This is a genomic window from Hominilimicola fabiformis, assembly GCF_020687385.1.
Taxonomy (GTDB): Bacteria; Bacillota; Clostridia; order UBA1381; family UBA1381; genus Hominilimicola; species Hominilimicola fabiformis.
The window spans coordinates 171530-229200 of sequence record NZ_JAJEQM010000001.1; the positions used below are offsets into that span (position 1 = coordinate 171530).

The following is a 57671-nucleotide window of genomic DNA, read 5'->3' on the forward strand; positions in this document are numbered from 1 at the left end:
TCCTCGCAAGTCGGAACTTTCTTATATTCTTGCCGATTGTATCGAGCTTCATCACATCACCTCCCTTAGTGTGTTTCCATAACTAATAGTATAGGTTAAGTCGATTTCAAATCACACGCACCCAAAGGAAGTCAAACCAACTATTAGTGATGATTCCCAACTATTTTTATGTTATACTATAAAAGTAGTAATTCACGATTGTTAATGGCGAAAGACAAATCACAACCCAAGAGCCAAATTAAACAATCTCCATAGAATAAACTTAGGGGTAAAAGGAATGGACGAACAAAAGATAATATTCAGTAATCGGTTTGAAAAAGAGAAATTTGAGGATTACAAAACAGATTTGGGAACTGACAGCTCAGTCACTCCCGACTTTACGGAAGCTGATGATTTTTTAAAATTTATACAGAAGAACCGCAGAAGTGTTCCAAGTAAAGAGCGAATTGCTGACAAGGATAAATTTATCAAAACCGTTTACGAACTATCCAATAGCTTTGAAATTGACGCTGACCTGATAAAATTTGCCGAGGGATATATCGCCAACATCTATGTAGATTATGCCTGCTACACTGGATATATCAAGAAGCTGTTAGCAATTCTTTTTATCCTTGCCGATGATATTTCCTTTTTAGACGGCAGTAAAGAAAATGCCGATATGCTTTTCAGCTTCACTTATCACACACACCATATTTTCCTGAATAACAGAGAAACAACTGATTTCTCATAATGTACCCGATGGCTACTCAACTGAGCAGCCATCTTTTCAATTTTCCAGACACCGTCTGGAATTTTTAATATGCCGGAATACCGTATCCATAGATATTGCTGCTTCCGACTGCGTACTGTCTTTGCTTGCAGGCGTCGCCTGAGTTGCCCTCTACGGTATAAACTGTGCCATTCTCGCATTTCTCTACGATACCAACGTGGTCTGTTGTACCGTCGCCCTCCCAATCGAAGAAGATAATATCTCCTGTCTTTGGTTCATAAGTGCGGTCTTGCCATTTTCCATTTGACTTAAACCAGTTTGCACCATCCACGCAACCTGCAAATTTCGGAACAAGTCCACTTTCAATATACCCGCATTGGTCAGCACACCAAGATACGAAGCAGGCACACCATTCCACTCGACTGTTAAAGCCGTACCAACTCCAGTAAGGTTGTCCGCCCTGATTGCCTAGCTGTGTCAAGGCAACCTCAACAATCGCCTGATTACCTCCGGCAGTAAAGGCTCGCCCATACGGATAGTACCTCAGAACGTGAGCCGGATATTGGGTATCTCCATAACTGTCCCAACCAAGCCTTTGTGCCTGCTGAGTGGAAAACTCCACTGCATTGGCATAAGAATAACCGCCGTAATTCGTTTTTGCCCAAGAAATATACCCATTACCGAAGTTGTAGCCTTGCAAGGCAAGTTTGATATGCTCCATATCTATCGGACTTTCCACTTCTGCCGAAGTAAGAGCCGCTTTCAATTCCTGAACTCCACACTGGATAGAATATTCAGGGTCTTTAATTCCATTAGGTTCGTGCGGATACCTTGTATTGAAACTTCCCTCTGCTGCCTGCATAGGGTCAAGTCCTCTGCCGCCGCTTTCCTGCATCATAACCGCCTTGATAAGTTCTACATACTCAGGAATGCCGTACTCTTTGGCATACTTCTGTATGATGGGTTCATAGGCTTCTACCTCTGCACTTACCGGAGTATAAGAATTACTGTCACTCCCTCCTCCGAACATTGCTACGGCAGCACCAAACAATACGACAATCATAATAATCAGCACCGCTATCCAACCGCCTGCGGCGATTGCTGCTACAAGTACTTTTGTCCCTGCAATAATCGCTTTAACTGTCGCAACAGTAGCTTTCGCTGTGGCTTTGACGGTATCTGCTGTGGCTTTCGCCGCTTTCTTTGCCGTCCGAGCCGCTTTCTGTGTTGCTTTGGCTGTTGTTTTTGCTGTTTTCTGTGCTATAATGGCAGCTTCTTTTGTGGTCTTAATAGAAGTCTTTGCCGTTTGTTCTGCGGTCTTGACCGACCTCTGAACAGTATTGGTTGCACCTTTCGATACGGTCTTGACTGTCGTATTTCCTGCCGACCTTGCAGACTGTTTAATTGTTTTCTCCGTACGCTCCAGAGTTCGGATGCTCTGTTTTCCGACAGGATTGACCGATTGTTTCTGAAGCTGTTTCTCTGCACGCTTGGTCTTGAAATTCTCAATTCCCGTTTTGGCTTTCTGATAATTCTGTCTTGTTTCACGCACACCCCATCTGCCGACTTTATCTGCACGGTATGCAGTTTCGTGAACAGTCCTATCCGTTGCCGCTTCGATTTTATCGGAAGCATATTCCTCTGCGGAATTTTCCGAAGCGTTAGTGGAATGTTCTGCCTTATCTTTCGTCATCACATAGGCTTTCTTCATTCGCTCCGTGGCAACTGCTGCCTTATTTATGGTCTTGATTGTACCTTTGCTTGTATCTCTTGTTTTTATATCAGCCATCGGTTTCCTCCTTTCTCGAAAAATAATAGAGAGTGGGGTTTAATCCACTCTCTTAGCGACAACAACAAGCCTGCCATTGTTTCTTGAATATTCACAAGTAGAAAGAGAAATAAGCTTGTCGCCATACTCTGCCGATACTCCGGTATCATACAAAGAAAGTTCCTTGCACTTGGCAACATACGCATCAAACTCTGCCGCATTTTCTGCGTCCGTAAACTCATAATACTTAAAGCTATCGGAGCTGTCTGTATAAACGACTGTCTTAAAGACTGCAATCACTTCATACTGGTGTCTGTCCGTCAGTGTATCAAAGGTAATCGTCTTATGACCTTCCCAAAAGCTCTTGTTTCTGTACTTCATCAGTCCCGTAAACATCGAGCCGTCATTCATATGGTGTCCGTATATAATGATGTTGTCTGAAGGTTTCTGCACATCACAATTTTCCTGCACATATGGACAGCCATAAGCGGAATAGGTCTTATCAAACTTGTGCTTCAGGTAGAAGTTCGGCTCATTTGCAGACTGCACGACCGGATAGTTGATATTGGTATCCTCAACCTTTATCCAACCCACCATATCCTCATTCTGCCGATAAAGTTCAAAATATTCCGCAAGATAGTCCTTATCTTCCGAAAACGTCACGCCCTCATTTTCCTTTGGCGGCTCGTCCTCCACAATCTCCGCAAGGTTATCATAGACTTCATTCTGCTTGGCAGAGTCAATGTGATTACGGATAATAAAGAAGGTGCTTACAGACAACACTGCCGCAAGCACCACTGCAATAATGATATAGATTTTTCTGCTCATTTTCTCTTACCTTTCCATATCGTTTCTCTTAGGCGGGGTCAAATCTCTGCAATACTCCGGATACCTTAACTTGATACCCTCCATAAAATACGGAGCATATCCGCAGCAGAACAATTCCTCCGGTGTACAGAGGTTTTCCCTGCCTTCTTCTGTAAATCCATTCCAAAGATTAAAGGCAAGGTGGCAGACCTTGACTGTGCCACTGGTCTGCCAACCGCCGTGCATACCTTCCGGTATGATACAATCCCTTTTGAAATCAAACATCTTTCCGATGTTCATTCTCGTTTCTTCTGAAATACCCATCACATAGAAAAATGCTCTGTGATAGCAGTCGTTTACTTTGCACTTATCCAGATTTTCCAATACAAAATCTCTGTGTGCAGCATTGCGAAATTGAATTTTAGACATTGCAAATTCCTCCTTATGCTTCGCCCGGTTTGGTCGTCATCAGTTTATAAAGTTTCGTGTTCTTAGGAAATTTGTTTGCAAACGGTACAAGAGAACTTCCCACCTTAATAAGTCCGTGTCCTGCTTCCACATTCGTGATATAAGACATCTGAAGGTCGGAAATATTCAGGAGTTTTGCAAGCTCAAGCCTGTCTGTGGAAGCCTGATTCAGCATAATGATGAACTCTGAGTTTGCAAGCATTGTTCTTGCTGTGTGACTCTGCAAAAGGTCATCGACATTCTGGGTAATTCCACTTGCGTATGCACCGTATTTTCTCACGCGTTTCCACAAGGTAAAGAGGAAATTTGCAGAGTATTCGTGCTGGAACAGAAGATAAATCTCATCAATGAAGATAAAGGTATTCTTACCCTTTGCACGGTTCTGTGTGATACGGTTCAGGATAGAGTCAAGGACAACAAGCATACCAATCGGCATAAGCTGTTTACCCAAGTCAAGAATGTCATAACATATAAGTCGGTTATTGGTATCCACATTCGTCTGCTTTGCGAAGGTATTCAGAGAACCGTGTGTGAAAAGTTCAATGGCAAGTGCCAGTTCCTTTGCTTCCGGTTCGTCCTGTTGCAAAAGCTCTGCCCTGAAATCCTGCAAGGTCGGTATATGTCCCTGATAGTCATTCTGCTGATAACTGCGGTACACGCTTGCCGTACAGCGGTCAATGATAGACTTCTGCTTTGCTCCGAGATTTGTTCCGCCGATAAGCTGTTCACAAAGGGACATAATGAACTCGGATTTCAGAATGACAGGGTTTGCACCGTCGCCGTAATCCTTATTCATATCCATTGCATTGATATGATTATCGGAAGTAGCAGAAATATTGATGACCTCTCCGCCCATTGCATTGACAAGCTGTGAATACTCTCGCTCAGGGTCGATGATAATAATATCTGCGTCCGAAGAAAGAACCTGATTGATGATTTCTCCCTTTGCTGCAAACGACTTACCACCACCGGATACACCGAGAATAAAGGAGTTACCATTCAAAAGCTGCTTACGGTCTGCAATAATCATATTTTTGCTGATAACATTCTGACCGTAATAGATACCGTTTTCGTGGAAAATATCCTGCACCCTGAATGGGATAAATACCGAAAGACTCTCTGTTGTAAGTGTTCTGAACGCATCAATCTTTCTTGTTCCAAACGGCATTACCGTGTTGAGTCCATCTACCTGCTGAAATCTCAGTGTTGCGAACTGGCAAAGATGTTTTCTTGCCGTGGTAAGCAATGCTTCCGTATCATTCTCAAGCTGTTCCTTGCTGTCTGCCGTAATAACCATTGTGATAACAGCGAACATCATTCTCTGGTCACGGGTCGTAAGGTCATCGAGGAACTCTTTCATTTCTTTCTTCTGTTGCTCCATATCATACGGAACGGTTGCAGAGAAGTTATTATTGGCATTCTGCCTACGCTGCCAGTTCGTGATATTGGTTTCCACACCAAGCAGACGGTTCTCTGCTTCCTTTACTGCTTCATCAGTCGGAACGGGAACAATATCAATGGACATCATCAGATTTCTGTTCATATCCGTAAGTTCCGCTACCATACTGTCTTTGATATAGGACGCATATTCACGAAGAAAAAGGACTCTTCCATAACGGTTTCCCATCTTGAAATAGTCCTTTTCAAATTCTATTGTGTCAGGGCAGATATAATCCTTAAAATCGTGTCCCTTTTTTCTTGTTTCTTTAATATCAAAGTGGAAAGAGCTTTCCTCTCCCACACGATAAAAGTCATGGAAAATACGAAGTCTTTCGTCTGTTTCCAGTTCCACGCACTTACTTCCAAGCCTGCCGAAGTGAGCAATCAAATCTGCACCGACACGGGCAAAATAAGTTCTTGCGTCCTCCACACTCTTTTTGTTGATGGAAATGGTAATATACTTATCCTGAACAATGGAGTTTGCACCCGTTGCCTTATCAAGAAGCATTTTATTGTATTCCTCTCGATACTCGTCCAGATTATCTCCGGTTGTCGGAATAAGGATTGTCTGCTCAAAATCCAGTCTGTTGAGCCGACGGTTATTGATTGTGATTTTTGTCGTTGCACCACTGTCAAGGGAGTTCAGAAGTTCGGAATATTCAAGGAACATCGCTTCCTTATCCTCACGACTTGCCACTGCATAGTTAATATCCGTAAAGCGATAAGTCTTTGAATATTTATCCTTTCCTACTTTGAAAATGCCATCATCAAAGATAGCTGCTACGGGAATCACGTCCTGCACACCTTTCGGTACAACAAATTTTTCTTTATCCTGCTTAAACAGGTTTGTAAGAGTCTTAATCATTTGACTTCAATACCTCCTTCTGCTTCTGTTCAATGCTTGGCTTCATCAGTTCGTAATACACATTAGTGGAATGAAACACCAACTTCTTCGGCATTAAAAACTCCGACTTTATCCACGCATAGATTGCTTTTTCTGCGGTCATACCGTTGTACTTCACAAAGCCAAGTGCCGCAAACGGAGCAGCACCCAAAATGCACACCCACGATACGGTTTCCGTGCCAACATACGGTTTGAGCAAAAAATACAGTCCTACTGCAACGCCACAAGCGAGAACAGAAAAAATGAACTGTCTGAGCGACAGTCCAAAAAACATTGACTCTGTATAATTTCTGATTTCTCGGTTAATTTTTACTTCCATATCTGTTTCCTTTCCTGCGGTTTTGGTCTTTCTCCCTCACGCATTTATCATTCAGGCAAAAGACTTTGCCTTTCCGTTTACCGCCATAGTAAACACATTTCTTACAATCTCTTTGGTTCATTTCAAAATCTCTCCTTAAAGTCCCATCATCTCTCGGATAATACGGTCAGACATTTTCACTGCACCGACAAGAACAAGCATATTAAATACCAGTTCCCCGATATATGCCCACACCTGCGTAACTGCTGCTGCATCAGGATTCACTACTGGCGGCGATGAAGCAAATACGGAGAAAATAATACAAGCAAGTACAATGACTGCTCCCTCAAGCAGAACTGCACAATAGCTCTTGATAAAACTCTTGCCGACATTCTGTGTCGGTTCTCCTGCAAATGTGGAAAGCGGTATCGGTGCAAGTGCTGTGTACATATACAACTTGAAAAATCTTCCGTACACCGTCATTATCAGAATGAACGAAAGCACCGTGATAAATAATCCTCCGATAAGCGTTACCGCCCACAATGGAATACTCTCGAAAAATCCGCAATCCTCTATGGTCGTTACCATCTCTGCGGGCAAAGTCGTCTGTTGTGGAGTTCCAAATCCGGCAGCATTCATAATGGTTGAAATCGTACCCTGCACGATATTAAATAGTGCAAGCATAAGTTCCATTCCGTATGTGATGACACCTTTCGCCAACGCAAAACGGACAAAGAGTTTCAGTGCGTGTTCCGGTTTCTTCACATCTGTAAAACTTCCGCAGGTCTTTACCATACCTATCACGAAGAACAACACAAGTAAGGCAAGCCCGATAGCCTGAACTGCACCGTTGATATCAACGATAACCTTCCAGATATTCCCGCCCTTAAAGTTCTGCGGTGTAGTTGTGATCAGCGTCCATATTTCCGACAGTTTTTCATTCCAAGTTTCAAGGGCATTTTCAAGATTTTGAACTACCCAGTTATCACTCATTCAAAGCACCTCCTTACAATTAAGGGGTGTACCTTAACTTGGCACACCCCTCGATAACTGTGTAACTCTTATCTTAGCCTGTGATAAGAGTAAGGATTTCTTTTGCGAAAGTAATAATGACACCACCCGCAAGAGTCAGGAAGCCATTGGCTCTCTGAGAAGGGTCGTGAGATTTGAGGGAAAGACCGACCTGCACGATACCAAAGCCGAGCAAAATCATACCGATGGCACGGATAAGTCCGAAGATAAAGTCAGACAGATTGTTGACTACGGTAAGCGGGTCATTCGCTGCAAATGCAGTCGTTGTCATTCCAAGTGCCAACGCACCGACAATGACCATTGTGCAATAAGCACGGAAGCCTTTCTTAACCTTTCCGGTCATAGGCAGTTTCTTTGTTTCCTGAGTATCAGTTGCTTTTTTCTTAAAAATAGTCATAGTTGAATACCTCCAAAATTTAATTTGTTTGATTGTTTATGAACAGAGCTTCCATCTCCTCATCGGAAAGAAGTTCCCAGTTCGTTTCTTCCATTTCCTTTTCAGGAAGTGTTGCAGGGTCAATGTCCCAAATGGCAATCGAAGCAATATCTTTTGTGACTTCTCCGTGCATATAAGGACTTGCCTTTCCGTCTGTGGTAAGTGCCACATTCGGATGTTTCATAATGTCATACTTGAAATCCATAATGGGTCTTTCCCCACGGATAAACAAAATAGCGTACTGATTATCGAGCATACGCACCTCATCAGGGGTAAGTAACTCTCTGCCGCTAATCTGATAGTTGGTGGAATAGTTACCACTTCTTCCGGTACTCTTTCCGAACGTGTTGGTATCAATGGTTTCCTTTCCTAACAGCTCCGACACGTATTTATGGGTTGACTGCTCATTTCCACCAAGGTAAAGAAATTCATCGCAGTTACCCACAATGCTCTCCCACTGTTTTTCAAACAAGGCTTTAAGCTGTGCCAAGTTCTGTAAGATGATGCTTACCGATACCCCACGGGAACGCATAACCGACAGTATCTTGTCGAAGTCGTCCGGCAGTGAAACATTGGCAAATTCGTCCATCATAAAATGAACAGGCATCGGCAGACAGCCACCGTGGATATGGTCGGCTGCATAAAACAACTGCTGAAAGAGCTGTGTGTAAAGAATGGATACCAAGAAGTTGAAACTGGAGTCGTTATCCGGTATCAGTGCAAACAGTGCCACCTTTTTCTCTCCGAGTGACTGTAAATCCAGTTCATCGGCAGAAGTAAGAGCAGCAAGACTCTCCAAGTTGAACTTTTCAAGCCTTGCTGCAAGGGTTATCTGTATGGATTTTAATGTTTTGGAAGAACCGGAATGATAGGAGTGGTAATACTTCAAAGCAATGTGGTCAGGATTATCTATCATCAAATCCGAAAACAGATTGTCAAGCGGAGAAGGACTTGGGTCGTCCTCGTCCTCAATCGCCCCGGCTCTTAACATTTCCATTACCATTGCAAAATTCTGTTCTTCCGGTGGTGCTTCATAGTGCAGATAAAATACCAGTGCAAGCAGAAGCATTGACGCTGCCGTATCCCAAAACGGGTCATTGCTCTGTGAACCTTTCGGAGTGGTACTCTTAAAAAGATTGGTTACGAGCTTCTGCACATCATTGTCGTTCTGCAAATATACAAACGGATTGTAACAATGGCTTTTCTCCATTGAAATCAAATCAAGGACACGCACTTCGTAACCTTTCTTCTCAAGAAGATGTCCCGTATCTCGCAGGATTTCTCCTTTCGGGTCTAAAATCACATAGCTGTTTCTGGCAGCGTTCATAATATTAGGCTTTGCATAAAATCTTGTCTTACCTGCACCGGAGCCACCGCACACAAGCGTATTCAGATTTCGTCTGTGCTTCTTGGCATTAAGTCCAATGCACACATTCTGAGTCATCAGCTTATTTTCTGATAGTGGCTTTTGTCGGTACTTTTTATCAATGGCTCTGACATTGCCCCATTTGGCAGAACCGTGTTCTTCTCGTCTGCGGTAATTCTTTCTTGTCGAAAAGTAAATCCCGATACCCATTCCATAGCATAAAAGCAAAATGAGGACAGTTTTCAGGCTGTCCCCACATAATTTTATGGAAAATGGATTATCAAAGAGTGTCGCAAGATTGGCTGCTATCTCCGGCAATCCTCCGCTTATGGAAGGTGCAATCAGAAGTGCCAGCCATATGACCGGAACGATACCGACAATGGATAAAATAATGGCAGTCTGCCTGTCATTATCTCGCTTCATCTGAGCGTTTCCTTTCAATCACTTTGAACTTTTTCAATGGGGCATTTCCGACTTTTACAAGCAGGTCGTCTACTGCGTCTGCGGACTTGCCTTCCTCCATCAACTTTGTTTTCTCATCGTTTAAGGAGCGAATGACAACACCGTGTTCATAATCGTCCAAAGCAATGTGGTAGAGTTTTTCTTTTTCCATATCTGCCCTCCGTTATCTCTCATAGTCCTTTGAACGCTCCTGCTTCTTGCGGAACATTTCATCAGAGATATGACTGTGAATTTCTGCCATTGCATTTCGTGTCTTGGAAAGCTCCGCACGGATTTCTTTCGGCTCTTTGGAAGCCAGTCCCTCCGGAATACGGTTAATTGCAAAATTCTGTGTATCTACGCCATACTTCTTGCAAAGCATATATCCAATACACACTGCCTGAAAGCCCATATCCCTGCGGCTGTAACTTTCACTGTTGATAGAAAGCTGTGCGTGTCCGAGTTCCTGAGCGACACACTGGGCAACTGCTACGCTGTCGCCCACATTACGCTTCACATACAAGGTCTGCTTTTCATTATTATAGAAAGCTGCCATATTCGGATACGGAAGTTCATCGGTTGCCGCAACCTCCACCGGAGATACAGCAAGCATTGTCGTGATAAGTGCTTTCGGGTCACGGTTTGCTGATACTGCCGGAGCTTTTCTTCCATTTGTCTGCGTAACATCAAATACCTTTTTGACATTATAGGAAATACCCGGAGAACCATCTGCTCTTGTGTATTCCACTGGTTCAAGGATAGAAATACTCTTTGCCCCTTTGGTAATCTTTACATTGTCCTTACCCCAATCATCAAAATCTTTAAGCTGTGTCGCCTGCGGATACTGACTGTAAATAAGGAGAGCATTTGCTGCGGAATATCTGTCCATTCGACTCTGCGTATCAAGAAAGCTCTTGAACTTCTCAGGGTCATTCACAATCTCACGGGCAGCGTCATCAATCATCTGATAGACTTTTTCTTTTTCTGCTCGCTTCTTTTCCGCATACTCCTCTTTGGATAATCTCGGCTGATTACCGCCAGCCTTTGCGGGTTTGAAATCATTTGTCATAGTGAATTACCTCTCTTTTGTTTTGGGTTTCTTCTTCGGCTGACGGTGTACCGTCTGACCGTTTTTCTGCTGCGGCTTCTTGCCGTCTTTCTTAACCTCCGGCTCTTTACGCTCTGCTTCTTTTTGCTGTTTTGCCTGTGCCTTGTAACGGTCAAGTTTCTCTTTGACCGATGGCTTTTCCACTGGCTTTGCAACACCCTTATCAGATTGCGTTTCTACCGGCTCTGAGTTTTGCCTTGACAGAGGGCTTTTGTCTGTTTTGGCGACTGAGGGGTTTGCGTTTGCTCGCTCCTCTTTCTGCATTGGATTTCTGACTGCTTCTTCCATAATGATTTCACTCTTGGATTTGGTCGGCTTTTCTTTTTCAACCGCTTCACGGTCTGCGATAGCCTTCTCTGCTTCACTGACAATCGAAGCTTTATCCACCTTGCCAAGTTCAAATCTTTCAACGATACGCTGAATTTTAGAAGCGTCCTCTGCTCTTGCAATAATATCTACCGGAGCATTCTCTCCCTTTGTGTTCTTATCTCTGAGGACACAATAAAGAACGCCATAGCGTTTTGCCTGTTCGGTAAACTTCTTCAAATCCTTTTGCGGAATGGAAAAGACTTTCAGCTCCTTGCCTGACTTAATCATATTGGTAAGCCTTGCTTTGCCCTTCGTCTTTTGTTCCTGCTTCAGAACCGATACCAAAAGCAATGCGATATTCTTCGCCGCCGAACCGCTTAATCTTGCAGCAACTTCAAATCCTTCAAGCGAAAGCCTAACGACCTGCTCTGCTGCGTCACCACCGTTGTTCATAGCGTGATTTCTCCTTTCTCTGCTGTTTTTGTTCCTCTGTTTCGATATGCTCAAGGTTTTCTTCCATAACCTTTGACCTCTCCGCAATATCCTCGCAGAGTTTTACTTCCCGTCGGAGTTTTTTCAATTCTCCATTGATAGAAGCGATTTCATCTTTTGCCGCCTGAAGCTGACCATCATCAATATTTGTTCTTATCTTTTTTCGGAGATGTGTTCTTCCGGCAATCAGATTTTTCATCTGCTCCTCTAAGGAAGTCTTATATGAAAAAAGCTGTTCGTCCGTGGAAATATTTTCTCGTCCGAGCAGCCTTACTTCATCAGTAATCTTATCGAGCTTCATCAAATCATCTTTCAAAAGATAATGAAGCCTTGCGTTATTCTGTTTCTTATACTTGGGCAGATAACCGAGTCTGTAACAGTAATACAGATACAACCCATAAAGTCCGCCTTTCTTTTTCAGCTTCTGCCCTCTGGTCTGCATACGGTACTGTCTTGGTTTATAAGTTGCCCTCTGGAACGGCTCAATCTCTGCCCATCTGTCACGATTTTCTTTGATACGCTCTACAATCCGGTCATTGGTATAATCTGCTCCGAGATTTTTCAGTCGTATCGGCTTATCGTATCCCTTTGGAATGACCGTCCAGTATTTTCGGCTTGGACTTAGGTTATAGGCATATCCCATTTCCTTGAGAGCAAACTGAAATTCTTTCAGGGTCTTGCTGTGGTCGATAGCATAATCAATGGCTTCCTTTGCAACCGAGTAGCGTGTCGGCATACCTGCCTTTTCTTTCATCGTCAGATACTCCGACTGCTTACTGCGGTTCGGATTCGGGTCATAGTAAAGTCCGTACTTCTCACAAATTCTGTCTGCAACTTTTCGGAATTTGAACCACGCTTTTTCCTCTCCCCACAAATGTTTGCCATCGACAAAAGAAATAGAGTTGATGACAAAATGACAGTGCAGGTGCTTTGTGTTCAGATGGGTTGTCACAACAACCTGAAATCTTTTCCCCCACACTTCATTTGCAAATTCCATTCCGATTTTCTGTGCCATCTCAGGAGATATATCTGTTTCCTTGAAACTCAAATATCCGTGATAGGCTTGGATACCGTCTGTCTTTTGGTACTGTTCCTTAACCGTTATGAACTGGTCACGGGCAATCGCCACATTACAGTTGATACCCTCAACATAAAATTCTCGCTCTGTTTTTTCTTCATCCTTTGCATAAGCAATAACATCAGCAAGAGCCTGATACTGTTCAGGTGAAAACTCCCTTTTGATATTTGCAGAAGTCTTTTCGGGATTGGTTGCATAGTCAATGACCTGACCGAGCCTTTCTGTTACCGACCACAACTTTGTTACTGCCATTTCATTTCGCTCTGATTTGGACGAAGATATGTCCTCTCAATCTCTGACTGGAACTTATTCCACTTTGCAGCTTCATTCTTCAGCATAGGTGCGTCAATGAAACCAAGTGTATTCGCTTTAGCCGCAAGCTGATTGATGTTATTACTGATAGAGGACAGTTCTCTCATCACATCATAGAAGCGGTCATCGGGTTTCTCTTTCGGCTCGTAACCTCTGATAAGTAAACGGATAAGTCCTGCTTCGGAAAGACAAGCCTTCTTTGCCTTTGCTGCCAAGTCCTGTGCTTCCTTGCGGTTAAAGCGTACAATCTTCTGAATGTTTCTCTTTCTCATAATCGGTATCTTCCTTTCTCTTTACTCTGCAATCTTTGTTAATCTGGAATAAGCACATCATCGTAACGCCAAGACAACTGCCGAGCAGTGTCCCAGCGGCGATAAGTAATAACTCTCTCAAATCAAGTTCTCCTTTCTCACGGGGTATTAGGGGCAACCCCTAACGAGCCTTTTACCGTTTGGGAAACTATGTTTATCCAAATGGTCTGCTCGCTAAGAATAAACATCTCCTCCGGGTTGCCCCGTTCTCAGGCTACTATCTCTCATAATCCTTTGATTTCGGCTTAAAAGGTTCAGCCACGATATTGCCGCCCACATCCTTAGAAAAGCGTTCAGGATACTTGAACTGTTCCTTATACTTCTTCATCATATCGTCCGGCAAGCTCTGAAAGCTCTCACTCTCAGGCGGTGCATAACAGATAAAGAACTTGCCGCAGATAATATCAACCATCTCTTTCTTATCGTTGTCCTGCACATAAACAGCACGATTAAGCGGAAGTCCTCTCATCTTTCCTTCCTCATTACAGATGATTGCAACGTCATCATCAAAGGGCATATATTCCTCAATATCCCCTCCGACAACCTCCTGCATTGCTTCCAGAGTGTCGTCGATTACAATTTCCTTCGGGTACTTTTCCGGTTCTACCAAGAGAACTTTAATCTTAGAATCATTCACCGTTCTTCATTCCTTTCGTGTATTTTTTTATTGTAAATTCCCATCCGCATACAAAGAAAATCGTTGAAGTCCTTACCTGCTTTTGGTGGCTCATCAACGATTTCATACTTATCCGGCAGAATAGTTTTTAAGGTCTGTGCTGCCTTTCTGCCCGCTATATCATTGTCAAAATGGATACGGATTTTCCTGACAGATGGGTTACTGCCAAGATACTTTTCCAGTGCAATCGGCACTTTACTGTCCTCAATTTTCTTTGCCGGAGAATACACCCCGGACAGCGAAACAAAGCTCATTTCTTTCCAATCCTGCCCGTTCAGCTTCGCAAGCGTGGCATAGGATAACAGGTCTATGGCACACTCAAAGAGGTGTACTTCCTCCAAGTTTTCCTTACCAAGCCGAAAAGAATAATCTTTTTTACTGCCACTGCAATCGCCCATAATCCTACGCTTATTCGTGGAACGGTAGGCTGCATATTTCGGTTCTTTCTTCTCGTCATAGCCTACAAACACAACATTGTGATACGGCAGGCTCTCAAAGATAAGGTCATTAGAGATACAGTAATTGATGATTTCAAAATCTATTCCTCTCCCGAAAAGATACTCTGTAATCACTCTGTTGGAAGCACATTTTTCAGGGAGAAGAAGTGGTTTATTTTCCTCTTTTGGCTGTGGCTTTTCATAGACCGGAGCCTGAATCGCTGTATGTCCGATAATGGTTTCCACCGCTTCAAGGAAGCTGTAACCTTTAACCTTAATCAGATAATCCAAAGCACTCCTGCCACCGATACCTCTCGACCACCATATCCATTTCCCGTTTGAAATCTTCAAACTATCGTGGGTTCTGGTGCAATAGGTGTTACCTGAAAACTTAACCAGCTCATACGGTTCATAATTTCTCAAGTAGGTTAATAAGTCCATCTGCTTCGCCTGAATGATTAACTCAGGTGCGATAAATGGCATATCGACCACCGCCTTCCTGTTTATCTCTCATACGATTTCTCCTTTCTGCCGCCGACTGCTTCGCCCTCATCAGGCTCTCCGCCGACAATCTCATTTTCCTTTTTATCCATATTGAGCAGGATATTCAGCTCATCAAGTCGAGCAGTTTTTGCCCTCAATTCTTCCTCTTTGGCAAACGGCTTTTCGATTTCCTGCTTCGCTGTTTCAAACTGCTTTTCCGTATTTTCAAGGCTGTTTTTCGTATCAGCAAGTGCTTCTTCAAAGCGTTCAATGCCGTTATCTATTCTCACGATATTACCGTGAGAATCATCGCCAAGCGGTACATCTCTGCTTGTTTCGCCTTTTAATTTCACAACATAATTACGCTGAACCGTATCAAAATACAGTTCCATTTGAAAGCCACGGTACTCGCCAAGTGGTATCGCATTGGGACTGTTCATTGACTTGCAGGCATTGATGATTGCCTGACCTGCTTCGGCTTTTTCGGAATAAGAAACACCCGATACCATCATTCCAAGCGGCTGCTCGTCTATCGGTTTCGGGTGTAATTTTGCTGTTTCAACATCTTTTGTAAGTCCCTCTACACGGGATTTCAAGTAAGCAATCTGTTGTGGATAGAACTTGATGACCTTATCCTCCAGTCCGTATTTCTCTGATAAGAAATTGGATTTTAACATCTTTAGCTTCTGTACTTGAATGTCTAAGTCCATCTTTTCTTTGATATATGGATTACCTGTTGCAAGCATTTTTATCTCCGCATAGGACAGTGCGGTTTCATCAATATCCTCTGCCGACCTGACCGGAGATTTGCTCGTCATAATCTGACTTGCGAACTTCTGCTTACCTTCCACAAGCTGATAGAGGTATGCATCAAAGGTCTGCTCTGTTACATAACGGTAAATATCTACCTTCGGATTTTCATTGCCCTGACGGACAATTCTACCGGAACGCTGCTCCAAATCAGTCGGTCATTTTTTGCGGACAGTTCAATACATGCCCTTCGGTTCCTCTCCCTACTCCTGCGTTTGCTCTCGTTTGATTTCTCCCTCTGTATCCTCTTAGCACAAGCGGGACAATACTTTGATATTCCAGAGCTGGGGACGTATTCAACACCGCACACCGTACAATTTTTAGGCTTTAACGCCGTCCACCGCTTTGTGGGTGTGATATGTAATTCACCGACAAAGCCGATGAATTTATAGTAAATCTTGATTTCCTGCCTTACTGTCCCGTCCGCAAGTTTCTCACGTTCCGAAACAAGTATCTTGTCTATGAGTGCGTTTATGATGGTTGCGTCCAACTCTTTCAGCCCCTGATAGTTGCGGATTAGGGATAGAAAGTCCCTCACGCCCTGCGATTTCTCATAGCTGTCATTGAGCGTTTCCGTTACCTCTTTCAGCCGTGCTTCAATTTCAAGCTGCTCTTTCTGGTATTTCCCCGACATCATCTCAAAATTCCGCTCCGTGATACGCTCCATTACCTTGTCCTCATAGAGAGAGGAAAACAGCCTGTCAAGCTCCGCAAGGCGTTTGTTCAGCTTCTTCTTTTCTTTCTCTAATGATTTCGCCCTGCTCTGGTCTGTTTCCGTGAGCCGCCTTTCTATGGCTCTGACCGCCTTTTCATCATTGACCGCCATATCCGCAAAGCGGTTGATGTCGGCAAGGACGGCATTGAATAAGTCCCTCGCTTCAATGCTGTGTGCGGTACACATAACATTGCCATATCTGCCATAATTATTGCAGGTGTATTGTACGCAGTCGATGATGTCGGGGCGTTTCCTCCTGTTGGCACTCGCCGCCCGCATCGCATAGCCGCAGTCCGCACACTTGATAACGCCCAAAAAGATATTCTCAAATCCCCCTGCGTTCTGCTCCCGCCTGCGGCTCGTCATAAGCTGCTGTACGGTGTCAAATTCCTCCTGCGTGACTATCCCCTCATGGGTGTCTGGTATCACTTCCCATTCTTCGGGCAGCTTAGAGGGGCGTTTCTTGCTTTTCATGTTGGCTGCAATCCGCTTGTAGCCTGCAAGGTTGCCCGCATATATCGGGCTTCTTAAAATGCCCCTCACGCTGTTCTCGCTCCAAATATAACGGTTTTCCTCGTTATCCTCAAAGTACCGCTCATAGCCTGTTGCCCCTTGCTCCACCGCATAAGCGGCAGGGCGTAGGATATGCTGTTTGTTGATGTGCTTGCGGATTTTGGCGATGCCGTTGCCCGCTAACGCAAGGTCGAATATCTCCCTTACCACATGGGCAACTTTGTCATCTATCAGCAGATGGTTGTGGTCGGCAGGGTCTTTGACATAGCCATAAGGGGCTGTTGTTCCCATGAATTTCCCCTGCTGAAACCTCGCACGGTACGCCGATTTTATCTTGACTGACACATCGGCAGAATACATTTCGTTTAGGATGTTGCGGAAAGGCGTGATGTCCATAGCGGATTTGTTTAAGGTGTCCACGCCGTCATTGACCGCTATATACCTCACGTTATGCTCTGGGAAAAAGACTTCCAGATATAACCCACAATCAAGATAGTTCCTCCCCAGACGGGATAAATCTTTTGTAATCACGCAGTTTATCAGCCCGTTTTCAATGTCCTTAATCATATTCTGGAAACTTGGTCTTTGGAAATTTGTTCCAGAGTAGCCATCGTCAACATACGTTTTTGCTAAATGCCATCCCTGCCTTTTCACATAATCCGTGAGGATGGATTTTTGTGTCGCAATGCTCGCACTCTCGTTATCCGTGCCATCGTCCTTTGATAAGCGGCAGTAAATGCCGACTTCATAAATCTTGTTCTCCGTTCTTATTCCTGCCATACTGTAAAACCTCCATATCTGTCCTAACGTTTTCATGTTCCATTGCGTACATTCTAAGCGGACAGCCCCTCATTGTCGAAGGTGTCGCCCTCGGCAATCTTCTTCCGAATATCCTCGGAGATAATCGGGACAAACGCTTCTGCAACGGTCTGTGTGCCGATATATTCTCGACTGATAATCATTTGTACTTGCCCTTTTGGCACAATACGCTTTCTTCTTCCAGTTGTTTTCCTATCCTCGCCCATACTTAAATCTTCCTTTCCAGACAGGGCAGGAGAACGTCTGGAAACGCCCCGCCCTGTCAATCAGATACCATCAATCCCCGCTGTTTACTTCTTTCTGTAATGCTTCAAGGAGTGCCGCTGCTTCATCAGCGTTCAACGTGATACCCTTTCCGCACTTCTCACGGTTCGGGGAAAAGCTGCGGATGTCATATTTCGGCTCTCTCCCGTTCCATGAAATAAGATTGATTTCCTTTGTGTAGCCGCTGTCACTCGCAGACAATACGGCGATTTCCTTTACAATCTCATACTGGATTTCTTTCATTCCTTACCTCATTCTCCTTAAAATTCTGTCTTTCTTCTGTTCCAAATTCCTGCATTTACTTCCCGAAAAAAGAAGGTTAGCGGCTGTCCCTGCTCCGTTTTCTCTGCAACTCACGTTCCAGAAGTCGGATGATGGTTTCCTCCATCTGCTTCGGCGTTGTGTCCTTCGGAAAGTATTTTTTCAGTTTGCTTGTGTTGATTTTCAAGGTTTCTTTCTGGTTTCCCTTTTCCTCCGTCATAATGGAAAATATCATATCCATGTCAAGCTGCCCGCTCTGGCTCATGCTTTTCATCCGCTGTGCCTGTGAGAGTGAGGGCGTTGCTTCTTCGCTCTCCATCGTGGCAAAGAGATTTTCCTGCTCGTCTTTCTTCAAAAAGGACAGTTCCACCGCAGGTGTGAGGGCGATTTTCCCCTCGTCCACCATCTGCAAAATCGGCGGTATCAGTTCCGTCAGGCGGATAAAACGCTGGACGGTCATCCTGCCCACGCCGAAGCCCTGTGCCACTTTGTCGTCCGTCCGCAACTTCGTCACAACTTGTGACGAGGTTAAGTCTGTGCGGAAACCCTGCCGCTTCATGGCTTCGGATTTCATCCTGTAGGCAAACGCCCGCTCCGATGGCAGGATATTTTCACGCTGTAAATTACTGTCTACAAGGGTGATGATGGCTCGGTCACGGTCTAAGGGCAGGACAAATGCAGGCACGGTATTTATACCTGCAAGTTCGGACGCACGGACACGCCGCTGCCCCGCAATCACTTCATAACCGTTCCCGTCCTCTTTCGGGCGTGTGATTATCGGCGTGACAATGCCAAATTCCTTGATGCTTTCCGCTAACTCTGACAGCGTTTCATCCTCCACAACATGAAACGGATTGTCGGGAAACGGGTATAAATCTTTGGTCTTTAACACCTTAAAATCCTGTTTCTTCATTCACTTTTTACCTTTCTCTTGATTTGTTTCTGCCTGTTCTCTGTAATTCTTCCAACACTTCTGGCGGTATCTTTGAGAGCAGCCGCCCCATCTGCTCGTTGGTTCTCTGCAATTCAAATATCCTCTGGTTGGCTTTCTGCACCTTTAATTCCTGCTCGTACTTTTCATCACGCATACGCCCTGCATAGTCGGCTTCCTGCCCGATTTGCTCCTTTAAGCTGTCGATATACGCCTGCTGTCTGCCGATTTCCTTAGAGAATTTCTCCACTTCGGGCAGCCATGCGGCAACCAGTTCCAGAGCCTTGTCACGCTTTTTCCCTGCGTTAAAGGCGTTGATGTCGGACAGGGCAGACACGATTTCCCCATACTGCTTATCAAGCCTGCCGCCCAACTTATAGAGCCATGTGGGGACGTGTTTCCGCTTGGTTTCCATCGAAGATTGACCTCTCTCAAGCTGATTCCAACGTGAGGACATCCGCTCATGGTAGGCGGTCTGCCACTCCGACAGGCTCTTTTGATTGCCTAAAATTGTTTTGGCGGACAGCTTATTGTCTGGTGTAATCGGCACAAAGCAGAGGTGCATATGGGGCGTTCTCTCGTCCATGTGGACGACTGCGGAGAGGATATTCTGCTCCCCGACACGCTCCGAAATGAAATCCAGAGCCATCGTAAAATACGCTTTCTGTTCTTCGGGCGGTAACTGGTTCATAAATTCTGGTGAAGCCGTGATGAGCGTTTCCACCATCATCACGCTGTCTTTCCTTGTCCTGCACCCTGCTTCGGCTACCTTTCGGTTAATCTCTTTCTTATAGGTGTACTTTGGCGGTGCGACAAGATGATAGTTATTTTTAGAGCGTTCCATGTCGATATCTGGGTTGCTTTTGTAGGCTTCTTTCTTCCGCTCGTTGTGGCGTTCGCAAGCCGCAACGCCGCCCGCTTTGCGTTTCTGGAAACGCAGGATTGCATAGGGCATAATCCATCATCTTCCTTTCTTCGGCGGGTAACTGCCCTTTGGGTGACAGCGGTGACGGTGGTGACGGCAGTTTTGGGATGCCCCCTGCCGATTGCCGTAACTGTCACCCTTATCCCCTGCATGACGGTCATGACGATGGTGACGGTGTTTTTGGGATACTCCCTCGCAAGAGCTGTAACCGTCATGCCGCCGTTCTTTTATCCGAAGCCGCAAGGCGTAGGATAGCAGGGCGTAAGACCTGCCATAAGGGAGTCCAGAGGGAACGTCTGGCACACGGCTCTTTGCAGGGCAAAGTGTAGTGTGTTACACCCTGTAAACGCAGTCGGAAAAATCGGAGAGATTTTTCTGACCGCAGGGGTGATTTTACACGCCCGAAAAGGGCGGGTGAATCCCACGCCTGCATTTTGCGTTTGCGGGGTGTTCTCCCGTAGGGATGACAGCGGCAGGGTATCCTAAAATCACTGTCACTGCCGTCACCGCTGTCACCCGCAGGGCAGAGCCGCCAACTTTACATGGCTTTAAGCGTCAATGACAGTAACAGGGGGTATCCCAATATCGCTGTCACCGCCGTCACCGCTGTCACCCGCCCTCCTTGCAAGGGCAATCTGCCTGCCGTCTTTCCTGCGGCTGTACTGGTAGCAGATACGGTTCTCGCTTAAAAATGTGGTGTGATATTCATTCAGCCATTTCGTAATCACCGTGGGTATGGTTTCCGTTTCCCCCATAGCGGCTAACAGCTCCGTTGCCGTGCCTGCCCATTCTTCCTTATCCCTCATAAAATCCACCAACCGAAAAAGGACATCTGGTATCGTTTCTTTCGCAAGCTGCTCCTGCGTTTTCCTCTCCACAAGTTCCCAACTGCAATCACGGAAACGGAGCGTGTATTCCTGATAGGGCGTGTCCCTGCCCGTTACATACAGCTTGGCGGTGTCAGATGCCCGTTTCTCCTTTTCCAGAACAAAGGTAGCGTCCGCACTCCCCGTTAAGCCTGTCGTCCCAGACACCTTGTTGAACACATCGCTGTCATTCTGCTTTCGGATGTGGTGTACGACAATGACCGCCAGAGAGTGCCTGTCGGCAAAATCTTTGATTAGGGAGATGTCCCCATAGTCGCTTGCATAGGCGTTGTCTTTTGAAGCTGTACGGACTTTCTGCAAGGTATCAATGACAATGAGCCTGCTGTCTGGATAGTCTTTCAGATAATCCTCAAGCTGCACGATAAGACCGTCTGACAGCTTGCAGCTTGCCACGGCAAAATGAAGCCGCCCGCTCGCTTCGTCCGTCAAACGGAACAGCCTGTCCTGTATGCGGCAGAACGTGTCCTCAAGGCAGAGGTAAAGCACATCGCCCTCCATTGTCGTCATGTCCCATAAGGGGATTCCCTGCGACACGCATAAGCACAGCTTCAGCATGAGCCAGCTCTTGCCTATCTTCTGTGAGCCGCAGAACAGCGACAAGCCTGTGGGGATAAGGCTGTCCACCACAAAGGACGGCTTCTCAAGCGGCTCATAAAGGAGCGTTTCGGCGTTGACTGTCTGTAACTTCTGCATGGGTTTCCTCCTTTCGGGCAGTTATCTTGTTTTTGTTGCACATAGGCGTTGACCTCCTTAAAAATAGATTTACTCCCACGAAAAAAGTGAGAGTATGTAATACCGCCAATCCCACACAAATAAAAAACAGATTTCTTTTTCGGGCGGTGTCGGTCATGGTTGGAGATATTTCCTCATTTCCGCTTTTACTTTCTTCTTTGCAACAGCAACGGATTTCTGTATTGCAGAAGCGGTGCAATGCTCCATAGCGGCGATTTGGTAAAAATTGAACTCATACTCGTAGTAGAGCAGGAAACGTCGCCTTTGTATCTCTGGCAGTCTGTCAACCGCCTTACAGAGCAGTTCCGCCCGTTCTGCTTCAATCATTTGTTCCTCAATGCTCTTAGGCAGCTTTAACGCCCGCCTGTTCAGCGTTTCGTCCCATACTTCCGAAAACTCCCTGTGCCGCTCGTCCCATTGGAGAAGATTCCTGTTCCTGCGTTCCATCTGCCGAAATTCAAAGAATAACTGCTCGGATACTTCCAGTTCGTGGTGTTCCCCCTGCCCGTCCTTAAAACTGATAAAATACCTTATACCGCTTTCCGTGGATTCCTCCCGAAGCGTGTACGCCTTAGCTTTATATGCCATCCCGTTTTCCTCCTGCCAAAAATAAGCGGGGAGATTCCACTCCCCACCCAGTAGCCCGCAGAATAATGGGATGTATTAGACGCTTACAAAATTTTCCGAAGCTTCTTCCGCAGATGGTCTAACCTCGCATAGATGGCACCAGTCGTCAAATGCACAAGTGGGGCAATCTCCTTTGTGGAATACCCCTGCATTTTCAGCAGGACGATTTTCAAGGTACGCCCGTCCACCGTGACTAATACTTGATAGAGATTTTCGCTCTCAATCTCGTCCAGTAACTCCGCAACTGTATTCACCTCCGCTTGCCGCTCCCTGTCTGCCATGTCCTCAAGGTATTCCGCAACGTCATTCGTCCATCGGTAAAACCGCCTGTTGGAATTGAAGTCTGCCCTGTCCGCTATGCGTATCTGCTCAATGGTCACTTCATCAACGCCGCACTCACGCAGCAGCTTTTCCTCCGCTTCTTTCCAGATACGCCATTTCCTGTCCTCCCGTCCGTGGTTGTATGCCATTCTTTCTTCCTCCAATCAGAATTGATTGAGAGGGCAGAGAAAAGCCCCCTCATTTTCCCAAAGGAAAAAACAAGGGGGCTGAACGCCTTAAATTTTAATTTTCTATTATCTTTCTTAGTTTTCTTAGGATTCTGGCTTTGCGTTTGTTCACAACGCTCTGGGTTATGCCTAACCTCGCCCCGACTTCACGCTCGGAAAGTCCGTCAAAAAAGATTGCCTGTATCAACTCCTGCTCACTATCCGACAACAAAGGCAGGGCGGCTTTCAGCCTGTCCACCATAACAGCATTGACAACGGTTTCCGCAATGTCCGCCGCTTCATCAGCGATAAAGTCCAGAGGATTCCCCTCGCTGTCCGTAAATCCGTCCAGAGATAGCAGGCTGTTCCTCGCATCTAATTTTTGCAGGTAACGCCACCGCTCCCTGTCACGGTAGAAGTCCGCATATTGCTCCCTTACGACTTCAAGCAGACAACCTTGGACGGGGATAAACAGCTTGTCCATATATCCCTTGTCGGCTTGCCTGCGGCGGCAGAAATCCGTATAGGACAGTTCCACATAGCCGCCGCTTTCTTTGATATATACTTTTCTTGGTGCGTATTTCACCGCTAATACCTCCAATCTGAATTTTTGAAATGTAAAAATCCAGATGGAGAGGCGGGGAGCGGCAACGCACACCAGAAACAGCCCTGCGGCACTTTCCAACAAAAAACGACAAAAGAAAAACCGCAAAGGCTCTGTGACCTTCACGGTTATGGGAAATACAAATTCTGTTGTATGGAGATTGTACTTCCACTTTCAAGGTGAGAAGTACCGCTGCACTGGCAGAAATTTTTTTAACTGGTTTCCTGCCATTCTCTGATATGCTATGTATTGATAAATTTTACTTCGTATGAGCAGATGAATAACCGCCCGAAAAAAGAACATAAAAAAATCCCTCCAAATTTAAAAACAAATTCAGAGGGTAATTTAGGGTATAACAAAATAACCCACCCGAATATCGTTTTTTTTATTTGGTGAGTTTGTTCTTTCAAATACGAAACAAAAAGAGCCGATGATTCGTGAATTGTTCCACAATTTCATCGGCTCTGCGTCTTAAGCGTCTGGCTCTTTGATGACAGTTATCTTCAAGTTGTCAACTTTAATCAAGCTTTCTTGTCTGCATTTTGGACAATAAAGGGGATAATTCTCCAAAACAGTGTCCTTCCTAATTTTATTACGGGTTTTGCTCCCACAAACAGGACACAATATCCATTCGCATTTCATCATAATTAGTCTCTAATCCTTTCAAATCTCATTTTATATGACTTTTGCAAGCTGTTAAGCTAACTTGTGGAACATATGCCGAACCTTATCTATACGGCTATTCGGGCGGCGGGGTTGGCAAATAAATTTACCAATAGCTGGCTGGTATCCTTTTAACTCTGTCAAGCAGACTCCCTGCCCATTTGTGAAATAAGTTAAATCGTTCCTGTATTCTTGAATACATCTGGCAGGGATTTCTCCTTTCAGAATGACCTCGTCATTCTTTACCTGAGTACTTACAATATCTGCACAATACCTTGGGGCATCATGATACGCCCGTGAGAGATATTCCTGCGGTGCATAAATTTCAAAGTGGAGATATGGCTCTAATAGTTCTGTCCCTGCTTTTTTTAAAGCCTGCTCCAATACGATAGGGGAAAGCAGCCGAAAGTCTGCGGGGGTACTTACAGGACTATAATACAATCCATATTCAAAACAGATTTTACAGTCTGTCACTTTCCATCCATACAGCCCCTGCTCGCAGCCATAAAGAACCCCCTCCATAACCGCATTTTGGAACGATTGGTTTAAATATCCAAGTGAAACTCTGCTTTCATACTGCACTCCGCTTCCAATAGGGAGCGGCTCTATGGACAACCCGACAGAAGCCCAGAAAGGATTTGGCGGGACTTCTATGTGGATGGTATATTCTGCTTTTCTAAGCGGTCTTTCCATATATATAACAGTAGGCTCTTTTATTTCTGCCTCCACATGGTATTTTTCCTCAAGGATGGCACAAATGACTTCCATCTGCACATTCCCCAAAAAAGAAAGTATAATCTCATGCGTTGTAGTATCCACATAATATTTTAAAAGAGGGTCGCCATCTGAAATTTCTTTAAGTGCCCCAAGCAATATTTCCCGCTGTTCAGATTTCTTTACTGCAATCGTTGTTTGGAGCATAGGGAGAGGATTTTCAATAAATTTTCTCTGCGGCAACAGCATTTCGTTCCCCAAAATACTGTTTAGCTGCAAAACATCATTTGGTAAAATTACAATATCACCAGAGCAGGCTGTATCGGATGAATATAATTCACCGTTTGTCGGAACACACATCTCTGTGATTTTTATTTTCTCTTTTTCAGATATTTTAATAACATCCCTCAAATGCAATGTTCCGCTATATATACGCACATAAACAAAACGCCGCCTTTTCTCTGAATATTCAATCTTAAAAACCTGCCCGCATAGTTCAGATTGACCTTCAGGCGTTGATGAATAAAACTTACTGGCAATCACTTCTATAAGCTGCCGAATCCCCAGATTGTTTTTAGCACTTCCGTGATAAACGGGAAATAACGTTCCGTTTTGGAATCTCCTGTTTTCTTCCTGTTCCAGTTCTGACATTTTAAACGGTTTCCCTGACATATATTTCTCTAATAGTTCATCGTTTCCCATAATTACCGCATCCCACTGTTCCATATCGTCATTGTCCGTTACATTTATATGGGGATGCTGCCCAACCTTTTGCTTCACTATAATTTCCGAAGAAAGCTTTGCTTTCATTTCTTGATATACCATTGGCAAATCAATCCCCTCTTGGTCAATTTTATTGATGAAAAAAATTGTCGGAATCTTCATTGTCTGTAGTGCATGAAACAGTATACGGGTCTGTGCCTGTATGCCATCCTTTGCAGAAACTAATAATACTGCTCCGTCTAATACGGATAAAGAACGGTATACTTCCGCCAAAAAATCCATATGGCCTGGCGTATCTATAATGTTGACTTTTACATCCTCCCACTGAAAAGATGTCACTGCTGTCTGGATAGTGATTCCCCTTTGACGCTCCAAATTCATTGTATCTGTCCTTGTTGTGCCTTTATCTACGCTCCCTGGTTCTGCAATTGCACCACTGGTATACAATAAACTCTCCGTTAATGTTGTCTTTCCTGCGTCAACGTGAGCCAGAATGCCTAAGTTAATTATTTTCATGTGATTTTCCTCCTATCAACACCCAAAAAAGGGCATAAAAATACCCAGTGATAAATACTCCTATCACTGGGTAAATAACTCCAATAGCCCCAAAACACTTATATGTTTTCGGGCATATAAAATTACATGATAAAAGTATTCTTAAACTGGGTACAAAAAACTAAGCCCCATATTAAAAGTGAAACGGGACTGCTACTTTTTGTTCCCACTATCAAATTGACAGTTTATTTAAGAATACCTTGCCGCATATTTATTAACTCCTTGTATAATACTGAATCTAATTATATTCCTTAACCCTTTATTTGTCAAGCTGACAAACTAAAGCAGAAAAAGCGGCAGGATTTCCCCCTGCCACTAATCATCTGTTTATGCAAAAATAATTTCCTTTTCCACAATCTCCCTCGCACAAGCCCTTATGTTATTGAGGCATCCTGTCCATTCTAAGGCGTTTTCTGCCTTTAGCTGTTCCGTTATGCCCTGTGCCTGTTTCATACCCTCTATGAGCCTTTCAAAGCGTTCCTGTGCCTGTCTGTCAATGTCGGCAAGGTAAGCGTTAAGTCTGCCGCTTGTAAGAAGATTGGTGTATGTAACTTTGCAGTGATGCTTCAGATAATCCAAATGCCGCTGTCCCCAGATGCCTATCGGCTGTTCTTCTTCGGCGGGTACAGTTAAGCACGGTATTAAATAATCGCCTTGCCTTTCGTATTTGCCGCCCATTTCCTCAAAAATTGTCTTTGCCATTGTCTGTTACCTCCACATTCTTTTTTATTTTGAATGTCCGCAAAATCCGTCCTACATCTGAAGGTCGCCACGGACAATCCACATCGTGAAGTGCAATAAGTTTATCCTGCACATTCGTTCCTGCTCCCATCTTCTGAGTAGAGCCAAGAAGCACCCTGACTTCTCCCTTGCGGGTCTTTTGAAACAGTTCTTTTTTCTTCATATCCGTATCGGCTTCGTGTATGAACTTCACTTCACTTTCAGGAATACCTCTCTCAATCAGCTTCTTTCTGATGTCGTTATAGACGGAAAATGTGCCGTCATTCTTCGGCGTGGAAAGGTCACAAAACACAAGCTGTGCCGATTTCTTGTCGGCATTTTCTTTCCATATCCGATAGATGTTATCGACGCAGGCATTGATTTTACTGCCCTCAAAATCAGGCAGCATATCGTTTAGCATACGCTGGTCAAGAGCCAGTTTTCTTCCGTCATTCGTGATTTTCAGCATATTATCTACGCTTGAATCCACACCGCCGCCACGCACCTGCTCGGCTCTCTCTGCAAGGGAAGCAACCATCTCCTTCTGCATTTCCGATGGCTTTACTGCAATGTTATGGTACTTTGCTTCCGGTACTGGCAGGTTCAACATATCTGCTGTTTTAATGTCCGCAATCTCCTTGAACATCGCCATTAGTTCCGGCAAGTTATAGAATTTTGCGAACCTTGTCTTTGCTCTGTATCCTGTTCCTTCCGGTGTAAGTTCCACTGCCGTAATGGTTTCTCCGAAAGTGGAAGCCCAGGCATCAAAGTGCTGCAACCCATTTTTCACAAGCGTGTTGTACTGCAAATATCGCTGTATCGTATAGAGTTCCACCATACTGTTTGAGATAGGTGTACCCGTTGCAAATACGGTTCCTCGTCCTCCGGTAATCTCGTCAAGGTAACGACACTTCATAAAGAGGTCGGAAGATTTCTGTGCTTCCGTCTGTGCGATACCGCCCACATTACGCATTTTTGTATAAAGATAAAGGTTCTTGTAATAATGGCTTTCATCAACAAAAAGTCTGTCTACACCAAGTTCCTCAAAGGTTACAACATCATCTTTTTTCGTCTGGTCATTGAGTTTATCAAGTTTCTGCCTGATAGATTTCTTTGACTTTTCAAGCTGCTTTATGGAGAAGTTTTCCCCTCGGTTTCGCTTGAGTTCCGCAATTCCTCCGGTTATCTCCTCAAGCTGCTGTTCTAAGATTGCCCTCTGTCTTTCAATGGACATCGGGATTTTTTCAAACTGTGAATGTCCGATGATAACTGCGTCATAATCTCCAGTTGCAATCCTGCCGCAGAACTTTTTACGGTTCTTGGTTTCAAAATCTTTCTTTGTTGCGACAAGGATATTCGCCGCCGGATAGAGCTGCAAATACTCAGCCGCCCATTGTTCGGTCAAGTGATTTGGTACAACAAACAGTGACTTGTTACAAAGCCCAAGCCTTTTCGACTCCTGTGCTGCCGCTACCATTTCAAAAGTTTTTCCTGCTCCGACTGCGTGTGCAAGAAGTGTATTTCCTCCGTAAAGGATATGAGCAACCGCATTTTTCTGATGTTCCCTGAGTTCAATTTCAGGATTCATACCATTGAAGATGATATGACTTCCATCATACTCACGAGGTCTGACGCTATTGAATTTCTCATTGTAAGATTTGCAAAGCCTTTCCCTTCGTTCAGGGTCAGACCATATCCAGTCCTGAAATTCCTGCTTAATCATTTCCTGCTTCGACTGAGCAATCGCTGTTTCCTTTTTATTTAGGACAGCCTTTTTCTTTCCCTCATCATCTTCGATATAATCAAAGATACGCACATCTTTTAAATTCAGCGTTTCCTCAATAATCTTATAGGCATTGATGCGGGAAGTTCCGTAAGTGTTATATGCCCTTACATTTCCTTTGTCATAGGATTTTCCCTCAATATTCCACTCACTCGTAAATGGAGAGAAGTGAACTTTGATATTCCACTGTGCATAACGTGGTGTTTCAAGCAAATGAAAGATAAACTCCTGCACATCGTCCGGTGGCAGCCAAGTTGCACCAAGTCGCACGGAAATTTCACTTGCAGTCAGGTCTTTCGGCTGCACCTTTTGAAGTGCTTCTACATTGACCTTATAATCTTCCGGATAGAGTTCTGCCGAGTTCTTTGCAATCTTCAGCTTTTCCCTGACATTACCCGAAAGGTATTCATCAGCCATCAGATACTTCGGTTCGTAAGAATTTCCATACTCATAAAGCGGGTTTAGGAAGATAACACCCTTTAAGTCCTCAAAGATTTCATTCTCCGATTTACCGGAAAGCCCCATCATATAGTCCATATCAATCGTGGCTTTTTCTCCAAGAGATACCGCCAACGCTTCGCTTGCCGTATCAACAGAAGTAACCGGAGTATGCGGCTTAATTGTCCTCTTAGAAAACATATCAGCCTTACGCTCCAGTTCTCCGTCCTCTCCGATTATCTCCAATGCGGAAAGCAAAGAGAATGAACTGTCCTGCGAGAAAGCAGAAGTATTTGCACGGCTGTTAATGAGTCCGTACTTACCTGAAAAGGTATCATAAAGTCTGTTTAATCGCTCCTGCTCCGCTTTGATTTCGCTGTCAGGGTAATCTTCTGTCTGCAATTCAATCAGCGTTCTGACGGAATTTCTAATAGCAATCATACCCTTAATTCGGTTCTCTGCGGTTGCCGACACTTCCACCGGAGTCATACGGGAATTTTCACGATAGTAGATTTTATCGTCTACCACCGTATAGGAAAAGTTTCTCACTGTCGGGTCTGCCGGAATAGAATTATCTTCCTCCTCCAGTTCTTCCTCAGTTTCATATTCCGTGATTTCTCCGTGAATGTTTGCTACTGCTTCATCAAGCTGTGCTGCAAGGTCTGCATTTTCATACGGCACACAAGTTGCTTCCATACCGAAACGCCCCGATACCATTTTCATTTCTCCGAGTATCATTTCGGGGTGCTGCACAAAATAAGAGTTCATCTTAATTCCGTTCTCATCGGTATCAAGATGAACCCAATCCGGCTCAATATCTATCAGTCTGTCACGCTTTTGCAGGATAAGAATATCCGAAACGACTTCCGTTCCTGCATTACCCTTAAAGGTATTATTCGGCAATCGAATTGCTCCAAGAAGCTCTGCTCTCTGTGCAATATACTTTCGTACTGCTAAAGTTTCCTTATCCATTGTGCCTTTGCTCGTTACAAGAGCCATCACACCGCCGGGTCTTAACTTATCAAGGGACTTGGCAAAAAAGTAATCGTGTATCAGAAACTTATGCTTGTCGTACCTTTTATCCGATACCTTAAAATCTCCAAAAGGCACATTGCCAACCACTCCATCAAAAAAGCTGTCCGGCAGATTGGTTTCTTCAAATCCTTGTGCCGCAATGGTTGTTTTCTGGTAAAGCTGTTGTGCAATCCCTGCGGAAATCGTATCAAGTTCCACACCGTAAATCTTACTGTCCTGCATTGCGTCCGGCAGCATACCGATGAAATTACCGATACCGCAGGACGGCTCTAACAAGTTGCCTTCCTGAAAGCCCATCTGCTCCATAGCCTTATAAATGGCTGTGATTACTTCAGGCGGCGTGTAGAACGCAGTCAACGTGCTTTCTCTTGCCGAAGCATATTCCTCCGGTGTTAATACCGAAGAAAGTTCCAGATATTCAGTTGCCCACGCTGAATTATTTTCATCAAAGGCTTCTGAAAGCCCACCCCAACCGACATATTTTGATAAAACAATCTGTTCTTCAGGAGTGGCAAATCTGTTTTCTTCCTGACATTTTTTAAGAAGCTGTATCGCCATAATATTTCTGCGGAAGCGTTCCTTTTTACCAACTGTTTCAACCTCATTTTCCCTGAGATTAAAGGTGTGGCGTTCTGCCATAGACACATCAGGGTGCAAGTCAAAGCCTTTGACCTTTTTCTTCTTCTCCCAAGCGGGAACTACCGGCTCAGGCTCTTTTTCATTTCTTTCTTCGGCAGGTTCTTCCTTTACAATCAAATGCTCATTCATCGGATTCTCACGCACTTTTCTGTCAAACTCTGTGCGTAAAAATTCCTTATTGAACAGTGGCATATCATAGTCATAGAGCATTACTCTCTCATCATCAACAGATAAGATTTCGTACTCAGAAGCACCGATATACACCTTATCGCCAAGATGATATTCATACTGCACATCTTGCGACTGTTCTGCTTCTTCAGGTTCTTTTTCGGTTGGTTCGACCTCCTGCTCCGGTGGTGCATTAGAGAGTATCTCACGGTTTCTTTTCGTTTCTTCGATTTTGGTTCTGCGTTCCTCTTGACTTTCAAGCCACTGAGGATAGTGTTCTTTTTCCTTTGGATTTAAGTATCTGTCTGTTCGGATAAGTTCCCCGATACGTTTCTCCACCTGCGACCACGAAAGCGTGATATGTGGATTTTCTTTACCGATACCTTTCGTAATCGTAATACCTTTTCCATCGTGACTCTCATCAATTCCTGCTCCGATTATTACTGGATAAGAGCCGCCCCAACCGTACTCATTTTTTAAGAAGTCTGCGTTTTCTTTTGCTGAAAGGCTTTTTTCAAACTGCTCATAGATACGCATTTTACCCTCAGAAAATCCGCTTCCATTCGCAAGAACAGCGTCGATAATCTCCTGAGAAAAAGTAAAGGCAGAGGTTTTCTTTTCCTCTGCCCGACCGTCTAATATGAATGTCATCTGACCGTCCATTGACGGTAATGGTTTTATGCTGTCACTTAATTCTCCCAATAATCGCATAGCTTCAAAATGTCGAGCAATAACAGCCCAATCATAAAAACTCTGTGCGGTTCTGCTGTCGTATTTGCCCTCCCACAAATGCAGAACGTTTTCAAAGGTCTTGTACCCTACTGTCCTGCCATCCTCTAAAGTAAGCTCGGTATAATCATTATTGAAAATACTCTTTACATACTCTGTGCGGTCTTTGTTATCAGGATTACGTTCATAATAATCTTTGATTTCTTCCAGACTAGCCGACAAATGTGGTGTCGTTCTGAGAATTTCATTGATTACTTCATCACGTCCAAAGAACGGAAGGCTTTTATCCTCGTGCGTTCTGTCGTAATACTCTAAGCGAATATCACTTCCGCTTTCACGATTTCCTGTGCCGAACTGCGAAGAGAGTTCATCAGACGAACCCATTTCATCATATCCTCCGCTTTCATCTGTTCGGTCACTCCCTCTTTCTGTGCCATCTGGCTCAGGATTGTTTCCTCCATCTTGCTGGCTCTCTGTTCCACTTCCGCCAAGTGCTGTGTCAGTTCGCCCCTCGTCAGGAGATTGTAGTAAAGGACTCTGTGATGTTCCTTCAGAAACTCTCTCCTCATCTGAGCGTACCTGCCCAGCGTCACTTCCGGCTGCTGTGGAAGTTTCAGGTTCGGAAGGCTGTAATCGCCCACCATCGTGTAGGTCAGTTCGTTCATCGTCCAAACTCCTTTCGTCGTTATTTTCAACCTTATTGTATTCATTTCTGTCCTGACCGACAATTATGCGATTTTGACGGTTGAGTGCAGTAATTGTTTTAGATATTTCCGTTAATCCCATTTCTGCAATATCACTGGTAGCAAATCCAAGTGCATTGAGTGTTTCCTGCGTATTGAAGTTAGTAACATCTCTGAAATCATCAAGTTCAAAATAACCGTCCGTATCAACGCCAAGCCTTGACATCATCATATATGCCACACTATTTGTCACGACATTTTTATAAATGAAAGCTACAATATCCTCTTCCACTTCCTCGAAGGAACTACCCTCGGTTGCATAGTAAAGGTCTTGTAGATAATCAGGGATATTATCCTCTGCCGCATTTCTTGCTGCTCCCATAATTGCTTCGGCAAGACTGCTCTTATTCTCAATCTCTCCGAAAGTGCTTTCCAATGTTTCAATCACATCAGCTTCGTATTCCTGACGCATATCCCAAATCGGGACTGTTCTTGAATATCTGCTTTCGTGAGTATCTGAAATATCAAAGTAATGTGTCAGTCTTTGCCGTGAACGGTTTTCATCAGCAAAAACAGCAATACCTCTTGCACCTCGGTTGACCCATCTGCCAAAAATTTTGTTCCACTGCTCTATCTCAAGAACCGCTGTTGCATCAGGTCGCTGTGCATATACAAGTAGCTGTTCGTCATAACGTAACTTATAATTTCGGCAAGCCGAAGCCAAGAATGCCTGCCAGTTCTGAGGATTTGACACAACCGTTTTGCAGGTGCGGTTGTAAAGCTCAGAAATAAGGTCATATTTTCGTGCCATTACTCTTGCACCTCCTTATCGCTGTTTTTCTCTATTTCTGGTCTTGTTTTTTGACGGTTCGGATTGATTGACAGGTTCAACTTTACTTCCACTAAGCTCCATTTTTTCAGCAAACTCGCATATATGATAGCAGCAATTTCCGACATACAAATGGTAGTCATCAATATATTTACACGCTCTGTCTGCTGTGTGTCCATCACGAAAAGTAATCCTGATTTTCCCTCCATCGGGAATATAGAATTTTAAGTTGTAATGACTGTCTATAAATCGAATTTGCTTTTCCTGCGGCTCTGCTCTATTCTCCTGTTGCTTCATTTTCCTTACCTCTCATTTTTGTTGCTTCATCAGAACCGCCGCCCAAATACGAAAAGAGTTTACCTGACTTTGTATTCTTCTGCAGCTCCATAATCACACCCATATCAGGAATCGTGATATTCGGGATTTTCAGGATTGCTTCCATATCAAGCTGCTGCAACTTTTTCTCCGTATCACAACCGGAGTCAAAGAGTTTATTCAGCACCTTGACCTTATTCTGAAAAGTTGCTTTGTCTTTCACGAAAATACCTCCTTAGCTAATGTTGATTACAATAGAAATACTGCCGCTCTGTTCTTCTTTCTGCGGATTACGTGAATACTCAGGAAAAAGGGACTGTACTCTCTGCCTTGCCCTGCGTATGGTTTCAAAACAAGGAAGTCCGTATGCTCGGTAATTAAATACAATATCCTCAAGCGGAAGATTTCCGGCTGGTATATATCCGTACCGATTGTAATAATGCAGAATGAGAAGCATATCATCATACCTCGACATCGGGCATTCCTTTAAGATTTCAAGCACTCGGCTCTCCACCGTTTTCTGTTGTTTCATAATGTTCCTCCAAAAATTAAAGGGACAGAGTTTTTTACGCTCTGCCCCGACTGGTTAATGTTCGCTTGTTACTTACTTCTTACGGTTTTTAACCTGAAGAAAGATAAAGCCGCCGACAATAACGGCGACTAATGCGATAGCGATAATTGTCTTTGCTTCCATTACTCGTTACCCTCCTTTTTCTTCTTTTTGTGTGCAACAACAGAAGTTACGGCGATACCGACAGCAGAAAGTCCAGCAAGGACATACCAAAGTTTCATATTGGTATCATCTCCTGTTTTCGGAGTATCCCTCAACTCATTGTGCATTTTTACAACGGCTGTTTCATCAAGTTTGATAGTAACATTCTGGTCGGCAGGTGTGATATATGCAGCAGAGGCATTGTTTGCCACTTCGGATACGGTATATTCGCCAATACGAAGTCCCTCAATCACGATTTCGCCGTTCTTATCTGTTTCAAATGTCATATCATAACCGTTTGCTCCGGTTACTCTGAACGCAAAACCTTTAACCTTACCATCTGAAGATGTCTTGACGATTTTCAGTATTCCACGCATAGCTTCATTGAAAAATCCAACACCAGCCTTATTCTCAACGGAATAAGTTGTTTCGTCTTTCTCAATGAAAACAGAGTATTCTCCCTTATCAAGCAGGAAGCCCTCTGGTGCTTTTGTTTCACGGACAATATATTTTCCGTAAAGCAGCTCTTTCATCTCATAAATTCCGGTTTCGGTTTCTTCAAGATTTCCGATAAGTTCATCGCCATCATCAATCTTTCCGTTCTCATTGGTGTCCTTATATACCTCAAAGGTTGCACCCGTAAGTTTGTTATCTGGATATTCAGCGTCCATCTTCGTGAGTCTGATATTGCCGTGAACATACTCATTGACAATCTCAATTTCAACTACCTGCTCGGCTTTGCTGATATTGACCTCATACGCTTTTTCATCAAGAACAAATCCCTTTGGCTGCTCGATTTCTCTTACAATCCATTTGCCATAAGGAACTTTTGCAAAAGAAAAACTACCGTCTTTTGCAGAGGTAGTCGTCATAAGTGCAGTATCTTTTGTAAATTCTGTTTCTTCGGCTTTGAAGATACCGATAACAGCACCCTCAAGTGCTTCTCCGTTCTCGTCAATCTTCTTACCTGATACAGAACCATAGATAAGTTCATTCTTGATTTCTTTTCCATCATTCACTTTGATTTCAACTGTTGCGGTATCCTGACCTGCATATTCAAACACAACCGGATATTTCGTATCAGAGAGAACATAATGCTCATCGGTTGCAATCTCCTTGACATAGTATTTGCCAAACGGAAGGTCTGACTTCATAACAGCAGTTCCATTTTCATTTACGCTGACAATCTCAATCAGTCCATCAGCCGGAATAACTGTACCGCTTGCAGATACAATATCTTCTGCGGCATAAAGACCAAAGCTGATGTTTTTGATTTCTCCGTTGTCGCCAATACCAAATGTCTTATCCTTTTCAATGGCTTTTGCAAGGCTTACCTGCACTTTCTGTCTTTCGTTATAGAACGATGTGGAAGTTTCGGTAACAGAGATATTCTGACCTGCATAAGTAAGCTCAACCGTATGTGTTTCGCCACTGATTACCATTCCATAAGGTGCGGTAATTTCCTTGACCTCGTATTTTCCGAGATAAAGTTCTTTGCTCTTCACAAATCCATCGGAGCTTGTTGTGATAGTATCTACCACTTCGCCCTTTGAATAGCGAAGTGTACCGTCCGGTGTGCTAATATCTTCCGCAGCACGGACTTCATAAACTGCACCCTCAAGTCCTGCCACTTCATAAACAGGCTGATAAATAACATCACTGTCCTCAGAACCACTTACATTGACACCACTAAATACTTCTCCGGTCTTTTCAACCGTGATAGTACCTTTCTGTGCCATATTCGGCTTATTGACTTTCACAACAGTTACGCCGCCTTCCTCTGTGGAATTTTCTTCGGTAATATCAAAATATACCGGAGTATCATCAAGTACATATCCGTATGGAGCTTGTACCTCTACGATGGAATATCCCTTGCCGTAATCTAATTTCTCAGGTGTTACAAGAGAACCATTTGCGTCGGTATAGAACACATCAATCGTGGTCGGTGTCGGATAAGTAAAGGTCATTTTGACCTGATTGCCCTGTGGGTCGTAAATCTTAAATCCTGCTCCTGCATACGGAATACTCTTTCCGCTTTCTGCGTCCACCTTGACTACATTGACAAAGCTCTCAAAGTTACGGTTATTGATAAGATAACGGTAGGTCTGTGCGTTCTGTGAAATGAACACATCAAAATCGTCCATCATCTCTCTGCCTTCCCAACCGGAAGTCTGGTGTACGGTATAAATACCATACGGCACATCTTTTGTCTGACCGAAGCCATATTCATCGCATACGATAGTATCTCTCTCGTCTTTATTGGCTGCGTCATAGCTTCCGGCAGATTTCAGGTAAATCTCAAAGGAAGCACCCTTTTCAGGTGTTTCAATCTTTGTTTCTCCATCATCAGTGTGTTTAATGATAGCCACATTGCCTTTGATTACCTGCTCGGTTACATCATTGGAAGTAAGGTTGTGTTCCACCTCATAAAGTTTCGGGTCTGCACCTACCTTGTGAATGGTCTTATCAAGGAGATAGCCTTCACTCGGTGTAATTTCTCGGATTGTCCAGTCGGTATCACAAACATATTCTTTGGTAGTGAACTGACCGTTTTCATCAGTAACATACTTATCTACAAGCGTTTCGCCCTTATAGATACCGTAAACTGCTCCCGAAAGTTTGGCATTGCCCTGTGCTTCGCCCTTCTCAGCGTCGCTCTTTGTGACTGTTACAGTAAACTTCTTCAAAATGTTATTGAAGTTTCTTGTGGTTACTTCTTTCCACTTCACTGGTGCAGTCTGATTTTTCGGTACGACATAACGGATAGCTGTGTCTACTTCTTCAAGTGTATATGGTTCAGAACCACTGATAAGCACATCTTTGAAAGTTGCCACACCGTTTTTGTCTGTAACTGCATACTGGTCAACAGCATCACCGGAAAGAGAAGTACCGAAAAGATGGAACTTCACACCTTCAACAAGGTTATCTTCTGAGGACTTCACTACCTGAAGGTCGCCACGCTTCAATTTGTTATTGAAAGTGACCTTTGCAATCTGTCCTGCTACAACAGTAACTCTATGTGTTTCCTGCGGCTCGTACTTATCGTATGCCTGCTCGGTTACAGTATAGATACCCGGCATAAGGTTATCAATCTGGAACTTACCGCCATTAGCTGTTGTAACTGTCTGATTGATACCGTTTCCGGTAATCGTGAAGTTGATACCGTCAACCTTGCCGTCCTCACTGGTCTTTACAATCTGACAAGAGCCATAGCTGACTTTCATTTTCACATAACCGTTGATACTGTCGCTTACTTCCTGAGCATAGCTGACAACATCCTGCACACTGGAGTTCTGACCATGTTTACCCTCTGACCATACAACCACACCTCTGCGGACTGCATTTTTCTTCGTTGCGGTAATGGTAAATTCCTTACTCGGTGCAGTATCCATAGAAACAGTAAGTTTGTTACCATTCACTGAAAAGTTCACTCCACTGATACTTGCCTTGAAATTATATTTGGACAGCACATTGTTTGAGTCTGTCAGGGTAGTTGTGTACTTACTTCCGTTCCACTCAAGTTCTATTGTCTTTGCCGAACCGGATGATTTATTACAAAAGCTTGGTATGGTCGCATGGTTCTGTACACTCTGCACCATACTGTTGTAATAACTGAAAATCTTATTGCGGAGCGGATGCCTTGCATTGATGACATCTTTCACATTGCTGCAACCACTGGCTGATACATGATTGAAGTTCACATCACGCTCTCCGATAACAGTTTCCCAGATAAGAAGCTGTGTGGCATAAGCCTGTGCAATGCTGTTTGCTGCTGCTTCATTCTGTGACCTCCAAGATGTCGAGATTGTCCCACGATAGCCATACTGTAAAATACGACCAACGAAAAGACGGATTTCATCTCCGGAAATAACCCCATTGGATGCAAGGTTATTAAAATAATTTTCGTCATACTTATTCATTGTCTGACCGACCTTGAGCGAAATTCCCGGCTCAATACAATAAGCAACATTGCCTGAGTATGAGCCAATAGCCTTAAGATTGGTAAAATTGGAACGTCCGGTATGCCAACCATTTTTCAAGGTCAAATTGCTGTGTCCCCATACCCCATCGTAATTAGCATCGCCATCACGAGGGAAATCGACCATATAAACATCGGCTTTTTCTCCCGAAGCAGCATATGCTGTTGTCGAGCCAATGCCTGCAAAAGTGGTCACACACATAAGGGTCGCCAAGAAAAGCGACGTGACTCTTTTGAATTTTGACTTTATCATTGCGTTTCCTCCTGTAAAAATTGAAAAACACACCGTATCTCTACGATGTGCCTTTGTGGATTTTCTCTTACGACAAGATTTACCTGCCGAAAAACAAATGCGGATTTTTCGTTAATTTTTCATTTTACCATACACCTCCAGTCCGTTCATACTGTGCGATTGCCCCTTAGAGATAGACATATACTTTGAGATAGTTATATTCAAGTGAGATAATATATATCATTTTCGGTAGGTAGAAGTATAACTAAGGGGTTAGAGTGTGAGAAAGGGGAACTGTAAAACAGGCTATCTGCTGTCACGCTCTGCACGGTTACGCAAAAACTTGTTGTAATGCTCCAATGCCTTGCAGACAAAATCCTCCGTCTGACTGACGGGAATGTTTTTCGGGATAAGCTGTCTTACTCTGTCGCCCCTCAACACGATTTTCTCCTTTTGGTTCGGCTTTTCCTCAGACATAACAGCGTGGATTGCTTCTGTTGTAAGGTTGCCCTCGTTGAATAACTTTCGCATACGGATTGTCTGGTCGTGTGACGGGGTAGCGTCATTCAGGTCGATTTCGTCAACCACATCACGCTGGCAATCTTCATCGAGATAAGAAAGTTCTACGGCAGGACGCATTTTAATACGCCCCTCATCAACAAATTCAAGCAGTTCAGGAACAAGGTTTGTCAGACGCACATATCGGTGTATCTGATTTCTGCTGTCCCCTGTTTCCTGTGCAATTTGTTCATCGGTTCGTAAATTCGTCCCCACTGGGGACACATTTTCTTTTCTTGGTCTGCCTGCTTGTCTTTTCATTGCTTCCAAACGCATTTTATACGCAAAGGCTTTTTCACTCGGCAATATCTCTGACCTCTGAAAATTACTCTCAACCATTAAAATGGTCGCTTCATCTCTGTTCAGGTCTACAATCTCACTTCTCAGGGTTTCAAATCCTGCCAGTTCACAAGCTCGCTTTCGTCTGTGTCCTGAAACAAGTTCATATCTGCCGTCCTCTTTCTGCCTTACCGTTGCCGGAGTAATAACCCCTCTTTCCTTGACACTCTCCACAAGCTGCATCATATCTTCATCGTCCCTGACCTTAAACGGGTGGTCGGGAAAATCATCAATCAGCTCCAATGGAATATCTCGGATTTTTGAAAGCTGTTCTTCATCTCTCTGTGCCTGAGTGGTAAATAAATCATCGAGCTTCGTGAGAGTGAAGTCGCTCTTTCTTCCTGCCATCGGCTAACACCTCCTTTGTAAATTCAGCGTATGCCTTAGACACTGTGCTGTTTGGCTCATAAGCATAAATGCTCTTGCCTTTGGAAGAAGTTTCTGCGGCTTTTACGGCAATCGGGATTTGTGTTCGATACATTCTTATCTGATTACCGAAGTTTGCCCTGAGTGCTTCCACCGTACTCTTTGCAAGGTTTGTTCGGCTATCCACCAAAGTAAGCAGCATACCGTCTATCTTAATATCCGGATTGATATACTTCTTTACTTTTGAAATTGTCTGCACAAGCTGTGTCATACCCTTTGCAGGCAAATACTGAGCCTGAACCGGAATGATAACACTGTCTGCCGCCGATAAAGCATTGAGAGTAACCATACCAAGTGAAGGCATACAGTCTATAATTACATAATCATATCTGTTCTTCACTTGACTCAGATAATTCTTGAGTGTAGTTTCTCTGCTCATTGCGTTTACAAGGTTAAATTCCATTGCTGAAAGCTCAAGGTTTGCCGGAACAAGGTCAACACCTTCTTCGTGATGCAGGATACCAACCATAGGGTCTGTCATCGTTTCATTGATTACATCTGTGAGTTTCGTTGCAAGCGTGATACCCAAACTGTCTGTATCCTGCCAACCAAGACAAGTCGTTAAATCTCCCTGCGGGTCTGCGTCTATGAGCAATACTTTCTTGCCCTGCATTGCAAGCCCGACTCCGAGATTAACTGTTGTGGTGGTCTTTCCGACTCCGCCTTTCTGGTTACATACGGAAATCGTTTTACAGTTTGACACTTCTTTTTGCCCTCCTTTCTGAAAATTCATAGCCACCGCATTATGGCTATGTACCTGACCGACTCATTTCCTAATCGGTCATAGCAATATTTGTTCTCAACACCCCTTGCCAAGCAAAACGCTTATGGGAAATCACTAAGGAACAGACTGCTTATCTGTATCATAGGGTTCTAACCTCTGCCGGGTACTCCGCCAGCTCCGTAGAGAAGTATCATTATCATTCTGACTGTCATCGCCATATCAGGGGCAACCTGATACTCTTAGCCGGAGTTCTCGCTATTCTGAAATACAGAAATCACGGCGTACCTGCTAAAGTGGCTATCATCAGAAATAAAGTCTTAGTGAATGACTTATTCAATTTTCAAGCGAAAAGGCTTCCGTTTTTGCTATCCGGAATGAACCCCTTCACTCATTTGGACAAAGGGGTATGAAATGCACACCCAAAATCGCCGCTTTTCCGAAAATATTTCAAAAAATTTTTTTGAAATAAAAAAAGCCGCCTACTCCGGTTAGGAAACAGACGGCAAAACACGTTCTAAATGTATTCAATTTTCAATTTCTTTTTCTTTGCTTCAAGCACTTTGCAGAGGACATCATCTACTGCGTCGGTGTATCGTCCCTGAGCTGCTAAATTGTTCTTCAGTTCAATGAGCGATTGTATCACTCGGCTTCGTTCTTCTTCATTTAAGTATAGATGATAGGTTTTCTCTCTCATTGGCTTTCCCTCCATCTTTCAAATGTATTTTTGATTATCTCCACATCTTCCTCTGTATCGGAGGAAATAAATATATGTACGCTCTGAAAAGCTTTCTTTAAATTATTGGCATAATCCAGTTCTGTGCCTTTCATCGGCAACTTAATCAGCCTTATTCCTCTTTGCTTGCACATATATGCTTTCATTATTTCTATATTCTCATCGGCACTTCCTGACTCAATAGCCAACTTTTCTGAAGGTATGTATGTTTCAAGCGGAACTCCAAGCAATCGGTCAGAACCAAGTTCTGCTTTCAAGCCTTTCCTATTAGAATAATAGCTGACCGCCAAAGCAGGAAACAATGACAAATACTCCTGCTCACAAATTCGACAGCCTTTCTTCAATATCGTTCTTTCATTTATCTTCATACTCCATGAATGACCGTGCCTGCATTTCCACCATGCTCTCTTTGCTGAAGTTCGTGATACTTCTGTCGGCTTCAATTTATTCTGTTCATAATCCCATTCACTGAGAAGCTGACTGTCTGTTGTCGCCAAATCATTATATCCGGCAAGAACTTCTCTCTCCGCACAAACGGGGCATACCGTTCCTTTCACACGGGCATTGATAACTGATTTCCACTCATTACCGCATTTTCTACACTTCCACCAGACATTTTTCCTCGACTTTGCATTTACTTCATCAGGCTTCAATGGCAAGTTCTTCTCCGACCATTCAGCAGCAATTTCAGGATGTGTTGTCTGTAAATCGTTAAATCCTTTCAGGAATATGTACCCACTGCAATACGGGCATTTACTGCCACCAGAACGGGTAGAAATAAGGGTGTTCCACTCTCTGCCGCAATCCTTACACCTCCACCAAGCCTTACGATTGGCAAAGACCGTAACCTGAGTTGAAAGTAACGGATAATTTCTGTCCGACCACTCGGCTGCTACATCCGGCAGAAGCGTTGCAAGGTCATTAAATCCTGCCAACACTTTATTGTGGGAGCAATACGGGCAACCTGTTTTATTTATTGTCCTGCTCTTAATGGCAGCTTCCCACTCGTGTCCTTTCTCACATCTCCAAATCACTCTCTTATGAGAACCAATAGAAACCTCTGTCGGTTTTATCTTATTCTTTTTCGACCACTGTTTCACCAGTAATGGCTCTAATGTCGTCAAATCGTTAATACCTGCAATCACTCTCGCACCGGAACATATCGGGCATTTTTCTCCATTGGAACGAGCCTTAACGCTTGTCTGCCATTCGTGACCGCAAGTACCTTTCCACCATACTTTTTTATTTGAGCCGAAGGTAATATTATCAGGTGTAAGCGGTAAATTCTTCTCCGACCACTCCGAAACAAGTTCCGGGCGTACTTCTGCTAAACTGTTATTCATAGCCAAACCTCAACCTCCTTGTGCTTAGAGTATATGAAGTTTTAGCTTTATCTTGTAGTTTGCGAATATCTGTATAAATAGAAAAAGCCCTTTGAGAAAAGGATTTCTCCTCTCTCAAAGGACAACCTGACAAACTGAAAGTTGCCGCTTTCCTGTACTTACCATTTTTCATTAAAGCGGCTGCATCATCTCAAGAATGATTCCATCCGGGTCTCTGAAATAAAACGCTCTGCTTTCCCCAAATCCATCTGCTCTAAAATCGAAATACTGCGGTTCAGACAAGCACTCCACATTATTATCTACGAGATGTTTGTAAGCAGAATCAATATCATCTGTGTAGAAACATACTTCCGAGATGGATGTTGTAAACAAATCAGAGGGAACTTTCTTTACTTCGTTGTTTACAAACTGAATCAGCTCAACTGGCGGTGCTTCAACAGCCTTGGAGCCATTCAAATAAGCGACCCTTGCTTTGCAATTTACTCTACGAAACATTTTATCTGTTTCTTCGCCTTCCATAAAAATCTCTCCTTGAAACTCAAGCCCAAGGACATCTCTGTAGAATGCAATTGAGCGTTCCAAATCAGAAACCGTTAGTCCTACATGATAAATTCTTCCAACCATATATATTCCTCCTGTAAATTTCGATATGTATTTTTGTTTGTTTTAAAAATGGGCAATCCCGATTGGAATTGCCCACTCATTGCACTAATTATGCGATTTTCTCTTGTTTGCACCGATTTCTGCATCAATTGATGTAAGTTTGATGTAAATCGCTGTTTTTTCAGTTTTTTATCAAATGAAGTACGTCCCGTCTATTCGGTAAAACGGTACATCTTTACATCATCTTAATAGAGCTTTGCACCTGCCGGAATGTGGTCATCTACCATCAGAAGATGAAGCTTTTCTTCGCCTTCTTCTTCATGAATAGCACTGAGGAGCATACCGCAAGAGTCAATGCCCATCATAGCTCTCGGTGGAAGATTTGTGATAGCAATAAGAGTCTTTCCAACCAGTTCTTCCGGCTCATAAAAGCTATGAATACCGCTTAAAATGGTTCTGTCTGTGCCTGTTCCGTCATCAAGAGTAAACTGTAACAGTTTCTTTGACTTCGGTACTGCAACACACTCTTTAACCTTTACTGCACGGAAATCTGACTTGCTGAATGTATCAAAATCAACAAATTCCTCAAATAAAGGCTCTACCTTTACCTTAGAAAAATCAATCTTTTCAGACTCAGTTTTTACATTTTTTTCAGGTGCTTCAGAAGCTGTATTATTTACATCATTTTTCTTATTTACACCATCTAAGGACTTCATTGTCGGGAACAGAAGAACGTCGCGGATGGCTGGGGAATCGGTAAGGAGCATACACATACGGTCGATACCGAAACCGATACCGCCTGTCGGTGGCATACCGATTTCAAGTGCACGCATAAAGTCTTCGTCTGTTGTATTAGCCTCTTCATCGCCCTGCGCAAGAAGTTCTTCCTGTGCTTTAAAACGTTCTCTTTGGTCGATTGGGTCATTAAGCTCAGAATAAGCGTTTGCCATTTCCCAACCGTTCATAAAGAACTCAAAACGTTCAACGTAATCAGGGTTTTCAGGCTTTTTCTTTGTAAGCGGTGAAATTTCAACCGGATGATCCATAACGAAAGTCGGTTGAATAAGGTGTTCCTCTGCATATTCTTCAAAGAACAAGTTAAGAATATCGCCCTTCTTATGTCTGTCCTCATATTCAACGTGGTGCTCATCGGCAACCTTACGAGCCTCTTCAAGTGTATTAATTTCGTTAAAGTCAACGCCTGCGTACTTTTTAACTGCGTCAACCATTGTTATACGTTCAAACGGCTTACCCAAATCCATTTCTATACCGTTATACACGATTGTAGTTGTACCAAGCACTTCCTTAGCAACATGACGATAAAGATTTTCTGTAAGATCCATCATACCGTGATAATCTGTGTATGCCTGATACAATTCCATAAGAGTAAATTCAGGGTTATGGCGAGTATCAAGACCTTCGTTTCTGAAAACTCGTCCTATTTCATAAACCTTATCAAAACCGCCCACGATAAGGCGCTTTAAGTAAAGCTCAAGTGAGATACGAAGTTTGAAATCTTCGTCCAATGCGTTAAAGTGTGTTTCAAAAGGTCTTGCGGCAGCACCGCCTGCGTTTGCGACAAGCATAGGTGTTTCAACTTCAAGGAAGTTTTGACCGTTAAGGTAGCTACGGATTGACGCAATAATCTTTGAACGGTTGATGAATGTCTTTTTAACATCGGCATTCATAATAAGGTCGATATATCTTTGACGGTATCTAAGGTCTGTATCTGTCATACCGTGGAACTTTTCCGGAAGCGGAAGAAGTGATTTTGAAAGTAGAGTGATTTTTTCGGCTCTTACCGAAATTTCACCTGTCTGAGTTGTGAAAACTTCACCCTCTGCACCGATAATATCGCCTATATCAAGCTTTTTGAAACGAGCATATTCGTCCTCGCCCAAAATATCCTTTTTAACAAAAAGCTGAATTTGTCCGTCTATATCAGAAACGTGAACAAAACCGACTTTACCCATACCTCTCTTTGACATAATACGTCCTGCGATTGAAACAGTCTGACCGTCAAATTGAGATACTTGTGCCTTTATGATTTGTACTTCGTCACTGCCGCGTTTCTTTAATTCGCGTTCTTCCTCTGTATAGTTTTCTTTAAGTTGAGCAGATGTGTGTGTTCTCTCAAATTTTGTGATTTTAAATGGGTCACGTCCGTCATTTTGAAGTTCTGTAAGCTTATCTCTGCGGACTTGCAAAAGTGCCGATAATTGCTCTTGTGTTTGCTCTGTGTTTTCCATCTATTGAAAACCCTCCTTAAATCTAATTCTGAATATACTATATAATTATATACTATTTTTATTGAATTTACAATGACTTTTTGAGAAAAAAGTCATATTTTAAGCAGAAAACTGCGTATAAAATTATATTTTCCATTGACATAAGGGTGAGAATTATATAAAATACAGTTTAGAATATTACGGAACGGAGATTTTTAAAGTGAAAAATCCTACAGTAAAAAAGATATTTGCTTGCGTGGCTGTGCTTACCGTGTTGACAGGTTCGGCACAAGGTGCGTACAAAGTTGAAATAGATGACGATACATATGTGTCGGACGAAGTATATTTTGCACCTGTGTCAACTTGGGACGAAGTCAAGGCACAACGCATAAATTTAAAGCAAGGCAAGGTTTTGTTTTACGCGGGCAAAGAAAATGAGCCGTATAAAATTGCGGCGGAGGTTATGCCGCTGAACACGACAAACAAGAAAATTACATATAAATCCGAAGATATAACGATTGCGGCAGTTGACGAAAACGGTGTTGTTACACCGACTGACAAAATAGGTGATACATTCATTGATATAAGGTGCGGAAACGCATTGTCAAAGTTGAAAGTAAGCGTTGTTAAGGGAGTAGAAGGCGTCGCAATGTCGCAAAGTGAAATGACATTGTATGCGGATAAGCCTATTACCGCAAAACTTACGGCTATGGTTTCGCCGACAGACGCGACTATACAAAAGGTCAGATGGTACAGTGACGACGAGTCGATTGCAACTGTGGACAGTGAGGGACTTGTATCGCCTTGCGGTGTCGGAACAACCGACATTTACGCAAAAACGGAGGACGGCGACTATACGGCAAAATGCACGGTTATCGTTACAACATGGGAAAAACGTAAAGAGGATATACCTGTTGTATACACCGACTATGATATGACGGTTGATGAAATGGTTGAAGAACAAATGACCGCAGAACCGGCTGTATTTACAAACGGTGTGTTCCCGGCGAGTGAGGAAAATGTTGAACAGTATGTAAATCCGGAAAATCTTGTGTCGGGATATGAAAAGTATCAGTTTATGGATTTGAGTGTGTCAAACAATGTCGATTCCGCTACACTTGATACTTATTTAAAGGGTAAAGGCGTTTTGGACGGTCACGGCAGTGAATTCAAGAAAGCGGCTGATGATAACAATGTAAGTGAAGTATATCTTGTAATTCATTCATGCCTTGAAACAGGTAACGGTTCGTCTGATCTTGCAAACGGTGTTGAATATAACGGTACAACGGTGTATAACTTGTTCGGTATCGGTGCGGTGGACGAATCGCCGATTGACGCCGGTGCAGAATATGCGTATAAGCAAGGCTGGACGAGTGTAGAAAAGGCAATCGAGGGCGGCGCAAAGTGGATAAGCGAAAATTATATCAATAATTCTAAATACGGGCAGAATACTTTGTATAAAATGAGATGGAACCCTGAAAAACCTGCCGAACATCAATACGCAACCGATATTGCGTGGGCGTCAAAACAGGCAAAGAGTATGAGCAGTATGTTCGAGGCATTCCCAACGGCAAAGTATAAATTTGAAATTCCGAGATACAGCGGACAGGATAAAATAGAGGTTAAATAATTTGAAAATTTAATACATTTCGAAATAATATAATAAAAAGGATGATAAAGATGAAAAAATATTCAAAAGAAAAAGCTGAATTTTTTAGAGAACTTTCTAATTTTGCTAATAGTATTGGAAAAATTATCTCTAAAGATGATAAATGGACAATAAAGGGGTTTATAGATATTTTTAAAAATATTTATTCTATTTCGAATGATACAAAGATAATTTCAAAAGTTTTGGAAATACAAATATTCCCGTATTTAATCACATTTGCAGAGAAAATAGGATACAATTTAGAGTTGGCAACTCACCAAAACTGGTATCCGGATTTAACTTTTATATCTAAGACCAATGAGGACATTAAATTTGCGGTGGATTTGAAAACTACATATAAAGATGATAAACGTGATGGTTTTTGCAATGGTTTTACATTAGGTTCTCATGGTGAATATTTTATCAATAGAAATAGTACAAAAAATATTCAATATTCATATAACGAATATAGCGGACACTTTTGCATTGGTGTGATTTATTCTAGAAATATTTTAGATGAGTCTGAAAACTTGAAAATATATAATTTGGAATGTTTAGAGCAGATTCCTGACGTTATAGGCGATTTTATATTTTTTGCCCAAGAAAAATGGAAAATGGCGAGTGATAAGCCCGGGAGTGGTAATACAGCTAATATAGGCAGCATAAAAAATATTGAGGATATAATAAAAGGTGATGGTGTGTTTGCAAAAGCTGGAGAAGATATTTTTGATGATTATTGGTCGAATTATGGAAGACTTCAAGTAAAAGATAAAAACAACAATAGGAAAGCATTGTCATCTTTTGAAGAATATATAAGATATAGAGGCTTGTCGGATAAAATAAATAATTCAAAAATGCGAAGAAAAAGGTGAAAAAATGAAAGAAAAAATACATGTTCCTCCGATAAAAATACAGGGAATAAAAACAAAACTTGTTCCTTTAATAAAAGACAACATTATAATGGATAAAGAAATGTTATGGGTAGAACCATTTATGGGTTCTGGGGTTGTAGGATTTAATATTCGACCGCAACAGGCGATTTTTGCTGATACGAATCCGCATATAATAAATTTTTATAATAATATCAAACAAAAGAATATTGATTCATATATAGTTAGAAATTTTCTGGAAAGTGAGGGAGATAAACTTGAGAAAGGTGACGATGAATACTATTATGAAGTGAGAGAAAGATTTAATAAAAATCACTCTTCGTTAGATTTTCTTTTTTTAAATCGTTCCTGTTTCAATGGCATGATTAGATTCAATAAAAATTATAAATTTAATGTACCATATGGACATAAACCACAAAGATTTTCAAAAGCATATATTACTAAAATTGTTAATCAGGTAAAATATGTTGAACAAATGTTATGTATATCTGATTGGAATTTTATTTGTCAATCTTTTGATAACACAATAAATTCAATACAAGAAGAGAGAGCGTTTATTTATTGTGACCCTCCCTATATTGGTAGAAATGTAGATTATTATGATAGCTGGAGCGAAGATGAAGAAACCAAATTAAAGAAGATGCTAATAAGTAATAATAATTATTTTATGTTATCCACTTGGGATCATAATAAATATAGAAAAAATGAGTATGTGGACACATTATGGGGATTTTGTAAAAAAATTAACAAAGAACATTTTTATTATGTAGGGGCAAATGAAAATAATAGAAATTCGATTGTAGAGGCTCTTCTGATTAATTATTGAAAATAAAACCCGAAACAATTTTGTTTCGGGTTTTATTTTTTGTAATTGAGCTGTTATTAATTGTAGATTACGATAAGTTTTGCAGTACCCTTTGATGAGCATACAAGAACTTTTGAACAATCTTCGCCGTAGTTTTTAGCATCTTTCAAATCGTTGATTGAAAGGTCTGTTGTTGTGTTATCAACATATCTGCTGATTTCATCTCTGTCCTCATCCATACGAACAATCTTTGTTGACGCGTTGACTGTGATTTCTTCGTAATCGCTGTCGTCAAGAGTATATGTACCGTCAACATTTTCAAAACCTGTCTTTGTCACATAAATCTTCTTTTCGTCAGTAAGAACTTGGCTGATGTTGTACATACAAGCTCTTGAGTAAGGAACTGTACCTGTTGATGTGCTGTTGTAAACTTCGTCTTCGTCAGTACCGTTCTTTTTAAATCTGTAATCGAATTTGTATTTTTGATAATTATTATCTTCTGTCGGGTCTTGTTCTTCTTCCCAGTTGAATTTTTTGCCGTCATATGTCTTGCCGTCAAGAACTTCTGCGATGTCTGCGAACTTAATGTTGTTTATACGTCCTTGTGCAAGCTGATCGCTGTCATAAGCGAATTGGATAACGTCACCGACTTGCACGTCTGCAAATTCTGTACGGTCATAAGTTGTCCACGCTTTTTCTGTGTTTGAACCTGCGAATACGCTGAATTGAAGAACTGAATCATCTTTTACTTCATTATATACGCTTTCAGGTAAAGTAGAAACGATTGAGAAGTTTGTATCTTTCTTAACTGATGTAAGTGTACCGTCATTTCCGTAAAGTACCAAAAGTCCGGCAACCTTTGATGAACTGATGTCGTATGCTTCTACATAGTATGTATCACCTGTTGTAAAAGCTGATGACGCGGTCTTTTTAGCATATTTTTCTCTTTGTGTTCTGTCTGCCGGAACATAAAGAACAACTGTTGAAGAGTTGATTGAAAATGCTGTTTTACCGTTAAGTGAGAAGCTGTTTGATGAATAAGTATACTTATCGGCAGCTTTGCACTTTGCGATTTGTTCTTTGTCGTCATTTTGAGTTTGAAGTGCATCAGATGTAAGAGCAACAATTTGTGTAACTTCACCGTTTGTTATTGTAACTCTTGCCGGTTGTGAGAAACCTGTAAGTGTAGGAGTTTTTCCTGCACCGTAAATCTGATCTGCCAATTCTGTATCATCGTTTGTATAATCGGCTGATGCTTTTAGTTTGTCGATTATAAGTTCACTCTTGATTGATGCACCGTTGAACTTAACTTTATCCTTTACAGGATATGACGACGCACTGCTTGCCGAAACAGTCGGTGCATATGCAGTAATGTAAATCTTACCGCCTTCGTCACGGTCGATAAATGCGTTTGTGATGTAAGCGTAAGGAATTACGGCAGTCTGTTCAAGTGTTCCGAAAACGGCTGTGTTAAATGCATCAAGATAGAATGTACCCGAAACGCCTGTTTTAAGAGTTTTGCCGTCTTTGTCATTTATGTATGCCTCACACTTGCTGCCGATTTTATATGATTTACCGCCGATTGTCATTTTATCGCCGTTTGAACCGATTGAAGTGATTGAACCCTTAACAGGATTATTTGTAACAAGAAGTGTGTAGTACGAACCGTCAAGGCTCTTTGTATAAAGAATTACATCGTTTGCGGAAATTGATGTAACAGGAATTTCCGAACCGTTCTTTGTGATTGTGTATGTATAATCAGACGCTTGAGGGTCAAGGATTAAGTAGTTACCTGTTACGAGCTTGTCTGTTATACGGTAATCTGTTGTTGTAGGAGTGGCATAAGCAACTATTGTGTCATAGTTGTTTATTTGGATCATATCTATTGTGCCGTCGTCACCGTTGTCTGTAAGTTTAACGTCACCGTAGATTGTGTAGTCTGTGTCAGGAGTAAGCCATTGTTCAAGTGCCTCTTCGCGTGAGAATGTTTCTTCCTGCTTTGTTGTCGGATTTGTAAGAGTTACGGTTTCGTTCTTTGCAACAAGTTTGCCGTTGTATCTTACTGTAAGTTCATCTTCTTTTAGTTTTACAGTCTTTAGCTTTGATGATGAATCATAGTATTTAAGTGAGTTGCCGGAAAAACTGTTTAAATCTTCATAATCTAATTTGATTTCAGAATTTTTTGTTGTTTCGTCGTCAATGATGATAAGCTTTCTGTCGTCCTTGTCTGTCAACTGTTCATAGTAAACTGTGATAGTATTGCCAAGATATTTGCTTATATCTGTAACGTTTGAAGTGAATTCCGAGAAGTCGATTTTTACAAGATCACTGCTGTCGTTCGGCAAGATAGCCATTTCACTTTCGTTAAGATCTTGCTTGCAGTCCTCTGTCAGGTAATCTTCAACACCTACAAGAGTACCTTTTAGCTTTTTAACTTTTAGGTAGTCCTGCATAAGAGTTTTCTCTGTTGCAACCCAGTTGTAACCGTTGTTTTCGTATATAGGTATTTCAAGTGCGTTGTAAAGTACCTGTGCAATCATACCTCTTGTTGCACCTTCACTGTAACCTGTTGAATTAACTTTCTTTGTAAGGTCAAGAGTGTTTGCCTGCTTAATGAAACCTTCCGGCCATTCGCCGAGATTTTCGGCAAACTGAACATAACCTAATGTACAAACTACCATTTTAAGAGCTTGTTCATAAGTTACAGGAGCGTCCGGAGCAAAAGTACCGTCGCCCATACCTGCGATTATGCCAAGATTGTAGGCAGTTTGAATATAGTTCTTTGCCCAGTGTGAAGCGTCAACATCAGTAAAGTCTGATGAGTCGTATGCAAGGTCTTTGTAGCCAAGTATAAATACGATAAGCTTTGTGAATTCAGCTCTTGTGATTTGACCGTCAGGCTTGAAAGTACCGTCTTCGTATCCGTCAATAACTTTAAGCTTTGTTAAAGTTGTAATAGCGTCTTTGTAAGTATTATCGTCACCTACGTCGCTGAATGCAGCAAAAACCGATGTTTGACATATGACGGAAAGTGTCATAATAAGTGATGTCAGAATTGCTGTTAGTTTTTTCATGAGTTATTCATCCTTTCGTTTTGAATTTAGTGTAGTAATATTCAGATACTGATATTTTATCATTCTTTTATATATAAGTCAATTAAAATAATATATTTCCGAATTGTGAATTTTAATAAAATTGTGTAAAAAAATTTATTTAACATTGCAATAATAAGAGGAAAGTGCTACAATATCTATTGACTGACATTTTTAATATTAGTTATATATAAATATGAAGAAAAACGTGGAGGAACATTTATGGATAATAAAAAGAAAAACCGTTCGCCGCTGAAAAATCCGTTATTGATATTTTTGGTGATTTCGGTTATTGCGACAGTTATTTTAAATATGGTAATGCTGTCGTTGCAGACACCGAAGAAACAGGAAATATCGTACAGTGAATTTTTGACTATGCTTGATGAAAATAAAGTTGACGAGGTTATTTTGCAGTCGGAGCAGATTGTCATATATGAAAAGTATGACGAATCACAGCCGATAACAACGCCTAAAACAACCGAGTTTATGAAGATGATGGGCATAGATACAGACGCAGTTATAGAACAGGCAAAGGAAAACAGCAGAAATGTGTATTATACGGGATATATCCCTGACGACAGACTTCTTGCGGATTTGGACAGTCACGGCGTGAAGTATTCTACGCCGATACAACATAACAGTCCCGTGCTTGATTTCTTCCTTACATGGATATTGCCGTTGGTAGTTATTTATTTACTGTTCTTTATTTTGACACGTTCAATGTCGAAGAAAATCGGCGGTGGCGGCGGAATTATGGGGATAGGTCAGTCCAACGCAAAGATGTATAACGTAGAAAATGCGACAGGCGTAACGTTTGCGGACGTTGCCGGTCAGGAAGAGGCTAAAGAATCGCTTGACGAAATAGTCGATTATCTTCATAATCCGTCAAAATATCTTGCAATCGGTGCAAAACAGCCTAAGGGTGCACTTTTGGTCGGACCGCCGGGAACAGGTAAAACACTTCTTGCAAAGGCGGTTGCCGGTGAGGCGAAAGTGCCGTTTTTCTCGCTTTCCGGTTCGGAATTTGTGGAAATGTTTGTCGGCGTCGGTGCGTCAAGAGTTCGTGACTTGTTTAAGCAAGCATCGGCAAAAGCACCTTGTATTATATTTATAGACGAAATTGACGCAATCGGTAAATCGAGAGATAATCAGATTAGTTCAAATGATGAACGTGAACAAACTTTAAATCAGCTGTTAAGCGAGATGGACGGATTTGATTCGTCAAAGGGACTTGTAATTTTAGCGGCAACCAACCGTCCGGAAGTGCTTGATAAGGCACTTTTAAGACCGGGTAGATTTGACAGAAGAATTATTGTTGAAAAGCCTGATTTAAAAGGCAGAGAAGATATTTTGCGTGTGCATATAAAGCACGTTAAAACAGAGCCTGATATTAATCTTCACGAAATGGCACTTGCAACAAGCGGTGCGGCAGGTGCAGACCTTGCGAATATGGTAAATGAGGCGGCTTTAAGAGCGGTAAGATGTAACAGAAAGACCGTAAGCCAAGAGGATCTTATGGAGGCTGTTGAAGTCATAATCGCGGGTAAAGAAAAGAAAGACAGAATTTTGTCCGAAAAGGAAAAGAGAATTGTTTCGTTCCACGAAGTCGGTCACGCACTTGCAACGGCGGTACAGAAACATACTCAGCCTGTTCACAAAATCACAATCGTTCCAAGAACTATGGGTTCACTTGGTTATACAATGCAAATGCCCGAAGAGGAAGAACGTTATTTAATGTCAAAAGATGAAATAATTGACCAGATTACAGTGTTCCTTGCAGGTCGTGCGGCGGAAGAACTTGTATTCAACGTGCAGACAACAGGCGCGTCAAACGATATTGAACGTGCAACGTCACTTGCGAGAAATATGATTACTCAGTACGGTATGTCGGAAAAATTCGGTATGGCCGGACTTGAAAGCATACAGAATAAATATCTTGACGGCAGAAATGTTTCAAACTGTTCGGAGGAAACAAAGACAGATATTGATAAGGAAGTTGTACGCGTATTGAAAGAGTGTCACGAAAAGGCATTTAATATATTGAAAGAAAATCGTGACGCACTTGATGAAATCGCAGAATTTCTTATCAATAAGGAAACTATTACGGGCGATCAGTTTATGGAGATATTCAACCGTGTAAAAAGCGGCAGAGAAAATTCTGACAGTGATGCAGAAGAAAGTGCCGCAGTTAATGAAGAAAATGATAAAGAAGAATAACGGTACGTTCAAAAAGTGCTTTGCTCAAAGGCTTAGGGAACTGAGAAAAGAAAACGGCATAACGCAGGCGGGACTTGCGGAGAGAATGAATGTTTCAAGAACGTGTATCGCGAATTGGGAAAGCGGCAAGCGTATCCCCGAAGTGGCGGCGATAACGTATCTTGCCAAGCTTTTTAAAGTTCCTGTTGACTACCTTTGCGGCAGGACGGACGAACGGTACAGAGTGAAATTGCTTGATAATATCGACTTCGACTTAACAAAACTAAACGGCAAAGGCATCGAAATGCTTTGCGAATATTACGATTATCTTGTCAGCAGTAAAAAATATAGAGCAAAATAGTAAAAAATGCTTGACATTTGCTGAAAAAAGATATATAATTACAAGGCTTGCGGTAAACGTAAGCAATCCTTGCCCACACGGGGTATGTGTGGGACAAAAGTCCATAAGGAGGTGCAGAAAATGGCTGAAAAAATACTAAACAGCTATGAAACAATTTTTATCATTGACGCAACACTTGATGAGGAAACGGTTACTGCTCTAAAGGATAAGTTTACAACACTTATCGAACAGAACGGTGAACTTGAATCTGTTGACGAATGGGGCAAGAGAAGACTTGCTTACGAAATTAATGATAGAACAGAAGGTTTCTACTATCTTGTAAACTTCAAGGCTGACAGCGAGTTCCCTAAAGAACTTGAAAGACAGTACAAGATTACAGAAGGTATCCTAAGAACTATTGTTATCAGAAAAGACGAAGAATAGTCTTTTGTGAAGAAAGCGGTGTAAGTATGAACAAAGTTATATTAATGGGACGTCTTACACGCGACGTCGAAATGCGTCAGACTCCGAACGGTGTTTCACTTGCGAGATTTTCAATCGCGGTAAACAGACGTTTCGCCGGTAAAGATGCTCAGCAGCAAGCTGATTTCATCAACTGCGTTGCATGGCGTCAGACAGGTGAATTTATCGCAAGATATTTCCAAAAGGGCAGTATGATTGCGGTAGTCGGAAGTATTCAATCGAGAAGTTGGGACGGTAATGACGGTAAAAAGCAGTATGCGACGGAAGTTGTTGTAGACGAGGCTTACTTTACCGGTTCAAGAGCCGAATCAGGTACTCAAGGCGGAGGGAATTATCAGAACCAAGGCTTTAATCAGGGCGGATTTAACGCTCCTCAATCGCAGCCTGCACAAGGCAGTGAACCAAACTTTGGTGATGATTTTGATATGGGCGATTTTTCGGACCTTGACGGTTCGGAAGACGATTTGCCATTCTAACATCCGCGTGATAAAAATTGATAGGAGGAAAATAACATGGCTGAAAGAAATGACAGACCACAGAGAGCAAGAAGACCTAAGAAAAAGGTTTGTATGTTCTGCGTAGATAAGGTTGAGCATATCGATTATAAGGATACAGCAAAGCTTAGAAGATACGTTACTGAAAGAGGCAAGATCGTGCCAAGACGTATCAGCGGTAACTGTGCAAAGCACCAAAGACAGCTTACAACAGCTATCAAGCGTGCAAGAATTATAGCACTATTGCCATTCGTTGCTGAATAATTGATTTTTTAAACGGAATGCACTGCATTCCGTTTTTTTATATATAATTTAACGGAAGGTGTTATAATGAGCATAAAAGTAAGAGAATTTAATGAAAACGATATACAAGCCGCAAATGAAATTTGGAACGAAGTAGTAGAGGAAGGAGTGGCTTTTCCACAGGAAGAATGTCTTACGGAAAAGAGCGGATTGGAATTTTTTAAGAGTCAGTCATATACAGGCATTGCGTATGATGAAGAAACGTGTGATATTGTCGGACTTTACATACTTCATCCGAACAATGTCGGCAGATGCGGTCATATCTGCAATGCAAGCTATGCGGTGAAATCAATACAAAGAGGTAAGCATATAGGTGAAATTCTTGTGACGGATTGCTTGAAAAAAGCAAAGGAAATCGGTTACGGTGTACTTCAATTTAACGCCGTTGTCGCAACTAATCAATATGCACTTAAATTATATAAAAAACTCGGCTTTGTACAACTCGGCGTAATACCTAAAGGTTTCCGCATGAAAGACGGAACATACGAAGATATAATTCCGCATTATCACACTTTATAAAAATTTTTTTGAAAAAAGTGCAACCTTTTGGTGTGCTGAATTGTATTATAAGTGAAGGGAGGGGGATTAATGACAGACGAAAGGTCAAAAACAGACGTTTCATCTGACGAAGTTATACGCAAGTATTTTGATATGGTGTATAAACTTGCTTTGTCACAAACGAAAAATCAAACTTTTGCCGAAGATGTGACGCAAGACGTGTTTGTTCGATTTATACAGAATAAAGATAAATTTGAGTCGAAGGAACATATAAAGGCTTGGCTCATTCGTGTGACGATAAATTGCTCAAAGAGTGTTTTTATGTCATCGTGGTTCAAGAAAATCGTTCCGCTTGAAGAAGATTTAACCTTTGACAATCCCGAAAAAAGTGACGTGTATTTCGCTGTACAAGACCTTCCCTTAAAATATCGTACGGTGATACATCTTTTCTATTATGAGGATATGAGCGTGAGGGAAATCGCCGAAAGCATTGACATAAAAGAATCGACTGTTAAATCGCATTTACACAGAGGCAGAATGTTGCTTAAAAATAAGCTGAAAGGAGATTATGACTTTGTTTAGGAAAATTTATAAACAAGCCAATGACGATATAAAACCAAGTGAAGATATGATAAACAGAGTTATCTTGAATGCGCATAAAGGTGCAGAGAAAAGACAATCTCCCCTACCGTATAGGCGATACGCAAAATATGCGGTATCGGCTGCGGCGGCAGTTGTTGTTGTGTCTGCGGCGGTTATATCTATGCCGTATTGGCAGAAAACAAGAGATGACGGCGTGATTATTGAGGAGCAAGTTTCAACACCGACACCGTCCGATATGTCGGAAAGTGTAGTTTCAAATGCTGCGGATACTTCATATCCGTATCCTACCGATAGTCCCCAAACTATTCAAAATCCCTATACTCCCCCTCCCAATAACTATTCGGATAGTCAAACTAAAACGGAGAAAAAGAACGGTGACTATAAGAGTAGTGACAATGAAAAAGTTGCGGTAAATAATCGAATAGCAAACGAGAACAAATCGCTTAAAATCGAGGATAAAACCAAAATCACCAATATCGAGAGTGAACAAAACAGTAAAAACCAAGAAATAACGGAAGATGTCGCTGTCGAAGAAAGTGCAATCGAGGAAAACGCAATCGAATTATCAACAATATTTTCTGCTTTTATGGCAAGTGACAGAACAGCAGAAATCAGTACAAAAAAAGAAGTGCCGACCGAAATTACAAGCGATGAAGGCAATGCCGATACGGTTATCGGCACCGGAATGGCAATGAGTTCGGCTATGGCTACATCAGTGCCGACACCTCAAATAGAAATAAACGCTCCGAGCGGTTTTGAAACGACCGATACATATAACGGCGGTGCGGCTTTTGAATCAGAAAACGGCGGAAGAATAGACGTAAATTATTATTACAGCGGAAACGACGATACAGAGCCGGTGTATAACGAATATGAAAATGATGTATCGGCATATTTTACCGAAGATAAAATCGATTATAATATTTACGGAACCGATACGGGCAGAGAGCCTGTGGAAGAAGTAGTCAATTCAATCAAATAAAGTATTGAATTGATT

General features: G+C 42.5%; 53 protein-coding genes and 1 pseudogene (1 of these 54 cut by a window edge). 12 read left to right on the plus strand and 42 right to left on the minus strand.

The genetic code is table 11. The features are described from left to right. A protein-coding gene (locus tag LKE05_RS00865) for a helix-turn-helix domain-containing protein (protein ID WP_002594686.1) crosses the window boundary here: on the minus strand, nucleotides 1–52 show its 5' portion. The gene continues 284 nt to the left of window position 1, outside the view; 52 of the gene's 336 nt are visible here — the first part of the coding sequence; the start codon lies at nucleotides 50–52; the stop codon falls past the left edge of the window. A gap of 225 nt (nucleotides 53–277) precedes the next feature. Here LKE05_RS00865 and LKE05_RS00870 point away from each other — a divergent pair, with 225 nt between their 5' ends. Next, nucleotides 278–730, plus strand: coding sequence for a hypothetical protein (locus LKE05_RS00870; protein ID WP_161209638.1), 453 nt, complete (start codon nucleotides 278–280; stop codon nucleotides 728–730). 64 nt (nucleotides 731–794) lie between these two features. Here the strand turns inward: LKE05_RS00870 and LKE05_RS00875 are convergent, their stop codons facing one another. The 40 genes and pseudogenes from LKE05_RS00875 to lysS all read right to left on the minus strand — a co-directional run bounded on the left by LKE05_RS00875 (nucleotide 795) and on the right by lysS (nucleotide 45343). Continuing rightward, nucleotides 795–2498: a lysozyme family protein gene (locus LKE05_RS00875; RefSeq protein WP_161209641.1), complete on the minus strand. Its 1704-nt coding sequence runs from the start codon at nucleotides 2496–2498 to the stop codon at nucleotides 795–797. Nucleotides 2499–2537: 39 nt separating this feature from the next. Beyond that, entirely contained in the window at nucleotides 2538–3305 is a 768-nt protein-coding gene (gene srtB, locus LKE05_RS00880; RefSeq protein ID WP_161209643.1) for a class B sortase, read from the minus strand. A gap of 6 nt (nucleotides 3306–3311) precedes the next feature. Then, nucleotides 3312–3713 (minus strand): DUF6075 family protein, encoded by a 402-nt coding sequence (locus tag LKE05_RS00885; RefSeq protein ID WP_161209645.1) that lies wholly within the window; start codon nucleotides 3711–3713, stop codon nucleotides 3312–3314. A gap of 13 nt (nucleotides 3714–3726) precedes the next feature. Then, nucleotides 3727–6057, minus strand: coding sequence for a VirB4-like conjugal transfer ATPase, CD1110 family (locus LKE05_RS00890; RefSeq protein ID WP_161209647.1), 2331 nt, complete (start codon nucleotides 6055–6057; stop codon nucleotides 3727–3729). Next, complete coding sequence (locus LKE05_RS00895; protein ID WP_161209649.1) at nucleotides 6050–6415, minus strand: PrgI family protein; 366 nt, start codon at nucleotides 6413–6415, stop codon at nucleotides 6050–6052. The genes LKE05_RS00890 and LKE05_RS00895 overlap by 8 nt, the downstream gene beginning before the upstream one ends. Nucleotides 6416–6550: 135 nt before the next feature. Beyond that, nucleotides 6551–7387: a VirB6/TrbL-like conjugal transfer protein, CD1112 family gene (locus tag LKE05_RS00900; protein WP_044681644.1), complete on the minus strand. Its 837-nt coding sequence runs from the start codon at nucleotides 7385–7387 to the stop codon at nucleotides 6551–6553. A 73-nt stretch (nucleotides 7388–7460) separates the two neighbouring features. After that, nucleotides 7461–7823 (minus strand): hypothetical protein, encoded by a 363-nt coding sequence (locus LKE05_RS00905; RefSeq protein ID WP_015530024.1) that lies wholly within the window; start codon nucleotides 7821–7823, stop codon nucleotides 7461–7463. 19 nt (nucleotides 7824–7842) lie between these two features. Next, nucleotides 7843–9651, minus strand: a complete 1809-nt coding sequence (locus tag LKE05_RS00910; protein WP_148885539.1) for a VirD4-like conjugal transfer protein, CD1115 family — start codon at nucleotides 9649–9651, stop codon at nucleotides 7843–7845. Further along, nucleotides 9638–9841, minus strand: a complete 204-nt coding sequence (locus tag LKE05_RS00915) for a hypothetical protein (RefSeq protein ID WP_008789327.1) — start codon at nucleotides 9839–9841, stop codon at nucleotides 9638–9640. The genes LKE05_RS00910 and LKE05_RS00915 overlap by 14 nt, the downstream gene beginning before the upstream one ends. A gap of 12 nt (nucleotides 9842–9853) precedes the next feature. Further along, complete coding sequence (locus LKE05_RS00920; RefSeq protein WP_161209651.1) at nucleotides 9854–10738, minus strand: LtrC-like protein; 885 nt, start codon at nucleotides 10736–10738, stop codon at nucleotides 9854–9856. A gap of 6 nt (nucleotides 10739–10744) precedes the next feature. After that, a complete protein-coding gene (locus LKE05_RS00925) occupies nucleotides 10745–11539 on the minus strand; it encodes a PcfB family protein (RefSeq protein ID WP_015530022.1) in 795 nt (264 codons plus the stop codon). Continuing rightward, the gene (locus LKE05_RS00930; RefSeq protein ID WP_044681629.1) at nucleotides 11523–12908 is read right to left on the minus strand and encodes a relaxase/mobilization nuclease domain-containing protein; all 1386 of its coding nucleotides are present in this window, start codon (nucleotides 12906–12908) and stop codon (nucleotides 11523–11525) included. The genes LKE05_RS00925 and LKE05_RS00930 overlap by 17 nt, the downstream gene beginning before the upstream one ends. Beyond that, nucleotides 12899–13240: a plasmid mobilization protein gene (locus LKE05_RS00935; protein ID WP_161209653.1), complete on the minus strand. Its 342-nt coding sequence runs from the start codon at nucleotides 13238–13240 to the stop codon at nucleotides 12899–12901. Before LKE05_RS00935 ends, LKE05_RS00930 begins: the two co-directional genes overlap by 10 nt. Then, nucleotides 13203–13361, minus strand: coding sequence for a DUF3789 domain-containing protein (locus tag LKE05_RS00940; protein WP_087203228.1), 159 nt, complete (start codon nucleotides 13359–13361; stop codon nucleotides 13203–13205). The genes LKE05_RS00935 and LKE05_RS00940 overlap by 38 nt, the downstream gene beginning before the upstream one ends. Nucleotides 13362–13496: 135 nt before the next feature. Beyond that, nucleotides 13497–13916: a DUF3846 domain-containing protein gene (locus tag LKE05_RS00945; protein ID WP_161209656.1), complete on the minus strand. Its 420-nt coding sequence runs from the start codon at nucleotides 13914–13916 to the stop codon at nucleotides 13497–13499. Next, on the minus strand, nucleotides 13913–14875 hold the full coding sequence (locus LKE05_RS00950; protein ID WP_158433322.1) for a DUF3991 and toprim domain-containing protein: 963 nt from the start codon (nucleotides 14873–14875) through the stop codon (nucleotides 13913–13915). The genes LKE05_RS00945 and LKE05_RS00950 overlap by 4 nt, the downstream gene beginning before the upstream one ends. A gap of 20 nt (nucleotides 14876–14895) precedes the next feature. After that, nucleotides 14896–15834 (minus strand): hypothetical protein, encoded by a 939-nt coding sequence (locus tag LKE05_RS00955; RefSeq protein WP_227161505.1) that lies wholly within the window; start codon nucleotides 15832–15834, stop codon nucleotides 14896–14898. After that, entirely contained in the window at nucleotides 15780–17693 is a 1914-nt protein-coding gene (locus LKE05_RS00960) for a recombinase family protein (protein WP_308455659.1), read from the minus strand. Before LKE05_RS00960 ends, LKE05_RS00955 begins: the two co-directional genes overlap by 55 nt. Nucleotides 17694–17746: 53 nt before the next feature. After that, nucleotides 17747–17938: a hypothetical protein gene (locus tag LKE05_RS00965; protein WP_000503424.1), complete on the minus strand. Its 192-nt coding sequence runs from the start codon at nucleotides 17936–17938 to the stop codon at nucleotides 17747–17749. 70 nt (nucleotides 17939–18008) lie between these two features. Further along, nucleotides 18009–18239, minus strand: coding sequence for a YdbC family protein (locus tag LKE05_RS00970; protein ID WP_000659121.1), 231 nt, complete (start codon nucleotides 18237–18239; stop codon nucleotides 18009–18011). Nucleotides 18240–18315: 76 nt separating this feature from the next. Next, nucleotides 18316–19170 (minus strand): ParB/RepB/Spo0J family partition protein, encoded by an 855-nt coding sequence (locus LKE05_RS00975; protein ID WP_000743701.1) that lies wholly within the window; start codon nucleotides 19168–19170, stop codon nucleotides 18316–18318. A gap of 7 nt (nucleotides 19171–19177) precedes the next feature. Further along, the gene (gene mobV, locus LKE05_RS00980) at nucleotides 19178–20143 is read right to left on the minus strand and encodes a MobV family relaxase (protein ID WP_001145977.1); all 966 of its coding nucleotides are present in this window, start codon (nucleotides 20141–20143) and stop codon (nucleotides 19178–19180) included. A 518-nt stretch (nucleotides 20144–20661) separates the two neighbouring features. Beyond that, nucleotides 20662–21693 carry an AAA family ATPase gene (locus LKE05_RS00985; RefSeq protein WP_001170965.1) on the minus strand — a complete coding sequence of 344 codons (1032 nt, stop codon included), beginning with the start codon at nucleotides 21691–21693 and terminating at the stop codon, nucleotides 20662–20664. A gap of 153 nt (nucleotides 21694–21846) precedes the next feature. Further along, nucleotides 21847–22320 (minus strand): sigma factor-like helix-turn-helix DNA-binding protein, encoded by a 474-nt coding sequence (locus LKE05_RS00990; protein ID WP_000323521.1) that lies wholly within the window; start codon nucleotides 22318–22320, stop codon nucleotides 21847–21849. Between the two features lie 83 nt (nucleotides 22321–22403). Then, nucleotides 22404–22829 (minus strand): RNA polymerase sigma factor, encoded by a 426-nt coding sequence (locus LKE05_RS00995; RefSeq protein ID WP_000323896.1) that lies wholly within the window; start codon nucleotides 22827–22829, stop codon nucleotides 22404–22406. A 94-nt stretch (nucleotides 22830–22923) separates the two neighbouring features. Beyond that, complete coding sequence (locus tag LKE05_RS01000) at nucleotides 22924–23577, minus strand: sigma-70 family RNA polymerase sigma factor (RefSeq protein WP_004852858.1); 654 nt, start codon at nucleotides 23575–23577, stop codon at nucleotides 22924–22926. Between the two features lie 329 nt (nucleotides 23578–23906). Then, nucleotides 23907–24096 (minus strand): annotated as a pseudogene (locus LKE05_RS01005) (cysteine-rich KTR domain-containing protein). A gap of 51 nt (nucleotides 24097–24147) precedes the next feature. Continuing rightward, complete coding sequence (tet(O), locus tag LKE05_RS01010; protein WP_118053697.1) at nucleotides 24148–26067, minus strand: tetracycline resistance ribosomal protection protein Tet(O); 1920 nt, start codon at nucleotides 26065–26067, stop codon at nucleotides 24148–24150. Nucleotides 26068–26433: 366 nt separating this feature from the next. Next, nucleotides 26434–26808, minus strand: a complete 375-nt coding sequence (locus tag LKE05_RS01015) for a TnpV protein (protein ID WP_001140406.1) — start codon at nucleotides 26806–26808, stop codon at nucleotides 26434–26436. Further along, nucleotides 26789–33112 (minus strand): helicase-like domain-containing protein, encoded by a 6324-nt coding sequence (locus tag LKE05_RS01020; RefSeq protein WP_431835073.1) that lies wholly within the window; start codon nucleotides 33110–33112, stop codon nucleotides 26789–26791. The genes LKE05_RS01015 and LKE05_RS01020 overlap by 20 nt, the downstream gene beginning before the upstream one ends. 15 nt (nucleotides 33113–33127) lie before the next feature. After that, nucleotides 33128–33427 carry a hypothetical protein gene (locus tag LKE05_RS01030; RefSeq protein WP_161209660.1) on the minus strand — a complete coding sequence of 100 codons (300 nt, stop codon included), beginning with the start codon at nucleotides 33425–33427 and terminating at the stop codon, nucleotides 33128–33130. Continuing rightward, a complete protein-coding gene (locus tag LKE05_RS01035) occupies nucleotides 33408–33668 on the minus strand; it encodes a hypothetical protein (protein WP_023920501.1) in 261 nt (86 codons plus the stop codon). Before LKE05_RS01035 ends, LKE05_RS01030 begins: the two co-directional genes overlap by 20 nt. Nucleotides 33669–33680: 12 nt before the next feature. After that, nucleotides 33681–33977: a hypothetical protein gene (locus tag LKE05_RS01040; protein WP_055062735.1), complete on the minus strand. Its 297-nt coding sequence runs from the start codon at nucleotides 33975–33977 to the stop codon at nucleotides 33681–33683. A gap of 161 nt (nucleotides 33978–34138) precedes the next feature. After that, nucleotides 34139–38389 carry a SpaA isopeptide-forming pilin-related protein gene (locus LKE05_RS01045; protein ID WP_161209662.1) on the minus strand — a complete coding sequence of 1417 codons (4251 nt, stop codon included), beginning with the start codon at nucleotides 38387–38389 and terminating at the stop codon, nucleotides 34139–34141. Between the two features lie 285 nt (nucleotides 38390–38674). Beyond that, nucleotides 38675–39613, minus strand: coding sequence for a ParB/RepB/Spo0J family partition protein (locus tag LKE05_RS01050; protein WP_008789316.1), 939 nt, complete (start codon nucleotides 39611–39613; stop codon nucleotides 38675–38677). After that, complete coding sequence (locus LKE05_RS01055) at nucleotides 39570–40394, minus strand: ParA family protein (protein ID WP_023920497.1); 825 nt, start codon at nucleotides 40392–40394, stop codon at nucleotides 39570–39572. The genes LKE05_RS01050 and LKE05_RS01055 overlap by 44 nt, the downstream gene beginning before the upstream one ends. A 535-nt stretch (nucleotides 40395–40929) precedes the next feature. After that, the gene (locus tag LKE05_RS01060) at nucleotides 40930–41109 is read right to left on the minus strand and encodes a hypothetical protein (protein ID WP_002594660.1); all 180 of its coding nucleotides are present in this window, start codon (nucleotides 41107–41109) and stop codon (nucleotides 40930–40932) included. Further along, on the minus strand, nucleotides 41106–42491 hold the full coding sequence (locus LKE05_RS01065; RefSeq protein ID WP_161209664.1) for a zinc-ribbon domain-containing protein: 1386 nt from the start codon (nucleotides 42489–42491) through the stop codon (nucleotides 41106–41108). The genes LKE05_RS01060 and LKE05_RS01065 overlap by 4 nt, the downstream gene beginning before the upstream one ends. A gap of 171 nt (nucleotides 42492–42662) precedes the next feature. Next, the gene (locus LKE05_RS01070; protein WP_015517515.1) at nucleotides 42663–43115 is read right to left on the minus strand and encodes a VOC family protein; all 453 of its coding nucleotides are present in this window, start codon (nucleotides 43113–43115) and stop codon (nucleotides 42663–42665) included. 224 nt (nucleotides 43116–43339) lie between these two features. Beyond that, nucleotides 43340–45343 carry a lysine--tRNA ligase gene (gene lysS / locus LKE05_RS01075; RefSeq protein WP_308455660.1) on the minus strand — a complete coding sequence of 668 codons (2004 nt, stop codon included), beginning with the start codon at nucleotides 45341–45343 and terminating at the stop codon, nucleotides 43340–43342. Between the two features lie 199 nt (nucleotides 45344–45542). Here lysS and LKE05_RS01080 point away from each other — a divergent pair, with 199 nt between their 5' ends. The 3 genes from LKE05_RS01080 to LKE05_RS01090 are packed head-to-tail and all read left to right on the plus strand — an operon-like array spanning nucleotide 45543 to nucleotide 48686. Continuing rightward, a complete protein-coding gene (locus LKE05_RS01080; protein ID WP_308455661.1) occupies nucleotides 45543–46952 on the plus strand; it encodes an N-acetylglucosaminidase in 1410 nt (469 codons plus the stop codon). A gap of 50 nt (nucleotides 46953–47002) precedes the next feature. Continuing rightward, nucleotides 47003–47842: a type II restriction endonuclease gene (locus LKE05_RS01085; RefSeq protein ID WP_308455662.1), complete on the plus strand. Its 840-nt coding sequence runs from the start codon at nucleotides 47003–47005 to the stop codon at nucleotides 47840–47842. 4 nt (nucleotides 47843–47846) lie between these two features. Beyond that, nucleotides 47847–48686: a DNA adenine methylase gene (locus tag LKE05_RS01090; RefSeq protein ID WP_308455663.1), complete on the plus strand. Its 840-nt coding sequence runs from the start codon at nucleotides 47847–47849 to the stop codon at nucleotides 48684–48686. A 56-nt stretch (nucleotides 48687–48742) separates the two neighbouring features. On the opposite strand, the gene LKE05_RS01095 is transcribed toward LKE05_RS01090, so the two are convergent. Beyond that, the gene (locus LKE05_RS01095) at nucleotides 48743–51739 is read right to left on the minus strand and encodes an S-layer homology domain-containing protein (protein WP_308455664.1); all 2997 of its coding nucleotides are present in this window, start codon (nucleotides 51737–51739) and stop codon (nucleotides 48743–48745) included. A 240-nt stretch (nucleotides 51740–51979) separates the two neighbouring features. On the opposite strand from LKE05_RS01095, the gene ftsH reads away from it, so the two are divergent. The 8 genes from ftsH (at nucleotide 51980) to LKE05_RS01135 (ending at nucleotide 57656) form a co-directional block, all read left to right on the plus strand. Next, nucleotides 51980–53974, plus strand: a complete 1995-nt coding sequence (ftsH, locus tag LKE05_RS01100; protein WP_308455665.1) for an ATP-dependent zinc metalloprotease FtsH — start codon at nucleotides 51980–51982, stop codon at nucleotides 53972–53974. Continuing rightward, nucleotides 53925–54314: a helix-turn-helix domain-containing protein gene (locus LKE05_RS01105; protein WP_308455666.1), complete on the plus strand. Its 390-nt coding sequence runs from the start codon at nucleotides 53925–53927 to the stop codon at nucleotides 54312–54314. The genes ftsH and LKE05_RS01105 overlap by 50 nt, the downstream gene beginning before the upstream one ends. A 120-nt stretch (nucleotides 54315–54434) precedes the next feature. Beyond that, on the plus strand, nucleotides 54435–54737 hold the full coding sequence (gene rpsF, locus LKE05_RS01110) for a 30S ribosomal protein S6 (RefSeq protein ID WP_022229696.1): 303 nt from the start codon (nucleotides 54435–54437) through the stop codon (nucleotides 54735–54737). A gap of 26 nt (nucleotides 54738–54763) precedes the next feature. Beyond that, nucleotides 54764–55252 carry a single-stranded DNA-binding protein gene (locus LKE05_RS01115; RefSeq protein WP_022229697.1) on the plus strand — a complete coding sequence of 163 codons (489 nt, stop codon included), beginning with the start codon at nucleotides 54764–54766 and terminating at the stop codon, nucleotides 55250–55252. Between the two features lie 36 nt (nucleotides 55253–55288). Continuing rightward, nucleotides 55289–55534: a 30S ribosomal protein S18 gene (gene rpsR / locus LKE05_RS01120; protein ID WP_022229698.1), complete on the plus strand. Its 246-nt coding sequence runs from the start codon at nucleotides 55289–55291 to the stop codon at nucleotides 55532–55534. A 66-nt stretch (nucleotides 55535–55600) separates the two neighbouring features. Next, entirely contained in the window at nucleotides 55601–56092 is a 492-nt protein-coding gene (locus LKE05_RS01125; RefSeq protein ID WP_308455667.1) for a GNAT family N-acetyltransferase, read from the plus strand. A 69-nt stretch (nucleotides 56093–56161) separates the two neighbouring features. Next, nucleotides 56162–56653: an RNA polymerase sigma factor gene (locus LKE05_RS01130; protein ID WP_308455668.1), complete on the plus strand. Its 492-nt coding sequence runs from the start codon at nucleotides 56162–56164 to the stop codon at nucleotides 56651–56653. Next, a complete protein-coding gene (locus tag LKE05_RS01135; protein ID WP_308455669.1) occupies nucleotides 56646–57656 on the plus strand; it encodes a hypothetical protein in 1011 nt (336 codons plus the stop codon). Before LKE05_RS01130 ends, LKE05_RS01135 begins: the two co-directional genes overlap by 8 nt. The last annotated feature ends 15 nt before the right edge of the window (nucleotides 57657–57671 follow it).

What these genes read in the sequence shown, in the direction of transcription:
- LKE05_RS00995 (WP_000323896.1), bottom strand. Translation starts at nt 22,829, where the DNA reads ATGGCATACAACCACGGACGGGAGGACAGGAAATGGCGTATCTGGAAA.
- lysS (WP_308455660.1), bottom strand. Translation starts at nt 45,343, where the DNA reads ATGGAAAACACAGAGCAAACACAAGAGCAATTATCGGCACTTTTGCAA.
- LKE05_RS00900 (WP_044681644.1), bottom strand. Translation starts at nt 7,387, where the DNA reads ATGAGTGATAACTGGGTAGTTCAAAATCTTGAAAATGCCCTTGAAACT.
- LKE05_RS01030 (WP_161209660.1), bottom strand. Translation starts at nt 33,427, where the DNA reads ATGAAGCAACAGGAGAATAGAGCAGAGCCGCAGGAAAAGCAAATTCGA.
- LKE05_RS00915 (WP_008789327.1), bottom strand. Translation starts at nt 9,841, where the DNA reads ATGGAAAAAGAAAAACTCTACCACATTGCTTTGGACGATTATGAACAC.
- LKE05_RS01050 (WP_008789316.1), bottom strand. Translation starts at nt 39,613, where the DNA reads ATGGCAGGAAGAAAGAGCGACTTCACTCTCACGAAGCTCGATGATTTA.
- rpsR (WP_022229698.1), top strand. Translation starts at nt 55,289, where the DNA reads ATGGCTGAAAGAAATGACAGACCACAGAGAGCAAGAAGACCTAAGAAA.
- LKE05_RS00925 (WP_015530022.1), bottom strand. Translation starts at nt 11,539, where the DNA reads ATGAACAACGGTGGTGACGCAGCAGAGCAGGTCGTTAGGCTTTCGCTT.
- LKE05_RS01015 (WP_001140406.1), bottom strand. Translation starts at nt 26,808, where the DNA reads ATGGCAAAGACAATTTTTGAGGAAATGGGCGGCAAATACGAAAGGCAA.
- LKE05_RS00935 (WP_161209653.1), bottom strand. Translation starts at nt 13,240, where the DNA reads ATGAGAAAGAGAAACATTCAGAAGATTGTACGCTTTAACCGCAAGGAA.
- LKE05_RS00870 (WP_161209638.1), top strand. Translation starts at nt 278, where the DNA reads ATGGACGAACAAAAGATAATATTCAGTAATCGGTTTGAAAAAGAGAAA.
- LKE05_RS00890 (WP_161209647.1), bottom strand. Translation starts at nt 6,057, where the DNA reads ATGATTAAGACTCTTACAAACCTGTTTAAGCAGGATAAAGAAAAATTT.
- LKE05_RS00975 (WP_000743701.1), bottom strand. Translation starts at nt 19,170, where the DNA reads ATGAAGAAACAGGATTTTAAGGTGTTAAAGACCAAAGATTTATACCCG.
- LKE05_RS00895 (WP_161209649.1), bottom strand. Translation starts at nt 6,415, where the DNA reads ATGGAAGTAAAAATTAACCGAGAAATCAGAAATTATACAGAGTCAATG.
- LKE05_RS01040 (WP_055062735.1), bottom strand. Translation starts at nt 33,977, where the DNA reads ATGAAACAACAGAAAACGGTGGAGAGCCGAGTGCTTGAAATCTTAAAG.
- LKE05_RS01130 (WP_308455668.1), top strand. Translation starts at nt 56,162, where the DNA reads ATGACAGACGAAAGGTCAAAAACAGACGTTTCATCTGACGAAGTTATA.
- LKE05_RS01045 (WP_161209662.1), bottom strand. Translation starts at nt 38,389, where the DNA reads ATGATAAAGTCAAAATTCAAAAGAGTCACGTCGCTTTTCTTGGCGACC.
- LKE05_RS00930 (WP_044681629.1), bottom strand. Translation starts at nt 12,908, where the DNA reads ATGGCAGTAACAAAGTTGTGGTCGGTAACAGAAAGGCTCGGTCAGGTC.
- LKE05_RS00970 (WP_000659121.1), bottom strand. Translation starts at nt 18,239, where the DNA reads ATGAAAGAAATCCAGTATGAGATTGTAAAGGAAATCGCCGTATTGTCT.
- LKE05_RS00910 (WP_148885539.1), bottom strand. Translation starts at nt 9,651, where the DNA reads ATGAAGCGAGATAATGACAGGCAGACTGCCATTATTTTATCCATTGTC.
- LKE05_RS01070 (WP_015517515.1), bottom strand. Translation starts at nt 43,115, where the DNA reads ATGGTTGGAAGAATTTATCATGTAGGACTAACGGTTTCTGATTTGGAA.
- LKE05_RS00875 (WP_161209641.1), bottom strand. Translation starts at nt 2,498, where the DNA reads ATGGCTGATATAAAAACAAGAGATACAAGCAAAGGTACAATCAAGACC.
- LKE05_RS00960 (WP_308455659.1), bottom strand. Translation starts at nt 17,693, where the DNA reads ATGGCAGGAATAAGAACGGAGAACAAGATTTATGAAGTCGGCATTTAC.
- srtB (WP_161209643.1), bottom strand. Translation starts at nt 3,305, where the DNA reads ATGAGCAGAAAAATCTATATCATTATTGCAGTGGTGCTTGCGGCAGTG.
- LKE05_RS00905 (WP_015530024.1), bottom strand. Translation starts at nt 7,823, where the DNA reads ATGACTATTTTTAAGAAAAAAGCAACTGATACTCAGGAAACAAAGAAA.
- LKE05_RS00990 (WP_000323521.1), bottom strand. Translation starts at nt 22,320, where the DNA reads ATGGCATATAAAGCTAAGGCGTACACGCTTCGGGAGGAATCCACGGAA.
- LKE05_RS01125 (WP_308455667.1), top strand. Translation starts at nt 55,601, where the DNA reads ATGAGCATAAAAGTAAGAGAATTTAATGAAAACGATATACAAGCCGCA.
- LKE05_RS01085 (WP_308455662.1), top strand. Translation starts at nt 47,003, where the DNA reads ATGAAAAAATATTCAAAAGAAAAAGCTGAATTTTTTAGAGAACTTTCT.
- LKE05_RS01065 (WP_161209664.1), bottom strand. Translation starts at nt 42,491, where the DNA reads ATGAATAACAGTTTAGCAGAAGTACGCCCGGAACTTGTTTCGGAGTGG.
- rpsF (WP_022229696.1), top strand. Translation starts at nt 54,435, where the DNA reads ATGGCTGAAAAAATACTAAACAGCTATGAAACAATTTTTATCATTGAC.
- LKE05_RS00985 (WP_001170965.1), bottom strand. Translation starts at nt 21,693, where the DNA reads ATGCAGAAGTTACAGACAGTCAACGCCGAAACGCTCCTTTATGAGCCG.
- LKE05_RS00885 (WP_161209645.1), bottom strand. Translation starts at nt 3,713, where the DNA reads ATGTCTAAAATTCAATTTCGCAATGCTGCACACAGAGATTTTGTATTG.
- LKE05_RS01060 (WP_002594660.1), bottom strand. Translation starts at nt 41,109, where the DNA reads ATGAGAGAGAAAACCTATCATCTATACTTAAATGAAGAAGAACGAAGC.
- LKE05_RS01105 (WP_308455666.1), top strand. Translation starts at nt 53,925, where the DNA reads ATGCAGAAGAAAGTGCCGCAGTTAATGAAGAAAATGATAAAGAAGAAT.
- LKE05_RS01115 (WP_022229697.1), top strand. Translation starts at nt 54,764, where the DNA reads ATGAACAAAGTTATATTAATGGGACGTCTTACACGCGACGTCGAAATG.
- mobV (WP_001145977.1), bottom strand. Translation starts at nt 20,143, where the DNA reads ATGCCCTATGCAATCCTGCGTTTCCAGAAACGCAAAGCGGGCGGCGTT.
- LKE05_RS00965 (WP_000503424.1), bottom strand. Translation starts at nt 17,938, where the DNA reads ATGGGCGAGGATAGGAAAACAACTGGAAGAAGAAAGCGTATTGTGCCA.
- LKE05_RS01095 (WP_308455664.1), bottom strand. Translation starts at nt 51,739, where the DNA reads ATGAAAAAACTAACAGCAATTCTGACATCACTTATTATGACACTTTCC.
- LKE05_RS01020 (WP_431835073.1), bottom strand. Translation starts at nt 33,112, where the DNA reads ATGGCACGAAAATATGACCTTATTTCTGAGCTTTACAACCGCACCTGC.
- ftsH (WP_308455665.1), top strand. Translation starts at nt 51,980, where the DNA reads ATGGATAATAAAAAGAAAAACCGTTCGCCGCTGAAAAATCCGTTATTG.
- LKE05_RS00950 (WP_158433322.1), bottom strand. Translation starts at nt 14,875, where the DNA reads ATGCCATTTATCGCACCTGAGTTAATCATTCAGGCGAAGCAGATGGAC.
- LKE05_RS00920 (WP_161209651.1), bottom strand. Translation starts at nt 10,738, where the DNA reads ATGACAAATGATTTCAAACCCGCAAAGGCTGGCGGTAATCAGCCGAGA.
- LKE05_RS01090 (WP_308455663.1), top strand. Translation starts at nt 47,847, where the DNA reads ATGAAAGAAAAAATACATGTTCCTCCGATAAAAATACAGGGAATAAAA.